The organism is Pseudomonas sp. yb_2, from assembly GCF_043103905.1.
In the GTDB taxonomy this organism is placed as follows: domain Bacteria; phylum Pseudomonadota; class Gammaproteobacteria; order Pseudomonadales; family Pseudomonadaceae; genus Aquipseudomonas; species Aquipseudomonas alloputida.
Map to the genome: position 1 here is coordinate 1 of NZ_JBICKH010000095.1, position 41,099 is coordinate 41,099.

Sequence of the window (41,099 nt, forward strand, 5' to 3'; positions counted from 1 at the left end):
TGACAAACGAGGACGTCATGCCCGAACGCACCCCGCTGGACCCCGTCACCGCCCGCTGGATCCCTTGGGTGGTGGCCATCGCCTTCTTCATGCAGTCCCTGGACGGCACCATCCTCAACACTGCCCTGCCGGCCATGGCCCGCTCGTTGGCCGAAGACCCCTTGCGCATGCAGGGTGTGATCATTGCCTACATGCTCACCGTGGCCCTGCTGATCCCTGCCTCAGGCTGGATCGCCGACCGATTCGGCACCAAGCGCATCTTCTTCAGCGCCATCTTGCTGTTCAGCTTTGGCTCGCTGCTGTGCGCTGCAGCCAACAGCCTTGGCTTCCTGATCTTCGCCCGCGTGGTGCAGGGCCTGGGCGGTGCGCTGATGCTGCCGGTCGGGCGGCTGGTGGTGCTGCGCGCCTACCCACGCAGCGAGCTGGTGCGGATCATGAGTTTCATCACCATCCCCGGCCTGCTCGGGCCATTGCTGGGCCCAACGGTCGGTGGCTGGCTGGTGGAAATCCTCAGCTGGCACTGGATCTTCCTGCTCAACCTGCCAGTCGGCCTGCTTGGCTGCATTGCCGTGTGGAAGTTCATCCCGGACTTGCGCGGCGCCGAGCGCACCACCTTCGACGGCCCTGGTTTCCTGCTGTTCGGCGCAGCCATGGTACTGATCACCATTGCCATGGAAGGCCTGGGCGAGCTGCACCTGCCGCACTTGCGGGTAATGTTGCTGCTGTTCGCCGGCATGGCCTGCCTGGCCGCGTACTGGCTGCGCGCCGGGCGCGACCCGGAGCCGCTGTTCTCGCCAAGCCTGTTCCGCGTGCGTACTTTCGCCATCGGCATCCTCGGCAACCTGTTCGCCCGCCTGGGCAGCGGCGCGCTGCCGTTCCTGGTGCCATTGCTGCTGCAGGTTGCGCTGGGCTACTCACCCGCCCAGGCCGGCATGAGCATGATCCCGCTGGCGGCGGCGGCCATGCTGGCCAAATCCATTGCCCGACCGCTGATCGAACGGTTCGGCTATCGCATCATCCTCACCGGTAATACCTTGCTGTTGGGCATCCTGCTGGCAAGCCTGGGCCTGGTGGACGAGCAGACCCCTTATTGGCTGCTGTTGGTGCAACTTGGCCTTCTGGGCGCAGTGAACTCCATGCAGTTCACTGCGATGAACACAGTGACGCTCATCGATCTCGACGACGCCAGCGCCAGCAGCGGTAACAGCCTGCTGTCGGTGGTCGCGCAACTGTCGCTGAGCCTGGGTGTGGCCTGCGCCGGCGCACTGTTGGGCGGCTTTACTGCGGCAGGCAGCGCCGAAGGCGTGGAAACCACCCTGGGCGCGTTCCAGCTGACCTTCGTCACCATCGGTGTAATGGCCATGCTGGCAGCAGCGATCTTCCTGCAGCTGGCGCCGACGGACGGAAGGCGTGCCCGTCGTCCGGAACAACACATGGAGTCGTAGGGCGAATGGCCACGAGGCTGGTAGACTATGCGGCATTTTTCGCTTCGCACCGCAGGCCCGCCTCGTGACCACCGAATCCACCGCCTTTGCCACCTTGCCGCTGTCCACTGCCATGCTGGCCAACCTGGAGGCCCTTGGCTATGCCTCGATGACGCCGATCCAGGCCCAGAGCCTGCCTGTCATCCTCAAAGGCCAGGACCTGATCGCCCAGGCCAAGACCGGTAGCGGCAAGACTGCCGCCTTCGGCATCGGCCTGCTCAACCCGATCAACCCGCGCTACTTCGGCTGCCAGGCGTTGGTGCTCTGCCCTACCCGCGAACTCGCCGACCAGGTGGCCAAGGAGCTGCGCCGCCTGGCCCGTGCCGAGGACAACATCAAGATCCTGACCCTGTGCGGCGGCGTTTCGCTGGGCCCACAGATCGCTTCGCTGGAGCACGGCGCGCACATCATCGTCGGCACACCAGGGCGCATCCAGCAGCACCTGGACAAAGGCACCCTGGTCCTGGACGGGTTGAACACCCTGGTGCTGGACGAAGCCGACCGCATGCTCGACATGGGCTTCTTCGACGCCATCGCCAGCATCATCGGCAAGACCCCGTCGCGCCGCCAGACCCTGCTGTTCTCGGCCACCTACCCGGCCGGCATCAAGCAACTGGCCGCCGACTTCATGCGCAACCCTCAGCAGGTCAAGGTCGAAAGCCTGCACACCGACAACCAGATCGAGCAGCGTTTCATCGAGATTGACCCGCAGCAACGCCTGGAAGCCGTCACCCGCGTGCTCGGCCACTACCGCCCGCAGTCGTGCGTAGCGTTCTGCTTCACCAAGCAGCAATGCGAGGACGTGGTCGCCCACCTGACCGCCAAGGGCATCGTCGCCCAGGCCCTGCACGGCGACCTGGAGCAGCGCGACCGTGACCAGGTGCTGACCATGTTCGCCAACCGCAGCAGCTCGGTGCTGGTCGCTACCGACGTGGCCGCGCGCGGCCTGGACATCGATGGCCTGGACATGGTCATCAACGTGGAGCTGGCGCGTGATGCCGAAATCCACGTGCACCGCGTGGGCCGTACCGGCCGCGCCGGCGAGAAAGGCGTTGCGGTCAGCCTGGTGGCACCGGCCGAAGGCCACCGCGCCCAGGCCATCGAAGCGCTGCAGAAGAGCCCGCTGCGCTGGGACCAGCTGGACAGCCTGAAAAACAAGGGCGGCGAGCCCCTGCTGCCGGTGATGACCACACTGTGCATTGCCGCTGGCCGCAAGGACAAGCTGCGCCCTGGCGACATCCTGGGGGCCCTGACCGGTGATGCCGGCATCCCGGGCAAGCAAGTGGGCAAGATCGCCATCTTCGACTTCCAGGCGTTTGTGGCCGTGGAGCGGGCGCTGGCCAAGCAGGCCATGCAGCGGCTGAACAGCGGCAAGATCAAGGGGCGCGCCCTGAAAGTCCGCATTCTCTAAAGCCAGGCAAAGCCCCCTGTAGGAGCGGGTTTACCCGCGAATGCGGCAGTAAATGCATCGTCGCATTCGCGGGTGAACCCGCCCCCACAGGGTTCAGCATTTCAAATCTGAAGGTTCATACCGTGCACTCCACCGACGTGATCATCCTTGGCGCCGGCGCCGCCGGCCTGATGTGCGCCCAGCTCAGTGCCCGTCGCGGCCGCCGGGTGCTGCTGCTCGACCACGCCAACAAGCCAGGCAAGAAAATCCTCATGTCCGGCGGCGGGCGTTGCAACTTCACCAACCTGTACACCGAGCCGGCCAACTTCCTTTCGCACAACGCGCACTTCTGCAAGTCGGCCCTGGCCCGCTACACCCAGTGGGACTTCATCGAGCTGGTGTGCAAGCACGGCGTGGCGTACCACGAGAAGAAGCTCGGCCAGCTGTTCTGTGACAACAAGGCCAGCGACATCCTCGACATGCTGCTGGCCGAATGCGACGAGGCCGGTGCCGAGATCCGCATGCACACCAGCATCGAACAGATCGAGAAGACCGAAAGCGGCTATCTGCTGCAGACCAGCGGCGGCCAGTTCGCCTGCCAGTCGCTGGTCATCGCCACCGGCGGCCTGTCGATCCCGACCCTGGGCGCCACCGGTTTCGGCTACCAGGTGGCCCGCCAGTTCGGCCACACCCTGCTGCCAACCCGCGCTGGGCTGGTGCCATTCACCATCACCGAGCCCCAACTCAAGGCGATGTGCACCGAGTTGTCCGGCACCTCGCTGGACTGCACCGCCAGCTGCAATGGCACCAGCTTCCGCGAAAACCTGCTGTTCACGCACCGCGGCCTGAGCGGCCCGGCAATCTTGCAGATCTCGTCGTTCTGGGAAGCCGGTGACACGGTCGAGATCAACCTGTTGCCCGACCGCGATGCGCTTTCCTGGCTGCAACAGATGCAGGCCGAACGCGCCAACGCCGAACTGAAGACCGTGCTGGGCGAGGTGTTCACCCGCAAGCTGGCCAACTTGCTGGCCGAGCAGTGGTTCGAGTCGAAGCCGATGAAGCAGTACACCCCGGCGGAACTGGCGCAAATCGCCGAAAAGCTGGCGAACTGGCAGGTAGTACCGGCCGGCACCGAAGGCTACCGCACCGCCGAAGTGACCCTGGGCGGCGTGGATACCCGCGAGGTGTCGTCCAAGACCATGGAATCGCTGAAAAGCCCGGGGTTGTACTTCATCGGTGAAGTGCTGGATGTCACCGGCCACCTGGGCGGCTTCAACTTCCAGTGGGCTTGGGCATCGGCGAACGCCGCCGCGCAGTTCGTGTAGAGTAGAATCCTTTCAGCAGCACGGAACGCTTCTTGCTGGCCCGTGCTTGGCGCCGTTATTGGGGCCGCTGCGCGCCCCAATAACCGGCCCTGAAAGGTATTCTTCTGATCACCGCCTGGCAGGCCATCATGTCATCGAGCTCGTTCCGTCAGTCACTGCGTCGCCTGTGGGGCCAAGACAAGTTCAGCTACAGCATCCGGGTCACCATTGCCCTCACCGGCAGCCTGGCCCTGTGCTGGTACCAGAACGAGATGGCCCTGCTGATTCCGCTGTTCCTCGGCATCATCGCCAGCGCCCTGGCCGAAACCGACGACAGCTGGCAGGGCCGCCTCAGCGCCCTGGCCGTTACCCTGGTGTGCTTCGCCATTGCTGCACTGGCAGTCGAGTTGCTATTCCCCTACCCCTGGATCTTCGTCATTGCCCTGGCCCTGGCTGCCTTTGGCCTGACCATGCTCGGGGCGCTGGGCGAGCGCTACGGCGCCATCGCTTCGGCCACCTTGATCACTGCGGTCTACACCATGATCGGGGTGGACCAGCGCGGCGGCCAGGTCACCGACTTCTGGCACGAACCGCTGCTGCTGGTGGCAGGTGCGGCCTGGTACGGGTTGTTGTCGGTGCTGTGGCAGGCGCTGTTTTCCAACCAGCCGGTACAGCAGAGCCTGGCCAAACTGTTCTTCGAGCTGGGCAGCTACCTCAAGCTCAAGGCCAGCCTGTTTGAACCGGTCCGCACGCTCGACGTCGAGGCACGGCGCCTGGAACTGGCCCAGCAGAACGGCAAGGTGGTGGCCGCGCTGAACGCAGCCAAGGAGATCATCCTGCACCGGGTGGGCAACAGCCAACCAAACTCGAAGGTAAGCCGCTACCTCAAGCTGTACTTCCTGGCCCAGGATATCCACGAGCGTGTCAGTGCCTCGCACTACCCCTACAACGCACTGACCGAGGCGTTTTTCCACAGCGACGTCATGTTCCGCTGCCAGCGCCTGTTGCGTAAGCAGGGTTCATCCTGCCAGGAACTGGCCCGCTCGATCCGCCTGCGCCAACCGTTCGTGCTGGCCAGCGGTTATCCAGAAGCCCTCGAAGACCTCAACGCCTCGCTGGAGCACCTGCGCATCCAGAGCAACCCGGCCTGGCGCGGCCTGTTGCGCTCACTGCGGGCACTCGCCGCCAACCTGGCAACACTGGACCGCCTGCTCAGTGCCGCCAGCAACCCGGACAGCCTGGCCGACGCCAGCGACAGCAGCCTGCTCGACCGCTCGCCGCGCTCGCTGAAGGACGTGTGGACGCGCCTGCGCACCCAGCTCACACCGACCTCGCTGTTGTTCCGCCATGCCTTGCGCCTGCCGCTGGCGCTGTCGATCGGCTATGGCATGGTGCACCTGATTCACCCGACCCAGGGCTACTGGATCATCCTCACCACGCTGTTCGTCTGCCAGCCCAACTATGGGGCCACGCGGCGCAAGCTGGTGCAGCGAATCTTCGGCACTGCCGTTGGCCTGACAGTGGGTTGGGCCTTGTTCGACCTGTTCCCCAACCCGGTCATCCAGTCGTTGTTCGCCGTGGTTGCCGGGGTGGTGTTCTTCGTCAACCGCACCACCCGATACACCCTGGCCACTGCCGCGATCACCCTGATGGTGCTGTTCTGCTTCAACCAGATCGGCGATGGCTACGGCCTGTTCCTGCCGCGCCTGTTCGATACCCTGGTCGGCAGCCTGATTGCCATTCTTGCAGTGTTCCTGTTCCTGCCTGACTGGCAGGGCCGACGGCTGAACAAGGCGCTGGCCAATACCCTGGCCTGCGCCAGCGTGTACCTGCGCCAGATCATGCAGCAGTATGCCCACGGCAAGCGCGACGACCTGGCCTACCGCCTGGCCCGGCGCAATGCCCACAACGCTGACGCGGCGTTGTCCACCACCTTGGCCAACATGCTGATGGAGCCGGGGCATTTCCGTAAGGAGGCCGACGTTGGCTTTCGCTTCCTGGTGCTGTCGCACACCTTGCTCAGCTACCTCTCGGGGTTAGGCGCGCACCGCGACACGGCGTTGCCAGCCGAGGTGCAGGAGCAGTTGATCGAAGGCGCCGGGCAAAGCCTGGCCAGCAGCCTGGACGAAATTGCCAACGGCCTGGCCGCGCGGCTGCCGGTGGCGATTCACAGTGATTCCGAAGAGGCGTTGGCCAATGCCCTGGAGCAGATGCCGGAAGATCTGGATGAGCATCAGCGGTTGGTGCAGACGCAGCTGGCGTTGATATGCCGGCAGCTGGGGCCACTGCGGACCCTGGCGGCACACCTGATCAAGGAGAATGCCCCGGCCTGATCGTTTTAGTGCCTGTGCTCAAAAGCCGTACTGACGCAGCAGCCGGGCATAGCTGCCATCGGCCTTCATCGCCGCTATCGCCTGCTCGAAGCGCTCGACGATCCGATCATGCTCCGGGTGCTTCAGGCTGACCAGAATATGCAGGGTGTTCTCCCCCAGCGGCGGATCCACCAGCATCACCCCATCACGCACGTCCTGCGGCTCACGCTGCAGGTTGTAGCGGGCCACGTACTCGTCTTCCACCGCCAGGCTTACCCGCCCTGCCGCCAACATGCGTACCGCAGAAGAAAAGTTGCGCACCGGCACTTTGTGCAGACGGGGATCCCCGTCGAATTCCGGTGAATAGGCGTAATCACGCACTACGGCAATGCTATAGGCATAAAGGTCAGACAGACGCTTGTAGCTAAACGCCTCGCCCTTACGCTGCAGCAGGCGAATACGATTACTCAGGTAGGCGCTGGAGAATTGCCCGATATTGGCGCGCGAGTCGTTGTACCAGGCATTGATCAGCACGTCGTAGCGCCCTTCACCTACCCCCAGCAACGCCCGCGCCCACGGCACCTCTTCATAGCCGCTGGCGTAGCCGGCACGGGCCAGTGCGGTGGTAACGATGCTGGTCGCAAGGCCGCCGCCCGGCATCTTGGCATCGGTGAACGGTGGCCAGTTGTCGGCCACCAGGCGTAGCTTGGCGTGACCCGGGGCAGGTGTTGCCAGCATCGTTGCCAGCAATCCCAGAACACAAAGCAGTGGCCGCATGCTCACGTCCTTTCGCAATGGAGGGCAACACTGCCAGTGAGATTACACAAAGCGGTTGCCGAGGGCAGCGGCCAATAGTGTCATTTAGCCTCTATTTTGGCCGAAGCACATGCAGCATGCGATGATCGAGCCTCATCCAAGGAGTTCGTGCCCATGTCAATCGACTGGCTCTGCAAGCACCACGCCGACCTCGGCAAGGAGCAGCTCTATGCCATTTTGCAGCTACGCACTGAAGTACTCGTGGTGGAGCAGCGCCACGCCTACCAGGAAGTCGATGGTCAGGACCTGACTGGCGATACCTTGCACCTCATGGCCTGGCAGGAAGACAAGCTGGTGGCCTACCTGCGCCTGCTGGATCCGCAGTCACAAGGTGGGGATGTGGTGATCGGACGAGTGGTGACATCACCGCAGGCGCGAGGTTTGCAGCTCGACGAAAGCTTGCTGCTCAAAGGGCTGGAGGCGGCGGAGCATTGTTGGCCGGGGGTGCCGGTTTATCTGTCGGCTCCGGCGCATTTACAGGCGTTTTATGCCCGCCATGGGTTTGCGGTGGTGGGCGAGGAGTTTTTGGAGGACGGCATCGCGTCCATTGGAATGCGCAAGGGATGAGCCCACCCTGTGTGGGCTTTGCACATCAGGGGTAACCCAGCACTTCGCGGATCTGCCGCAAGTGACGAATGATCCACTGCTTGTCGATCGCCCCCCAGTCATGAATGCGATAATGCCCGGCGTGGTTGCGTGCGCCTTCCTGCTGTTCGAACTCGCAGACGATGTCCAGGTCGGCCAGCGCGGCGATAGTGTCCTGAGCTGTGCGACGAGGCATGCCGGTGGCTTCCATCAGGGCGGGCACGCTGGTCGCGGTCTGGCTATCGATCAGCCAGGCCACGTACAGGCGGCGGTAGAAGCTGCTCTTGGTCTTGCTCACTTCCATGCTGCATGTTCCTTAGAGGTTGCCCGGCAGCTCCCGATAGGTCAGGTAGACGCGCAGGTCGAATTCCAGTTGGTGATAGTCCGGCTCCATGTGCTGGCAGAGCTGGTAGAACGCTTTGTTGTGATCTCGCTCGCGCAGGTGCGCCAACTCGTGCACAACAATCATGCGCAAGAACTGTGGCGCGGCCTCCTTGAACAGCGAGGCAATGCGGATTTCCTTCTTCGCCTTGAGCTTGCCACCCTGCACCCGCGACACCGCCGTGTTCAAGCCCAGGGCCCGATGCGTCAGATCGAGGCGGCTGTCGAACAGTACCTTGTCCAGGTTTGGCGCACTTCGCAGGTACTGTTGGCGCAGATCCTGGGCATAGCCATACAGCGCCTTGTCGCTTTGCACGTCATGGCGGTCAGGGTAACGGCGCTGCAGGTATTCACCCAGGCGGTCGCTGTCGATCATCTGCCGCACCTGCGCCTGCAGGTGCGGGGGGTAGGCTTGCAAGTAACGTAGTACGGTCATGGCGCTGTATTCGGCGTAACGAATGCCGATTCTAGCCAATCACGGCCCTGGCCAGGAGAAAATTGCCGGGAAGCCGCTAGCGTCAGTCGCGGTCATCGGATAAGCCACCAGGAAACCCTGAACGTATTCGCAACCATTGGCCTTTAGCCAGGCGGCCTGCGCCGGGGTCTCCACACCCTCGGCGATCACCGTGATACGGTAGTCGGCGCACAGGCCGATCACGCTGCGAACCAACGCAGCATCTACCGTCGAATCGGGCAGACGTGCCACCAGATGACGGTCAAGCTTGAGGGTGTCGATAGGCAGGTCGCGCAGCATGCGCAACGAACAGTCACCCGCACCGAAGTCATCCAGGGCCACCCTCACGCCCAGCTCACGCAAGCGGTGTATCTGTTTGACGGCCGCGTCGATGTTATACATCAGCGACGTTTCCGCCACTTCCACCTCCAACTGCGTCGGGACAAGCTGGTAAAGCTGGATGACCCGTTGCAGCTCTTCGACCAGGCCAGGCATGACGAACTGCGCGCGGCTCAGGCTGATGCCGAGCACAAGGTCCGGCGGAAACCGGTCGTACCAGGCCTGCCGCTGGGCGGCCCCCTGGCGGTAGATCCAGCTGGCCAGGCGGTTGATCAGCCGTGCTTCTTCCAGCAACGGGATGAACAGCCCCGGCGGCACATCGCCAACGCTGGGGTGCTGCCAGCGCAGCAAGGCCTCGAAACCACGCAGGCGGCCATCGTGGAAGGCGACCTGTGGCTGGTACACCAAGGTAAAGTCCTGCTGCTCGATGGCCATGCGCACGCTGTCCTCGAGCATCAATCGCGAGCGCGCCCGTCCGTTGAGTTCCTGGTCGTAGAAGCGGTATTGCTGACGCCCCGCTTGCTTGGCTGCGTACATTGCTGCATCGGCCGAACGCAGCAGGCCTTCGACATTGGCGCCACAGTCCGGGTAGGTGGCAATGCCGATGCTGACCCCAAGGCACACATCGAGCCCGTCTACCTCATGGCTGATGGAAACACGTTCGAGCAACCGTTCGGCAAAACGCCCGGCCTGCTCCGGGTAGGGCAAGCTGTCAAACAGTGCAGTGAACTCATCACCGCCCATACGCGCCAGCAAGGCCTCACTGCCCAGGCAGTCCTTGAGCTGCTCGGCCACCCAGCGCAACACCCGGTCGCCCGCGTCGTGGCCGAGCGAGTCGTTGATGCGCTTGAAGCCATCCAGGTCCATGTACATCAGCGCCTGCGCCTTGTCAGAGCGCTCGTTGCGCAACAGTGCACCTTCAGCCGCCTGGTAGAAACCACGGCGGTTGAGCAGGCCGGTTAGCGGGTCAGTAATGGCCTGGTATTCCAGCTGCTGGTGCAAGTTACGCACTGCCGACATGTCCAGCACGGTCACCACCATGGCCTGTTGATCGGCCGGCAACGGCGCACAGGACAGCGCCACCGGCACAAGCTCACCGCCTTGGGTACGCAGTTGGGCATCGTGTACGCGGTAGATCTGCCGCCCCTGGTAGGCCTTGTAGAAGTCCGACTCGCGCCACAGGCTGGTACTGGTCAGTTGCACAACGTCGAGCAATTGGGTGCCCTGCAGGTGTTGCACCGGTGCCGCCAGCAAACGGGAAATGGCCGGATTGGCAAAACGGATGATGCCATGGGCATCAACCACCAGAATGCCTTCGGCGGCATTTTCCAGGATGGACGCATTGAAGGCCCTGGCCGTCTCCAGCTCACGACTCAGCTGCTGCAGCATGCGCCGGTTGCGCTGCTGGTCGAGCAGCGCCTGGACCTTGGGCTTGAGGATTTGTGGGTCGAACGGTTTGAACATGTAGTCCACGGCGCCGCTGGCGTAGCCTTTGAGCACGGCCGCTTCGGACTTTTCGTTGGCGGTGAGGAAAATGATCGGGGTCAGTCGGGTACGCTGATTGCCGCGCATCAGCCGGGCGACTTCAAAGCCGTCCATTTCCGGCATCTGTACATCCATCAACACCAGGTCGACTTCGTATTCAAGCAACGCGCTCAAGGCTTCTATCCCAGAGCTTGCCGTCAATACTTGCCAATCCTGCCGGGCCAGCAAGGCCCGCATGCTGATGAGGTTCTCGGGGTAGTCGTCTACCACCAGAAGAACTGAGCTGCCATCCAGTGGCTGCTGTTGAGGGTAAGCGCCATCCATGCTGCTTCTCTGTTATGTGACCGACTTCAAAATACGGTTGGATCCATTAGTACTCTAGACCTGAGGCTGCAACACGCAATGCAATCAGAACGCTATCAATGATCAAACTGTACGGTAGCCGACTAACGGTCGGTCTGCCGGAATTATGTACAGGTTTCCATCTCCCATAAAAAAACCCGCATCGCTGCGGGTTTTTCAGGGTTACCTGTCGATCAGTTGACCTTGGCGGCCAGTTCACCTTTCAGGTAGCGCTGGTACATGCCTTCCAGAGAGATCGGCTTGATCTTCGAGGCATTGCCCGCGGTGCCGAAGGCTTCGTAACGCGCGATGCACACGTCGCGCATGGCCTTGATGGTTTCACCGAAGAACTTGCGTGGGTCGAACTCGCTCGGGTTCTGCGCCATCAGACGGCGCATGGCACCGGTAGAGGCCAGACGCAGGTCGGTATCGATGTTGACCTTGCGCACGCCGTGCTTGATGCCTTCAACGATTTCTTCAACCGGTACACCGTAGGTTTCTTTGATGTCGCCGCCGTACTGGTTGATGATCGCCAGCCACTCTTGCGGTACCGAGGACGAACCGTGCATCACCAGGTGGGTGTTGGGGATGCGCTTGTGGATTTCCTTGATACGATCGATGGCCAGCACGTCACCGGTTGGTGGCTTGGTGAACTTGTAGGCACCGTGGCTGGTACCGATGGCGATCGCCAGGGCGTCGACCTGGGTCTTCTTGACGAAGTCGGCGGCTTCTTCCGGGTCGGTCAGCATCTGGCTGTGATCCAGCACGCCTTCGGCGCCGATCCCGTCTTCTTCACCGGCCAGGCCGGTTTCCAGGGAGCCCAGGCAGCCCAGTTCGCCTTCAACCGAAACGCCGCAGGCGTGAGCCATGGCAACGGTCTGCTGGGTAACGCGGACGTTGTACTCGTAGTCGGTCGGGGTCTTGCCGTCTTCACCCAGCGAACCGTCCATCATGACCGAGCTGAAGCCCAGCTGGATCGAGCGCTGGCAGACGTCAGGGCTGGTACCGTGGTCCTGGTGCATGCACACCGGGATGTGCGGGAACTCTTCGATGGCAGCCAGGATCAGGTGGCGCAGGAATGGCGCACCCGCGTATTTGCGGGCACCGGCCGAAGCCTGAACGATCACCGGGGAGTCGGTCTTGTCGGCCGCTTCCATGATGGCGCGCATCTGCTCGAGGTTGTTGACGTTGAAAGCTGGTACGCCGTAGCCGAACTCGGCGGCGTGGTCCAGCATCTGGCGCATGCTAATGAGTGCCATTGTGTATCTCTCTCCCGACAAGCGTCGTTTGTTTCGTGCAAGCCTGCCGCAGGGGCGGTTGCTGTTCAAGTAGTGTGGGCCACCCTCGCGGCCCGGCCAGTCACGGTGCCTTGCAGCCCCGCCCAATCAGATCGTTGGTTGCCACCCAGTACACCAGGCCTTCTTCGCCCTTGGTGTGGAAGGCCAGCATGCCATCGCTGTACAGCGCACCCGAGGCACCCGGTTCAGCCTTGAGCCGGTACACCTGGTCGCCGCCGCCAAGGCGCACGTCAACCTGGTCACGTTGCGCATCGGCGAAGCGCCAAAGCACCTCAGCCTGGGTGTCGCAGACCCAACGGGTCCAGTTGTCTGCCGGGGCCGGTTGCGCCGGCTGCAGCAGTGAGCATCCTGCCAGTGTCGCCAGGGCCGTCACGGCCAAAAGCGCTTTCATTCAGTTTCCTCGATTTGGGGCTGCTGTGCAGCCCTTCGCGGGCACGCCCGCTCCCACAGGTACAGGTCAGTCTCTGTGGGAGCGGGCGAGCCCGCGAAGGGCCGCACAGCGGCCCCTTCTTCAAGACCACAAATCAACGTTCAGGTTGCCTATTACCCGATCAAGGGCAACCCGGCGCCTTGCGCTGGTGGTCTTCGTCGTACTTTTCCAGGCCTTCCGGGCCCACGCGCTTGCCGATGACCGGCACAGTCTCGGCCTGCCAGTCGGACTGATAGCAACCGCCCTTGTGCGACTGCGCCGGGTCGGCATCCGAGGCCGGGCTGCCCGCGCAAGCGCTCAGCAGACCGGCCAGCATCATCACAGGCAATTGTTTGACCACCAGGCCACTCCCTTTGCCAAGCGCCGACGTCATCAGGCCTTGGCCCGCTCTTCCAGAATTGCCACAGCTGGCAGGACCTTGCCCTCGACGAACTCGAGGAAGGCGCCACCACCGGTAGAAATGTAGGAGATTTCCTTGCTGACGCCATATTTGTCGATGGCTGCCAGGGTGTCACCGCCACCGGCGATGGAGAACGCGGCGCTGTCGGCGATGGCCTTGGCCAGTACCTTGGTGCCGTTGCCGAACTGATCGAATTCGAACACGCCAACCGGGCCATTCCAAAGAATGGTTTTCGACGATTTCAGCAGCTCGGCGAAATTGGCCGCGGTTTGCGGGCCGATGTCCAGGATCATGTCGTCGGCAGCTACGTCGGCAATGGCCTTGACGGTGGCTTCGGCGCTCTCGGCAAACTCCTTGGCAACCACCACGTCGACTGGCAGCGGCACGCTGACCTTGGCGGCAATGGCCTTGGCGGTGTCCACCAGGTCAGGCTCGTACAGCGACTTGCCCACCGGGTGGCCGGCAGCGGCCAGGAAAGTGTTGGCAATACCGCCACCGACGATCAGCTGGTCGCAAACACTGCTGAGGCTGTTCAGCACGTCCAGCTTGGTGGAAACCTTGGAGCCGGCAACGATGGCCGCCATTGGCTTGGCCGGGGCTTTCAGGGCCTTGCCCAAGGCATCCAGTTCGGCTGCCAGCAGTGGGCCGGCAGCGGCCACCTTGGCGAACTTGGCGACGCCATGGGTCGAGCCTTCGGCGCGGTGTGCGGTGCCGAAAGCGTCCATGACGAATACGTCGCACAGGGCTGCGTATTTCTGCGCCAGCTCGTCGGCGTTCTTTTTCTCGCCCTTGTTGAAGCGCACGTTCTCGAACAGCACCAGTTCACCGGCCTGTACCGCGACACCGTCCAGGTAGTCGGCAACCAGCGGCACGTCGCGGCCCAGGGCCTTGCTCAGGTAATCGGCGACCGGCTTGAGGCTGTTCTCGGCAGAGAATTCGCCTTCGGTCGGGCGGCCCAGGTGCGAGCAGACCATTACCGCTGCGCCCTTCTCCAGGGCCAGCTTGATGGTCGGCAGCGCTGCCAGGATACGCGCATCGCTGGCTACCACACCGTCCTTCACAGGCACGTTGAGGTCTTCGCGGATCAGTACGCGCTTACCTTGCAGGTCGAGGTCGGTCATCTTCAACACGGTCATGAATGCAGTCCTTCAGGGCTGTTTGGTGCGGGTTGGGTGAACGACGTGCAGAAAGTGTTCGGCAACGTCGAGCATACGGTTGGCAAAACCCCATTCGTTGTCGAACCAGGCCAGCAGGTTTACCAGGCGGGGGCCGGAAACACGCGTCTGGCTGGCATCGACGATCGCCGAATGTGGGTCATGGTTGAAATCACAGCTGGCGTGCGGCAGCTCGGTGTAAGCCAGCAAGCCTTTAAGCGGACCTTCCAGCGCAGCCTCGCGCAGCACTCGGTTGACTTCGGCCGCACTGGTGTCGCGGGCAGTCTGCAGGGTGATGTCCAGGCACGAGACGTTGACGGTCGGTACACGTACCGCTTTGGCCTGGATTCGCCCGGCAAGTTCCGGAAGCAGGCGCTCGATGCCACGCGCCAGGCCAGTGGACACGGGGATCACCGACTGGAAGGCCGAACGCGTGCGGCGCAGGTCTTCGTGGTGATAGGCATCGATCACCGGCTGGTCGTTCATCGCCGAGTGGATGGTTGTGATCTGCACATATTCGATGCCAAACGCTTGGTCCAGCACACGCAGCAGCGGCACGCCGCAGTTGGTGGTGCACGAGGCGTTGGACACCAGGCGCTCGCTGCCGGTCAGGCAGGCCTGGTTGATGCCGTAGACAACCGTGGCGTCAACGTCGGCCTCGCTGGCCATGGGCTGCGAGAACAGCACCCTTGGCGCACCGGCTTCGAGGAAACGCTGGCCATCGGCACGGGTGTTATAGGCACCGGAACACTCCAGCACCAGGTCGATGCCCAGCGCAGCCCAGTCGATGCCTTCGGGGGTGGCACTGCGCATTACCTTCACGCAGTCGCCATTGATGTGCAGACAGTCGCCGTCGACCTTGACCTCGCCGGGAAAACGCCCGTGGGTGGAGTCGAAGCGTGTCAGGTATTCGAGGCTGGCCTGATCGGCCAGATCGTTCAGCGCGACGATCTCGAAACCGGCCTTTGCCCCCCGCTCGAACAGCGCGCGCAGGACACAGCGGCCGATACGGCCATAACCGTTGAGTGCAACTTTGTAGGGACGGTGGGGCATTCGGGGCTCACGAGACAGTTCAATTGTCGTCAGCCTGCGGAATTTGCGGTGTGGCATTCGCGGGCAAGCCCGCTCCCACAGGGTTTCATGCAACCTCTGTGGGAGCGGGCTTGCCCGCGAATGAAGGCGACACCGCCCGCAGATCTTTAAATCAGTCTTCCAGCAGCTCTTCGGCAGTACCGAGGATGTTCTCCAGGGTGAAGCCAAACTCTTCGAACAATGCCGAAGCCGGCGCCGACTCACCGTAGGTGGTCATGCCGATGATACGACCTTCCAGGCCGACGTACTTGTACCAGAAGTCAGCGTGGGCAGCTTCGATGGCGATACGCGCACCGACTTCCAGCGGCAGCACGGACTGCTTGTAGGCAGCGTCCTGGGCATCGAACACGCTGGTGCACGGCATGGAAACCACGCGCACCTTGCGGCCTTGCTCGGTCAGCTTGTCGAAGGCCTGAACAGCCAGGCCCACTTCGGAACCGGTGGCGATCAGAATCAGTTCAGGCTCGCCGGCGCAGTCCTTGAGCACATAGCCACCGCGGCTGATGTCGGCGATCTGCTGGGCATCGCGGTCCTGGTGCTGCAGGTTCTGGCGCGAGAAGATCAGCGCCGATGGGCCGTCCTTGCGCTCCAGGGCGTTTTTCCAGGACACGGCGGATTCCACCGCGTCGGCCGGGCGCCAGGTGTCCAGGTTCGGGGTGCTGCGCAGGCTGGTCAGCTGCTCGATCGGCTGGTGCGTCGGGCCGTCTTCACCCAGACCGATGGAGTCGTGGGTGTACACGTGGATCACGCGCTGCTTCATCAGGGCCGACATGCGCACGGCGTTGCGGGCGTATTCCATGAACATGAGGAAGGTCGCGCCGTAAGGCACCAGGCCACCGTGCAGGGCAACGCCGTTCATGATGGCGGTCATGCCGAACTCGCGCACGCCGTAGAACACGTAGTTGCCGCTGGCGTCATTGGCTTCGACGCCCTTGCAACCTTTCCACAGGGTCAGGTTGGAGCCGGCCAGGTCCGCCGAACCGCCGAGGAACTCGGGCAGCAGCGGGCCGAAGGCGTTCAGGGCGTTCTGGCTGGCCTTGCGGCTGGCGATGGTTTCGCCTTTGGCAGCCACTTCGTTGATGTAGGCCTGGGCCTTTTCGCTGAAGTCGGCCGGCAGCTCGCCGCTGGCACGGCGCTTGAACTCGGCAGCCAGCTCCGGGTAGGCCTTGGCGTAGGCGTCGAAGCGCTGGTTCCACTCGGCTTCAACCTTGGCACCGGCGGCCTTGGCATCCCACTCGGCGTAGATGTCGGCCGGGATTTCGAACGGGCCGTGGTTCCAGTTCAGGGCCTGGCGGGTCAGGGCGATTTCGTCGTTGCCCAGCGGGGCACCGTGGCAGTCTTCCTTGCCCTGCTTGTTCGGCGAACCGAAACCGATGGTGGTCTTGCAGCAGATCAGGGTCGGGCGATCGCTCTTGCGGGCGGTCTCGATGGCCATCTTGATTTCTTCGGCATCGTGGCCGTCGACGTTGCGGATCACCTGCCAGTTGTAGGCTTCGAAGCGCGCCGGGGTGTTGTCGGTGAACCAGCCGTGCACTTCGCCGTCGATGGAGATGCCATTGTCATCGTAGAAGGCGATCAGCTTGTTCAGGCCCAGGGTGCCGGCCAGCGAGGCGACTTCATGGGAGATGCCTTCCATCATGCAGCCGTCGCCGAGGAACACATAGGTGTTGTGGTCGACGATATTGTGGCCGTCACGGTTGAACTGGGCAGCCAGTACTTTTTCGGCCAGGGCGAAGCCCACGGCGTTGGCGATACCCTGGCCGAGCGGGCCGGTGGTGGTTTCAACGCCTGGGGTGTAGCCGTATTCCGGGTGGCCCGGGGTGCGGCTGTGCAGTTGGCGGAAGCCTTTGATGTCATCGATGGTGACGTCGTAGCCGGTCAGGTGCAGCAGCGAGTAGATCAGCATCGAGCCGTGGCCGTTGGACAGCACGAAGCGGTCACGGTCGGCGAAGCTCGGGTTGCTCGGGTTGTGCTTCAGGTAGTCGCGCCAAAGCACTTCGGCGATATCCGCCATGCCCATGGGGGCACCTGGGTGGCCGCTGTTGGCCTTTTGCACGGCATCCATGCTGAGGGCACGAATGGCGTTGGCACGTTCACGACGGCTGGGCATCGCTGATCTCCTAGGGGGCTTGAATAGGTGGTGTCACGAAAAAGGCGGCCATTTTCGCCCACTGGGGGCGCTTGGGGCAAACATTTAAGCGCCAAGCGCCGGCTTTAAGCCGCAACTGAAGAAGCAGAGCGCGACTCGGGGCGCCCCAAAGCGTGTAACTTGAGGCTTTCGGCTTGCAGCTCATCGCCAATATCAAAACTTTTTGATATTGGCCTTGCTAGGGCATCGATGCCTGTCTAGACTGCCGCCCCATGAATCTGCGTGCGCAATCGATCCCCGAGCAACGCGAAACATTGGCAGCCCTGTGCAAAGCCAGTGGCGATGCGCTGCGCCTGAACGTATTGCGCGCCTTGGCCAATGACTCGTTCGGCGTGCTGGAACTGGCGCAGATCTTCGACATCGGCCAGTCGGGCATGAGCCATCACCTCAAGGTGCTGGCTCAGGCCGACCTGGTGGCAACCCGCCGCGAAGGCAACGCCATCTTCTACCGCCGTGCCCTGCCCGATGGCCTGCGCCTGGGTGGCCGGCTGCACGCGGCGCTGCTCGAAGAAGTCGACGACCTGGCCCTACCGCCCGATGTGCAGGCGCGCATAGCCCATGTCCAGCAGCGACGGGCGGCCACCAGCCAGGACTTCTTCCTGCGCGTGGAAGAGAAGTTCCGTGCCCAGCAGGACCTGATCGCCGGCCTTCCGCAGTACCGCGACAGCCTGCTGGCGCTGCTCGACAAACTGCATTTCGACCCGGCCGCCAGCGCGCTGGAAGTCGGCCCCGGCGACGGTGGCTTCCTGCCCGACCTGGCCCGGCGCTTCGCCCAGGTCACCGCCCTGGACAACAGCCCTACCATGCTCGAGCTTGCGCGCCAGGTGTGCCAGCGCGAAGGGCTCGACAACGTGAACCTGCAGTTGGCCGATGCACTGGGTGCAACGGATGTGGCCGCCGACTGCGTTGTGCTGAACATGGTGCTGCACCATTTCAGCGACCCGGCCCTGGCCTTGCGCCAGCTGGCCAAACGGGTGAAGGCAGGCGGCAGCCTGCTGGTCACCGAACTGTGCAGCCATGACCAGGGGTGGGCGCGCGAAGCCTGCGGCGACCTCTGGCTGGGCTTCGAACAGGACGACCTGGCGCGCTGGGCCAACGCTGCCGGGCTGGCCCATGCGGACAGCCTGTACGTGGGCTTGCGTAACGGTTTCCAGATCCAGGTCCGCCATTTTCAGCGGACGGCTGGCGACATACACCATCGGTAAATTTCAGGAACCTTCGAGATGAGCGAATACTCCCTTTTCACCTCCGAGTCCGTGTCCGAAGGGCATCCGGACAAGATCGCCGACCAGATTTCGGACGCAGTCCTTGATGCCATCATCGCTCAGGACAAATACGCCCGCATAGCCTGCGAAACCCTGGTCAAGACCGGTGTCGCCATCATCGCCGGCGAAGTCACCACTTCGGCCTGGGTCGACCTGGAAGACCTGGTACGCAAAGTCATCATCGACATCGGCTACAACAGCTCCGACGTCGGCTTCGACGGCGCCACCTGCGCCGTGATGAACATCATCGGCAAACAGTCGGTAGACATCGCCCAGGGCGTGGACCGCTCCAAGCCGGAGGACCAGGGCGCCGGTGACCAGGGCCTGATGTTCGGCTATGCCAGCAACGAAACCGAAGTCCTGATGCCTGCACCGATCTGCTTCTCGCACCGTCTGGTAGAACGCCAGGCCGAGGCGCGCAAGTCCGGCCTGCTGCCATGGCTGCGCCCGGATGCCAAGTCGCAGGTCACCTGCCGCTACGAGAACGGCAAAGTGGTCGGTATCGACGCCGTGGTGCTGTCGACCCAGCACAACCCGGAGGTTTCGCAGAAAGACCTGCAAGAAGCCGTGATGGAGCTGATCGTCAAGCACACCCTGCCGGCCGAACTGCTGCACAAAGGCACCCAGTACCACATCAACCCGACCGGCAACTTCATCATCGGTGGCCCGGTGGGTGACTGCGGCCTGACTGGCCGCAAGATCATCGTCGACTCCTACGGTGGCATGGCCCGTCACGGGGGTGGCGCGTTCTCCGGCAAGGACCCGTCCAAGGTCGACCGTTCCGCTGCCTACGCCGGCCGCTACGTGGCCAAGAACATCGTCGCCGCCGGTTTGGCCGAGCGTTGCGAGATCCAGGTGTCGTACGCCATTGGCGTGGCCCAGCCGACCTCCATCTCGATCAACACCTTCGGTACCGGCAAGGTCTCCGACGACAAGATCATCCAGCTGGTGCGCGAGTGCTTCGACCTGCGTCCGTACGCCATCACCACCATGCTCGACCTGCTGCACCCGATGTATCAGGAAACCGCTGCCTACGGCCACTTCGGCCGTACTCCGCAGCAGAAGACTGTCGGCGACGACACCTTCACCACCTTCACCTGGGAGCGCACCGACCGCGCCCAGTCGCTGCGTGACGCTGCCGGCCTGTAAGCTTCCTGCAGCGCCAGACGAAAGCCCCTGCCGAGCGATCGGCAGGGGCTTTTTTGTGCCTGTTACGGCATTTTCATCGCCCGTCAGATCGAGCGCCGCGCTCGTTTCTTGCTCCGTCTCGGGCTTGGAGACGAGCACCAGCGAAATATCACCTGACAACTGCACGCACCGCCCGCCCCGCCACCCGCCTACGCTAAGCGCTTCCCCGCCATGCAAGGATGCCAGGCCATGCCGTACCTGTTGTTGTTCGCCCTGCTATTTGTGCTGAACACCCCATTGGCCAGGGCTGCCTCATGCCCACACTGGAACCCGCAACAGGCCAAGGCCGAAGTTGCGCAACTGCGCGCCACGCTTGCCCGATGGGACGAGCACTACCATCGGCAGGGCATAGCCCTGGTGGCCGACGAACTGTACGACCAGAGCCGCGAGCGCCTGAACCACCTGCAGCAGTGCTTCGCGGTTGGCACCAGCCCCTCCCCCCTGGCCAGCGCTCGCGGCCCGGTCCCCCACCCCGTGCCGCATACCGGCGTCGACAAGCTGGCAGACCGCCAGGCCGTGGCGCGATGGATGGCCGGCAAGACCGGCGTGTGGGTACAGCCCAAGGTCGACGGCGTTGCAGTTTCCCTCACTTACCAACAGGGCCGATTGGTGCAGCTGACCAGCCGGGGGGACGGTGTACACGGCCATGACTGGAGCCGACACATCCCACAGCTCGGCGCTGTCACCCGGCAGTTGCCTGAGGCGGTCGACCTGCACTTGCAAGGTGAGCTGTATCTGCGCCTGGACGAACATGTGCAAGCCAAGGCAGGCAGCGCCAACGCGCGGGGTACCGTGGCAGGGCTGCTCGCACGCAAGCAACTGACTGGCGCACAAGGCAACGCTATCGGCCTGTTCGTGTGGGGCTGGCCGCACGGCCCCGAGCAACAGGCCGAACGCCTCGCCCAGCTGGCACGACTGGGTTTTCCGGACAGCCAGCTTTACAGCATCGCCATCGACACGCTGGAGGATGCAGCACACTGGCGCGAGCACTGGTATCGCTCTGCTCTGCCCTTCGCCACCGACGGTGTGATCCTGCGCCAGGGCAATCGGCCACCTGCCGAGCGCTGGCAGGCCAAGGCGCCCTACTGGATCGCGGCCTGGAAGTACCCCTATGCACAAGCCTTGGCCGAAGTACGCGACGTGCGCTTTCGGGTCGGCCGCACTGGCAGGGTCACGCCCGTTCTTCACCTGCAACCCGTTACCCTCGATGACCGGCGCATTACCCAAGTCAGCCTTGGGTCGCTGGCGCGCTGGCAACGCCTGGATATTCGCCCCGGCGATCAGGTGGCCATCAGCCTTGCCGGGCTGACCATTCCGCGGCTCGAACACGTCGTGCACCGCGCTGTAGAGCGCCAACCGCTAACCGCGCCAGCACCCGACCAGCATCATGCCCACAGCTGCTGGCAAGTCAGCGAGGGCTGTGATGAGCAGTTCATTGCCCGCCTCACCTGGCTTGGCGGTAAACAGGGCCTGGCCCTGCCACGCACCGGGCCCGGCACATGGCGTCGGCTGGTCGAAGCTGGCTTGGTAACGTCCATGACCGACTGGCTGCAGCTCGATGCCGAGCGCCTGCAGCAGGCCCCCGGTATCAGCAGGCTCACTGCGGCACACCTGATGGGCAGTTTCGACGAAGCCCGCTCACGCCCATTCGATCAGTGGCTGCGCGCCCTTGGCGTGCCCATTGGCAAGCATTTGCCACTGACTGGCGACTGGCAGGCGCTGGCTTCACGCAGTGCCGGGCAATGGCAAACCGTGCCCGGCATCGGCGCAAAACGCTCGCGCCAACTTGTGGAATTTTTCGCGGCCTCCGAGGTGCAAGCCATTGCCGCACAGTTGGCCGAAGCCGGCATAGAAGGTTTCCGGACCCCACCCCAGCGCATTGAGCAATGATTTTTTACCAAATAGTGCGTAGGAAAAACCCGAGACTCCGGCAGAAAACCTCACCAAGGGTTTCTAAATGGGCAAAACCAAGGCAGGATTTCCCCCAACTTTTGCTGCCCCGCCCCGTTAGGGAGGCTTTTCATGAAACGTATTTCGACTCTTTTCCTGCTCGCAACACTGGGCCTGGCCGCGGGCACTGCTCAGGCTGCCCAGCCGGATGCCGGCCTGACCGGTTGCGCCGCCAAGCGCAGCGCCATCGAAAACCAGCTGAAAATTGCCCGTGACCACGGCAACAGCGACCAGGTTGCAGGGCTGGAGGAAGCCCTGCGCGGTGTGGACAACTGCACCGACGCCAGCCTGCGCAAGGAACGTGAGCAGAAGGTGCTCGATGCGCGTCACGAAGTGGCGCAGCGGGAAAAGGACTTGAAGAAGGCAGAGAAGAAAGGCGACGCCGAGAAGATCAACAAGCGCAAGGACAAGCTGGCCGAGTCGCGTAAAGAGCTGCAGGAAGCGGTCGACGCTCTCGACCGCTAAGGCATCTGGCCGGCAAGCCTGGTCTTTGTGGAATTTGTACACGCCTCGAAGGTTTGCGCAAACAGCACAGCCATTCAATGATTACGAAATTCGCTATGACAGGCCTTGCACGCAGCCTCGACCTTGTCCATCGGTGCCTTCAGTTGCGCAGCATCCAGTGGCTGGTTGCGGGTGACATCGACCAGTTCGCCGGTGACGCCCTCAAGCTGCCGGGCCAGGTCATGGAACCGCGCCTGGCGCTCCCACACTTCGGCACGGGCGGCGCTGTCACCACCATCGCGCACCTGTGGAAAATGCTGCCACGGCTGATGCGACAGGCTGTCCAGCTTCAGCGCACCGTCGGCAAACTTCACCCCGTCGAACGGCAACCGGCCACGCAGCATGCCGCCGAGGTCCTCGCTGGTCTTGAGCATGTCCTTGAAGATCACCTTGCGTTTGCCCAGCGGCGAATTCGGGTCAACCCGGTCACAACCCGTCAGAGCCCCTCCCAGGGCAAGTGCTGCCAGCAGAACAACGGTCAATCGCTTAAACATCACGCTCACTTCGGCCTACGCAAATGGGCGGCCAGTATCGCTGCCCCTGGGCCAAACACCAATAGCCACATAAAAGACAGGGGCGAACCTTCATGTTCGCTCATGACAGGAATGCACACATGAAATCTGCCCTGCGCCACCTGGTCTGGACACTGCCGGTGCTGGCTTTGCTGGCCGGCTGCAACGGCGGCGAGAGCGCCAAGCCCGAGCCCCACGCTGTCGCCACCTATGCCCCGGCCACTTGGAAAGACTTGCCGCCCGTCAGCGATGAAGACCTGCTGGCAGGCTTTTATGCATGGCGCAACGGCTGCGAAAAACTCAAGCGCGACCCGGTGTGGGCGGCCACCTGCGAAGCGGCCGGCAGCGCCACAGCCAGCGCCGCCCAAGTGCGAACCTTCCTTGAACAGAACCTGCAGGTGTACGGCCTGCGCTCTGCAGAGAACAATGCCAACGGCCTGATTACCGGCTACTACGAGCCTGTCTACCCAGGCAGCCTGAGCCAATCGGCAACCAACCATGTGGCGGTCTACGGCATCCCTGATGACATGATCGTGGTCGACCTGGCCAGCGTGTACCCCGAACTGAAGGGCAAACGCCTGCGCGGCCGCCTGGAGGGTCGGGTGCTCAAGCCCTACGACACGGCCGAAGTCATCAACCGTAACGGCGTCAAGGCACCGGTGCTGGCCTGGCTGACCGACCCGATGGACCTGCAATTCCTGCAGATCCAGGGTTCTGGCCGGGTGCAACTGGAGGACGGCCGTCAACTGCGCCTGGGCTACGCCGACCAGAACGGCCACCCCTATCGGCCGATCGGCCGCTGGCTGGTGGAGCAAGGTCAGCTGAAAAAAGAAGAAGTGAGCATGGGCGCCATTCATGCCTGGGCCCAGGCCAACCCGCAGCGCGTACCAGAGCTGCTGGCCAGCAACCCCAGCTACGTATTCTTCAGCACCCGCCCGGACAGCAACGAAGGCCCGCGCGGCTCGCTGAACGTACCGCTTACCGCCGGCTACAGCGTGGCCATTGACCGCAAGGTGATTCCCCTGGGCAGCTTGTTGTGGCTGTCTACCACACGCCCGGACGGCACGCCGGTGGTACGACCGGTTGGCGCGCAGGACACCGGCGGGGCGATTACCGGCGAAGTGCGTGCCGACCTGTTCTGGGGCACCGGGCCGGAAGCAGGCGAACTGGCCGGGAACATGAAGCAGCAAGGGCAGATCTGGATGCTGTGGCCCAAGGGCCAGCCACTGCCTGAGGTACCCAAGGTACCTTGATCGTTGTGGCTATCTTCGCGGGGGCTGCCCGCGAAGATGGCCAGCCGGTTTCAGATGGAAACCACGAAGAACGACACGATCAGTGCCAGGCTGGCAAACCACACCAGCGACCGCAAGGCAGCCCAGTCGGCCAGGTAGCAGATGATGTAAAGCAAGCGGCTGGTGATATACATCACCCCCAGCACATCCTGGGTCACCTGCTCGGCATTGCCCACGATATCCGCCACAAGCACCGCCGCAGCAAATGCCGGAAACGCTTCGTAGCCATTCTGCTGCGCTGCATGAGCACGCCGCGGCAGGCCCGACAAGGTATCGAGGAAGGCTCGCGGATCGTGATTGTCCTTGAGGCCGAAGCGGCCACTGCTCGCCTTGGCGATCAAGGCACAAAGCGGGTTCAACAGCAGCGCAATCAGGATGCACCACAGGGCAACAGTCATGGACAGGACTCCTTGTTCAGTCTTCAGGTCAAAGCTTCATTACCAGCATGCCGGCCAACACCAGCCCGCAAGCTAGGAGTCTCGGCCCGCCAAAAGGTTCTTTGAGGTAGCGCATGCCCAGCAGCACCACCAGGATCACGCTCAACTCCCGTAGTGCCGCCGCTTCGGCCACTGACCCCAGGTGCATGGCCCACAGCACCAGGGCATAGCTGAACAATACGCAGAACCCTACCGCCAACCCAAGGCGCCATTGGGTTCGCCAGAACAGTACGAATGGCGCCCGCCGCGCTACGCTCGCCAACAACGGGAATTGCCAGGCGCTGAGCAGGGTCAGCCAGACCAGGTAATCCCACGGTTTGCCCCACAGGCGCACGGCCTGCCCGTCGAACCAGGTGTAGCAACCAATGCACAGGCCAATCAAGGCAACCACCGGCAGCATCGACCATGGCAGACGGTCACCGCCGCCGCCCTGCCACAACAGGCAGGCCATGCCACAGGGGATCAACAGGATACCGATGATCTGCTGCTGGCTCAGCGATTCCCCGGCAAAGGCCAGGGTCAGCCCCAGCACCACCAACGGCGACAGCCCGCGCATCAGAGGATAGACCAGCCCAAGGTCGCCCACGCGGTAGGCCTTGATCAGCAGATAGCGGTACAACTGCTCAGCCAGTGCCGAGGCTACCAACCAGGGCCAGATTTCAGCAGGCGGAACATCGACGAAGGGCACCGCCAGCACCGCGAAGGCCAGCGCTACCGTGTCCATGCTGGCAATTACCAGCAAGCGCTCGCCACTGAATTTGATCAAGGTATTCCAGGTTGCATGCAGCAGGGCGGCAACCAGCACCAGAGATGTTGCCAACACGCCTTCTTATCCTTATGGCTTTTCATGGCTGTGAATATATAGCGCTCAGGGGGGCTTTGTGGGAGCGGTCATGCCCGCGAAGAATGCAACTCGGTGTATGGCACCGGCTTTGCCGGTGTTCGCGGGCACGCCCGCTCCCACAGGGTAACCAGTGCAGACTGTCACGGGAACGATTTGGACTAATTCGGTCAAACCCTGTGCCCCGAACCCCGTGCCAGGTCATCAAAGAACTGCCCGAGTCACTCGGGTAACGACTTGGAAGCCACTGTTACAGGATTCGGGATGCTTGAATTAGTTGCCGCGTTTATCTGCCTCACCACACTTCTGACCTATGTGAACTACCGCTTCATCGGCCTGCCCCCCGCTATCGGCGTGATGGTTACGGCGCTGTTGTTTTCCCTGATATTGCAAGGCCTGAGCCTTGTCGGCTTCCCCGGCCTGGAAGAGCGCGTCGAAGGGCTGATGAACCAGATCGACTTCAACGATCTGCTCATGCACTGGATGCTGGCGTTCCTGCTGTTTGCCGGCGCCCTGCACGTCAACCTCAGCGACCTGCGCAGCTACCGCTGGCCGATCGGCCTGCTGGCTACCTTGGGCGTGCTGATCGCCACCGTGGTCATCGGCTACCTGGCGCATTGGGTGTTTGCCCTATTCGGCTGGCAGGTGCCCCTGATCTACTGCCTGCTGTTCGGTGCACTGATCTCACCGACCGACCCGATTGCCGTGCTTGGCGCGCTGCGTACTGCCAATGCGCCCAAACCGCTTAAAACCACCATCGTCGGCGAGTCACTGTTCAACGACGGCACGGCAGTCGTGGTATTCACCGTGTTGCTGGGCATCATCCAGCTGGGTGAAACACCGAGCATGGCCGACACGGCGATCCTGTTCGCCCGCGAGGCCATTGGCGGTGTGGTGTTCGGTGGCCTGATCGGCTACGCCACCTACCGCATGATCAAGAGTGTCGAGCAGTACCAGGTGGAGGTCATGCTGACCCTGGCGCTGGTAATCGGTGGTTCGGCAATGTGCTACGAGCTGCATGTGTCGGCACCGATCGCCATGGTGGTGGCAGGCCTGATCATCGGCAACCTGGGGCGCAACCTGGCGATGAATGACATGACCCGCCGTTACATGGACGGTTTCTGGGAGCTGATCGACGACATGCTCAATGCCCTGCTGTTCGCATTGATCGGCCTGGAGCTGTTGCTGCTGCCGTTCAACTGGATGCACCTGGCGGCCGGCGGCGTGCTGGCGCTGGCAGTGCTGCTGTCTCGCCTGTTGACGGTGGCCCCGGCGATCGTGCTGCTGCGGCGCTGGCGCCCGGTGCCCAAAGGCACGGTGCGGGTGCTGACCTGGGGTGGCCTGCGCGGTGGCGTGTCGGTGGCACTTGCACTGTCGCTACCGCTGGGCGAGGAACGGGACCTGCTGCTGTCGATCACCTACATCGTGGTGTTGTCGTCGATTCTGGTGCAGGGGTTGAGCATTGGGCGGGTGGTGCGCAAGGTCAGCGCCCAGCCTTGAGAATGCCGGGGCCGCTTTGCGGCCCATTCGCGGGTGAACCCGCGAAGAGGCCGGCACAGGCAACCAGGGTCTATTCGACTGCCGAATCCGGGAACTGGTCCTGCACGTACTTGATCTCGGTGCGCCCATGGGCTGCCGGCAAGCCATCCTCGCCCAGGTTGACGAACACCATCTTGTCGACAGTCAGAATGCTCTTGCGGGTGATCTTGTTACGCACTTCGCACTTGAGGGTGATCGAGGTGCGGCCGAACGCGGTAGCGGTGATGCCCAGCTCGATGATGTCACCCTGACGCGAAGCACTGACGAAGTTGATTTCCGACATGTACTTGGTCACCACACGCTGGTTGCCCAGCTGGACGATGGCGTAGATCGCCGCCTCTTCATCGATCCAGCGCAACAGGCTGCCACCGAACAGGGTGCCATTGGGGTTGAGGTCTTCGGGTTTAACCCACTTGCGGGTGTGAAAGTTCATCTGTACTCCTGACCTGCTTGGCTAACGTGTAGCAATGATGGCAGAGCGGCTGCCTTCGCTCCATTGAACATCGACTATCGTCGCGATTAATCGACGGAAAACCTTGGGCAAGCCGGCGGGGGCAGCTATAATCTGCGCCGTTTTACATGGTTGCCCACAGCGGTGCCATGCCCGCCACCTGTCCGAGGGGCGCTGCAGCAGGCTAGGCCTGTCAGGCTCGGATGGGGCGTTGCTCGCTCCCGCGAGCGCTTAACGCACAACGGCGCCCATTCGCACATTACGAATGGAGGCTCTCATGAGCGCTGCAAACATGCCTGCTGGTTTTACCGATTACAAAGTCGCCGACATCTCCCTGGCCGCCTGGGGCCGTCGCGAAACCATCATTGCCGAATCGGAAATGCCTGCGCTGATGGGCCTGCGTCGCAAGTACCTGGCCGAGCAACCGCTCAAGGGTGCGAAGATCCTGGGCTGCATCCACATGACCATCCAGACCGCCGTGCTGATCGAAACCCTGGTTGCCCTGGGTGCCGAAGTGCGCTGGTCGTCCTGCAACATCTTCTCGACTCAAGACCAGGCCGCCGCCTCGATCGCCGCCGCCGGTATCCCGGTTTTCGCCTGGAAAGGCGAAACCGAAGAAGAGTACGAGTGGTGCCTGGAGCAGACCATCCTGAAAGATGGCCAGCCATGGGACGCCAACATGATCCTCGACGACGGTGGTGACCTGACCGAACTGCTGCACAAGAAGTACCCGCAGGTACTGGACCGCGTGCACGGCGTGACCGAAGAGACCACCACCGGCGTACACCGCCTGCTGGACATGCTGGCCAAGGGCGAGCTGAAAGTCCCGGCGATCAACGTCAACGACTCGGTCACCAAGAGCAAGAACGACAACAAGTACGGCTGCCGTCACAGCCTGAACGATGCCATCAAGCGTGGTACCGACCACCTGCTGTCGGGCAAGCAGGCCCTGGTGATCGGCTACGGTGACGTGGGCAAGGGCTCGGCCCAGTCCCTGCGTCAGGAAGGCATGATCGTCAAGGTCTCCGAAATTGACCCGATCTGCGCCATGCAGGCCTGCATGGACGGCTTCGAGCTGGTCTCGCCGTTCATCGACGGTATCAACGACGGCACCGAAGCCAGCATCGACAAGGCCCTGCTGGGCAAGATCGACCTGATCGTGACCACCACCGGTAACGTCAATGTCTGCGACGCCAACATGCTCAAGGCCCTGAAAAAGCGTGCCGTAGTCTGCAACATCGGCCACTTCGACAACGAGATCGATACCGCCTTCATGCGCAAGAACTGGGCCTGGGAAGAGGTCAAGCCGCAGGTTCACAAGATCCACCGTACCGGCGCTGGTAGCTTCGACCCGCAGAACGACGACTACCTGATCCTGCTGGCCGAAGGCCGCCTGGTCAACCTGGGCAACGCCACTGGCCACCCAAGCCGCATCATGGACGGCTCGTTCGCCAACCAGGTTCTGGCACAGATCTTCCTGTTCGAGCAGAAGTTCGCTGACCTGCCGGCCGAAAAGAAAGCCGAGCGCCTGACCGTTGAAGTGCTGCCGAAGAAACTCGACGAAGAAGTGGCCCTGGAAATGGTCCGCGGCTTCGGCGGCGTGGTCACCCAGCTGACCAAGCAGCAAGCCGACTACATCGGCGTGACCGTCGAAGGCCCGTTCAAGCCGCACGCCTACCGCTACTAAGCGGAAAGCTTGAAGCTGCAAGTGGCAGGCAAAGGCATACCGTGCCGTTGCCACTTGCAGCTCCGGAAACACAGATCTTGAACGACGCCCAAGCCAGACCGGCCATCACCGATCTGGCTTTTACTTGCAGCTTGCCGCCAGACGCTTGTTGCCAGAGGAACGCCTGATGTCACAAGAACGCCGCTACAGTTTCGAGTTCTTCCCGACCAAGACCGATGCCGGTCACGAAAAGCTGATGGGCGTCGCCCGCCAGCTGGCCACCTATAACCCGGACTTCTTCTCCTGCACCTACGGTGCCGGTGGGTCGACCCGCGACCGCACGCTCAATACCGTGCTGCAGCTGGAAAGCGAAGTGAAGATACCTGCCGCGCCGCACCTGTCGTGCGTGGGCGACACCAAGGCCGAATTGCGTGCCCTCCTGGCCGAGTACAAGGCAGCCGGCATCAAACGCATTGTCGCGCTGCGTGGTGACCTGCCGTCGGGCATGGGCATGGCCAGTGGTGAACTGCGCTATGCCAGTGACCTGGTCGAGTTCATCCGCGAGGAGACCGCTGATCACTTCCACCTGGAAGTGGCTGCCTACCCGGAAATGCACCCGCAGGCGCGCAACTTCGAGGCGGATCTGGCCAACTTTGTGCACAAGGTCAAGGCCGGTGCCGACAGCGCCATCACCCAGTACTTCTTCAACGCCGACAGCTACTTCTACTTCGTCGAGCGTGCACAGAAGCTGGGCGTGGAGATTCCGGTGGTACCGGGCATCATGCCGATCACCAACTACAGCAAGCTGGCCCGCTTCTCCGATGCCTGTGGCGCCGAGATCCCGCGCTGGATCCGCAAGCAGCTGGAAGCCTATGCCGACGACACTGCCAGCATCCAGGCGTTCGGCGAAGAAGTGATTACCCGCATGTGCGAACAGCTGTTGCAAGGCGGCGCGCCAGGCCTGCACTTCTATACCTTGAACCAGGCTGAACCGAGCCTGGCGATCTGGAACAACCTGAAGCTGCCGCGCTGAAATCTTTTGGCAAAGTCTGCTTAAGAAATGATTAAGGCTTTGGTCATAGACTAAAGCCTTATTCATTTTCGGGTTAAACAGGTCTTGCCTGCCATGCAGCACACCCAACCTTCGCGCCCACAGCTTGTATACCTGGCTTTTGGCCCGGCAACCTACCATCAGGAAGCCTGCTTCAGCATCGTCAGCGCCCTCGCCCAGCTAGGCAGCGCAGCCGGCGAGGCCATGGACATCCAGGTCTACACCGACAATGCGCAGCCCTACGCCAGGCTGCCCGTCACCGTCCACCTGCTGGACGAGGCCACGCGCCAGGCATGGAATGCCCCGCACGGTTATCACTTTCGCAGCAAGCATGTGCTGTTGCGCCAGGTACTGCAGCAACACCCGCTGGCAGTGCTGATCGACACCGACACCTTCTTCCGCACTTCGCCGTTGCATCTGTTCGCCCGCGTGGCGCCCAACCGCCTGCTGTGCAACGCCATCGGCACGCGCTACGGCGCTGACCAGAAGTGCCTGTTGTACAAGAACCTGCTGGCCATTCTCGAGTCCCGGGGACTGGCCGACTGCCAGATGCCGCTCGTCAATTCCGGCGTTATCGGCCTCACTGCCGAGAACTGCGACACCCTGGACCGCTCCATCGCCATGATGGACGAATTCTACCCCTTGGCTCGAGAGGCCTATACCCTCGAGGAGTTCTGCCTGGCAGTGGCGGCCTACCGCAACCTGGAGCTGGCCGAGTGTACCGATGTCATCCATCACTACTGGAGCCGGAAGGCGCAGTTCCGCGCCAAGATCCAGGCCTGGCTGCGCAAGCACGAGCACGACCCACTCAGCCCCCCGGCCCTGGCCGACGTTGCGCTGGTCAACGATCAACTGCCGCGGCCACCCACTCTGCACCGCCTGGGTTACAAGGCGTTGAGCCTGACCCTGCCCAGTCACGAGCGCCAGTTCGCCCGCGAATTGCTCTATGGCTGCTACCCCTACCCCAATGAGTTCGATCGCGCCTGTGCGTCTGCCTGGTGGGACAAGGCCCTGGAAAACCTCAATGACCGCTACGGCCACGTGGAGCCCGAGCGGCTGCGTCAGTGCCTGCGCCATCCGGGGCTACGGCTATCGCTGGGCGAGCGGCGCAAGGATATCGAGGCGCATCTGCTGCGAACCACCCAAGCCTGATGTGCCCGCAAAACTCATTGCCTTGCGCGGACTTGTGGGAGCGGGCGTGCCCGCGAAGAGAGCAACCCGATCGTTGGCACCGGCTTCGCCGGTGTTCGCGGGCACGCCCGCTCCCACATCGATAATGCATGCCTTTACCGTACACCGGCCGAGCGCGTAATCTCCGGCCATGCCACATATCGCCCGTCTGTTCTGGATCCTGCTGCTCGTTTGCCTGAGCCCGTTGGCTCTGGGCGAACGCTTGCGCCTGGTAACCGACGACTGGGCACCTTATGTGTTTCAGCACAACGGCCAACCGCGCGGCATCGACTACGAAGTCGCCAGCCAGGTCTTCGCACGCCTCGGCGTCGAGGTAGAGTGGCAATTCCTGCCTTGGAAGCGCTGCTTGGCAATGGCTGAGCAAGGCCTGGCCGATGGCATTCTCGACATCTTCCAGACGGACGCGCGCCAACCCTACATGGTGTACGGCTCCGAACCCATGTCGGAGGTCGAATTCGTCCTGTTCCAAAGCCGCACGCGCCGCCATGCCGTCACCCACCTGGACGACCTCGCCGGCCTCACCGTCGGCACATCGCCCGGCTACGCCTACGGTAAAGCGTTCACCGAGGCCTCGCACTTCAAGCGCGAAGCCGCACCCACCCAAGAAGCCAACTTCGGCAAGCTGATGCTGGGCCGCATCGACCTGGTGATCACCGACCGCAGGGTGGGGCATTACCTGCTCCGCCAGCTCGGCCTGCAACAGCAAGTCGAAGAACTGCCGCTGGTAATCAGCCGCCAGGCGCAGTACCTGGGCCTGGTGCGCAAGCCTGGGCGCGAGGCACTGGCCGTGGCCTTTGCCGAAGAGCTGCAGCGGTTCAAGCAGGAGCCGGCCTATGCAGCGATCAGCAACCGTTATACAAGCGACACTGGAAACATTCTCAACGCCGTTGAGCAGCAGGAAAGCAGCACAGCGCGATAGCTCTGTTATACTCGGGCCTTCCCGCCCGGCTCACGCCCGGACGCTCGGCCTCGCAACAGGCATCCCGATCGGTACCGACGCCCCTTCGCGTCCAGCCTCCGTTTCCCGGATGTGCAGTGAAAGCCCAGCTGGACCGGACGCGATCGCATTTCACCGATGCCCGTCGCGCCAGGCAGAACATCCCAACGGGCCCAGCCCACACGAGAACAGGATCGCCCATGTCCTTTGCTTCCCTCGGTCTCTCCGAGGCTCTTGTCCGCGCTATCGAGGCTGCGGGCTACACCCAGCCGACCCCCGTGCAACAGCGGGCTATTCCCGCCGTGTTGCAAGGCCGCGACCTGATGGTTGCCGCACAGACAGGTACGGGTAAAACCGGCGGCTTCGCCCTGCCGATTCTCGAGCGCCTGTTCCCGGCCGGCCATCCCGACAAATCACAGCGCCACGGCCCGCGCCAGCCTCGCGTGCTGGTCCTGACGCCGACCCGCGAACTGGCAGCCCAGGTGCATGACAGTTTCAAGGTCTATGCCCGTGACCTGCCACTGGTCAGCGCCTGCATCTTCGGCGGCGTTGGCATGAACCCGCAGATCCAGGCCATTGCCAAAGGCGTTGATGTGCTGGTCGCCTGCCCAGGCCGCCTGCTCGACCTCGCCGGCCAAGGCAAGGTCGACCTGGCCCACGTGGAAATCCTGGTACTTGATGAAGCCGATCGCATGCTCGACATGGGCTTCATCCACGACGTCAAGAAGGTCCTCGCCCGCCTGCCGGCCAAACGCCAGAACCTGCTCTTCTCGGCCACCTTCTCCAAGGACATCACCGACCTCGCCGACAAGCTCCTGCACAACCCGGAGCGTATCGAGGTCACCCCGCCGAACACCACCGTCGAGCGTATCGAGCAGCGGGTATATCGCCTGCCTGCCAGCCACAAGCGTGCCTTGCTGGCGCACCTGATCACCCTGGGCGCCTGGGAACAGGTGTTGGTGTTCACCCGAACCAAGCATGGCGCCAACCGCCTGGCCGAGTACCTGGAAAAGCAAGGCCTGACCGCCGCCGCGATCCACGGCAACAAGAGCCAGAACGCTCGCACCAAGGCGCTGGCCGACTTCAAGGCCAACAGCGTGCGCGTACTGGTCGCCACCGACATCGCTGCCCGCGGCCTGGACATCGACCAGTTGCCCCATGTTGTCAACTTCGAGCTGCCGAATGTCGAGGAAGACTACGTCCACCGCATCGGCCGTACCGGCCGTGCCGGTCGTTCGGGCGAAGCTATTTCCCTGGTCGCGCCAGATGAAGAGAAGCTGCTCAAGAGCATCGAGCGGGTGACCAAGCAGCGCATCGCGGATGGCGACCTGATGGGCTTCGACGCCAGCCAGGTAGAAGCCGAGAAGCCCGAAGCACGCGAGCGCCCGCAGAATAACGGCCGCGGTGGCCGCAACCAGCAGGCCCGTGGCGAAGGTGGTAAAGACACCAACGGCGGCCGCAAGGACAAAGGCAAGGACAAAGGCAAAGCCAGGCAGCAAGCTGCGGCCAAGCCGGACGACAAGGAAAAGAGCGGCGACAAGCAGCAACCGCGCAAGCCGCGTGACAAGAAGCCACGCCCGCAGCAGGCCAGCAATAACAGCGTGCCGAAGCCGCCGGCAGACCGCGACCCGGAAGAGTTCCTGGACGACGAACTCGATAACTTCGGTAACCGCGCGGACTATGTCAGCCCTTACCAGGGCAAGAACCAGGGCCGCAACCGCCGCCCGGGTGGTGCTGGCCAAGGTCAGGGGCAAGGCAATGGCCAACGCAGCAACGCTGGCGGCCAGGGCCAAGCCCGCAATGGCGGCCAGCCACGCAGTGGTGGCGGAGAAAAACGCCCGCCCCGCGCCAACAACGGTGGCGGTGCCCGTCGTGATGGCGGCGGTGGCCGTGGTCGCCCTGCGCGTGACGATGCTGCCCGGCAAGAGCCGGCCGTGCGCAACCCGCGTCAGCCGGAAAAACAGCCAGTGATCATTCGCAAGGAGTCCAAGCTGGACCGTTTCCCGACGCCTGAGCAACTGGATGACCTGCCAAGCCGCCCACGCGGTGAGCGCCCAGCGCTGCTGACCCGCAAGGGCTGATAGAAGTACCGAGGGGGCTGCTTCGCAGCCCTATCACGACACAAGGCCGCTCCTGCAGAGAATTTCTTGATCTCTGCAGGCGCGGCCTTGTGTCGTGATAGGGCCGCAAAGCGGCCCCCTCGGTTTTCAGCTGGCAGAAATTACTTCTGCTTCACACCTTCGACACTGATATCCAGGTCCAGGGTCTGCGAAGTAGCACCCGGGCCTTTGATGCCGAAGTCGTTCAGGTTCAGCGTGGTGGTGGCGTTGAAGCCAGCGCGCTCGCCACCCCATGGGTCCTTGCCTTCACCGTTGAAGGTAGCCTTGAACGTCACCGGCTTGGTGACACCGTGCATGGTCAGGTCGCCAGTCACGTCAGCCGTCTTGTCGCCAGTCGACTTGACGCTGGTGGAGACGAATTTGGCGTCCGGGTACTTCTTCACGTCGAGGAAGTCGGCGCTGGCGATGTGCTTGTCACGCTCGGCGTGGTTCGACCACAGGCTGGCAGTTTTCAAGTCGACGCTGATCTTGCTGGCTTCAGGCTTGGCACTGTCCCAGGTGAAGCTGCCGTCGAAATCCTTGAAAGTACCGTGGATGAAGCTGTAGCCCAGGTGGCTGATTTTCCAGTCAACGAACGCGTGCTGGCCTTCCTTGTCGATCTTGTACTCGGCAGCCATGGCCTGGCCAGCAGAGAGCAGAGCGGTACCGAGCGCCAGAGCGGCAAAAGTCTTTTTCAACATCCTGTTCCTTCCTGTGTAATTGAGGTTGAGAGTCAAGCTTTGCGGCCCAGCATGCGAGTCAGGGTCGCGTCACGGTCGATGAAATGATGCTTGAGCGCGGCAAGGGCATGCAGCACGGCAAAAATCACCAGCCCCCAAGCCAGCCACAAATGAACCACACCCGCCACATCTGCCTGGTCAGGCAGGTCGCTGATCAGTGCAGGCACTTCGAACAGGCCGAACACCGGAATGCCGACGCCGTCGGCGGTGGAAATCAGGTAACCGGCAACCATCACCGCAAACAGCCCAAGGTACAGGGCCAGGTGGCCCAGCTTGGCCGCCAGGCGTGTGACCGCACCATGGTTGGTTGGTGCCGGTGGTGGCGGGCTGATGAAACGCCAGACTACCCGCAGCAGCATCACCGCCAGCAGCACCAGGCCGATGCTCTTGTGCAGGTCCGGGCCAGCTTTGCGCCAAGGGCTGTAGTAGTCGAGGCCGACCATCCACAAGCCCAGGCCGAACAGGCCGAAAACTGCCAGCGCCACGCCCCAGTGCAGGATGATGCTGACCACGCCGTAGCGAGAAGGTGAATTGCGCAGTTGCATGTTGCGTGTTTCCCCGTGAAAGCTATGCACAGACTAACGCGTAACGTATCGAAGAAAAGCGGAAAAAATTGCTTTGGATTATCGAGGAATCCGATATTTATTCTGTTAGCTGACCATTAAGAAAACATTAACGATAGTCGGAGAGTTAGGGTTGCAGTGCCGGCCCTCAGGCGAACAGGCGAACAGGCCGGCACTGTCGATCGGTCAGCCCGCCTTGGCCTGGGTATTGGTTACAGGCTTCTTCGCAGGCTCCGACTTGGCTGTCGCCTTCTTCGTCTCGGCAGGCTTGTGGGCTGGCTTATGCACGGGCGCATGCTTGGCGGGAGCGGCTTTGGTTGCCGCAGGCTTGGCAGCCGTTTCCTTGGCCACAGGCGCAGGTGCTGCAGGAGCCGGAGCTGCCTGTGGAGCGGGCGCAGGTGCAGGCGCCACTTCCTCAGCCTTGGCAATTGGCTCAACCTTCGCCTCTGGCGCTTGCGCCCCGCCAAACAGGCGCTTGAAGAAGCCTGGCTTGTCCTGCTTGGCCTCTTCGGCCTGCTTGGGCTCAGCTTTGGCCGGCGCCCTGTCAGCTTTGTCGCCCTTGTCGGACGAACCGCCGAACATATTGGAGAAGAACCCGCCCTTGCTCTCCTTGGCGGCGGCCGCACCTGCCGCCGCCGCAACCGGCAGCGCCTTGGCCGGGTCGAACGACTTGCCGGCCAACAGGTCCTGTGCCTGGCTGGCCGCACGCTGGCCACTGCGCAGGGCGCCTTCCAGGGTGCCCGGGTACAGGGCATCCGTGTGCTCACCGGCAAAGGTCATGCGCTGCACCGGACGTTCCCACAGGCGCCAGTATTTACTGATCTGCCCTGGGCCGTAGGCCAGGTAGGCACCACCCGTGCCAGCATCAGCACTGTATCGCTTGACCTCGTAACCGGTGAATGCGCCACGGGCCTGGGGGTAGAACGCATGCAGCCGGATCAGCACCTGGTCGACCATCTGCTTTTCACCAAAGGCCTGCAGCAGGCGTGCGTTGTCGCCGGACAGGTTGATCACCACATTGGCACCACCCTTGAGCGCCGGTTCGACCCACAGCATGCCGAGGCCGGCGTTACTGAAGATTTCGCCCGACATGCGTGCGCGGCTTTCCCATACGGGTTTCTTGAACTTGAGCATGATCTGGTCGCGCCAACCATAGTTGGTGCCCTTGAGCGCCGCCAGGTGTTGGCTGTCCAGGCCAGGGGTCATCTGAATCTTGGCCAGCGCGCGCAGGGGCACAGCCATGACCAGATAATCCGCCTTGTAGCCAACGCTGCCGACTTTTACCGTGACACCATCCTTGTCCTGGACAATGGCGGTAACCGGCGAGCTGGTCTTGATGGTTTTCAACTGCTTGACGAAAGCCTGGGCCAGCACCGGGCTGCCACCGGGCAGGCGCGCGGCGCGCAGGTCGCGGTCGCTGACGCCGCGGTACACGCGGTTCTGCTGGGCGAAGTACAGCAGCGACAGGCGCGACGGTTCATCGTAGCGGGTGCGGATCTGCTGATTGATCAATTGACGGGCGGTGGCCGGCAGTTGCAGTTTGTCCAGCCAGGTGGAGACGTTGATCTGGTCAAGGGCGAACAGCGTGCTGGTTGCCTGCGGGTTCAGCGGGTCATCGATCGAACGGGCCAGGTCATCAAGGGTTTTCTCGTAACGCTTGAGCGCCTCGGCAGTGGCCGGTTGCTTGGTGGCCAGGTCGCTGGCGCTGAAGTATTCGCCGTCAATCAAGTAACCCGGGGTACGCACGAACTCGGGCGCCGGCAGTGTTTCAAGCTTGAAACGGTCGAGGTACTGGTTGAGCACCGGCTGTGCCTTGGCGTTGCCGATCCACTCGCTGGTGGCCAGGCCCGAACGCCCGCCCATGCCCGCCTTGGCCTCCAGCAGGGTCACCTGCCAGCCTTTGTTCTGCAGCTCGTAGGCTGCCGTCAGGCCTGCCAGGCCCCCCCCCACGACAATCGCCGTGGGCGTCTTGTCTTTTGCCAGCGCAGCGCCGCTGGACACACCAATCAATACCAACGCGCACAGGCGCACCCAAGCAGCAGCCATGTCGGCGAACTCCGAGTCAGAGGTTACAGAAACGGGGAGAGGCAGGAATGCCCCAGGAAGATGCGTTAAGAATACGTCAGGTCCGAGCACCCTGCCAGCGCAGTGACATCAAGTCCTTTTGGCAGCTCATATTTTTGTCGGTAGCTATGCCACACAGTAGCAGGGACCTCTGCATGAACCTGGTGACTGCGCACAGCCTCAGGCCTGAGCCTTCACTCCGGCACCACATCCTGCAGGGCTTTGCTCTGTGCATGGCAGCAGGCTCGAATGGACCAGCCCCCACCTCCATTGAACGGCAGCGGTTGTCCTGCCCTGCGGCATTGCTTAGGCTTACGCGGTCGAACCACGCCGCAAAGCCAGGAGAAGTGCCCATGGGCCTCAATGATCAGTGGATGCAACGCGACCTCAAGGTCCTGTGGCACCCCTGTACCCAGATGAAAGACCACGAGCAGCTGCCGCTGATCCCTATCAAGCGCGGCGAAGGCGTGTGGCTGGAAGACTTCGAGGGCAAACGCTACCTGGATGCGGTGAGCAGCTGGTGGGTCAACGTGTTCGGCCATGCCAACCCGCGCATCAACCAGCGCATCAAGGACCAGGTCGACCAGCTCGAGCACGTGATCCTGGCCGGTTTCAGTCATCAGCCAGTGATCGAGCTGTCCGAACGCCTGGTCGCCATGACCCCGGCCGGTCTCGACCGGGTGTTCTATGCCGACAATGGCTCGTCGTGCATCGAAGTGGCGCTGAAAATGAGCTTCCACTACTGGCAGAACATCGGCAAACCGGACAAGAAGCGCTTCGTCACCCTGACCAACAGCTATCACGGCGAAACCATTGCCGCCATGTCGGTGGGTGATGTGCCGCTGTTCACCGAAACCTACAAGGCGCTGCTGCTCGACACCCTCAAGGTGCCAAGCCCTGACTGCTACCTGCGCCCCGAGGGCATGAGCTGGGAGGAGCACTCGCGCAACATGTTCCAGGCCATGGAGCAGACCCTGGCCGAACACCACGCCTCGATCAGCGCCGTGATCGTCGAGCCGCTGATCCAGGGTGCCGGCGGCATGCGCATGTACCACCCGGTGTACCTCAAGCTGTTGCGCGAAGCCTGCGACCGCTATGACGTGCACCTTATCCACGACGAGATCGCCGTAGGCTTCGGCCGCACCGGCACGATGTTCGCCTGCGAGCAAGCCGGCATCCGCCCGGATTTCCTGTGCCTGTCCAAGGCCCTGACCGGCGGCTACCTGCCGCTGGCCGCCTGCCTGACCACCGACAAGGTGTACCAGGCGTTCTATGACGATTACCCGACACTGCGCGCATTCCTGCACTCGCACAGCTACACCGGCAACCCGCTGGCGTGCGCTGCAGCGCTGGCGACCCTGGATATCTTCGAGCAGGACAACGTAATCGAGGCCAACAAGGCCCTGGCCACGCGCATGGCCACAGCCACTGCACACCTGGCCGATCATGCTCACGTTGCCGAAATACGCCAGACTGGCATGGCCCTGGCCATCGAAATGGTTCAAGACAAGGCAGGCAAGCTTGCCTACCCCTGGCAGGAGCGCCGTGGCCTGAAGGTGTTCGAGCACGCCCTGACCCGCGGCGCCCTGCTGCGACCGCTGGGCAGCGTGGTGTACTTCCTGCCGCCGTACGTGATCACCCCCGAGCAGATCGACTTCCTTGCCGAAGTGGCCAGCGAAGGCATCGATATCGCCACCCGCGACAGCGTCAGTGTCGCAGTACCGGCCAACTTCCACCCCGACTTCCGCGACCCGGGCTAGGCCCGGCAATTCGCCACACCACTTTTCCTGTGGGAGCGGGCGAGCCCGCGAACAAGGGCGAAGCCCTTGCCAGGCACCGCGGCGCCTGATTCGCGGCGGTTCGACGCATCGACACGCCCGCTCCCACAGGGGATCTGCGTCTCTCTATTTACCGAGCAAACCCATGAGACTGTCCCGCTTCTTCATCGACGCCCCCCTGAGCCTTGGCGAGCACGACCTGCCCGAGGCCCAGGCCCATTACATTGGCCGCGTGCTGCGCATGGCACCCGGCGACGCCGTGCAGCTGTTCGATGGCAGCGGCCAGGAATACCGTGGTCAGTTGCTCGAGGTGGGCAAGAAAACTGTCCGCGTCAGCCTTGACCAGGCCTTTGCCGGCCAGGCCGATTCACCGCTGCATGTGCACCTGGGCCAGGGCCTTTCCCGTGGCGAGCGCATGGACTGGGCGATCCAGAAGGCCACCGAGCTTGGTGCCAACGAAATCACCCCGATCGTCAGCGAGCGCTGCGAAGTGCGCCTGAAAGACGAACGCGCCGACAAGCGCCTGGCCCACTGGCGCCAAGTGGCGATCAGCGCCTGTGAACAATGCGGGCGTTCTACCTTGCCCGTCATCCACCCACCCGTGACCCTGGCCGAATGGTTGAGCAGCACCAAGGCTGACCTGAAGCTGGTCCTGCACCCGGTGTGTGAGCCGCTTATCAGCCATGAAAAGCCCGCCACCCTGGCCTTCGTGATCGGCCCCGAAGGCGGCCTTAGCGAAGCCGAGGTCGAGCAGGCCAAAGCCGCCGGCTTCCACGCAGCACGCCTTGGCCCGCGCGTGCTGCGCACCGAGACCGCGCCGGTGGTGGCGCTGTCGGTGGCACAGCAGTTGTGGGGCGACTTTTAACTAGCGCACGTAGAGCGACACCGCCACGAAGTGCATCAGGCTGCCAGCGATGACGAACAGGTGCCAGATGCCATGCCAGTGGCGGAAACGGCTGTCGAAGGCGAAGAAAATGATGCCGACGGTGTAGAACACGCCGCCGGCAGCCAGCCAGGCGAAGCCGGCCGTGCCCAGCGAGTTCAGCAGCGGCTTGACTGCCACCAGCACGATCCAGCCCATTACCGCATAGATGATGATCGACAGGATCCGCGCCTCGGAGCGCGGCTTGATCTCTTGCAACATGCCGATGATCGCCAGCCCCCAGACCACGCCGAACAGGCTCCATCCCCAAGGGCCGCGCAGGCTGACCAGGCAAAACGGCGTGTAGCTGCCGGCAATCAGCAGATAGATCGACAGGTGGTCGAGCTTGCGCATGATCACTTTCGCCCGCCCACGGGTGCTGTGGTACAGGGTGGAAATGCTGTACAGCAACAGCAGCGTGCCGCCGTAGATGGAGAAGCTGACGATCTTCCACGGGTCGCCTTGCAGGCCCGCGGCCACGATCAGCCAGATGGCACCAATAGCAGCGAGGACGGCACCGACCAGGTGGGTCCAGGCGTTGAAGCGTTCACCGTAATACATGCAAACACAGACCTCCTGAGGTGGGCTGGGTTCCTGTTGTGATGCTGATGGCTTCGTTCTTTGTGGGAGCGGCCTTGTGTCGCGAAAGGGGCGCGAAGCGGCCCCAGGCTTTCATTGCCACTGCATGAACCGC

Annotated in this window: 36 protein-coding genes and 1 riboswitch; of the genes, 18 read left to right on the plus strand and 18 right to left on the minus strand. The window is 62.9% G+C overall.

Annotated features, from left to right (window positions below; all coding sequences use genetic code 11):
- The first annotated feature begins 17 nt into the window (after positions 1-17).
- The 4 genes from mdtD (at position 18) to yccS (ending at position 6,511) form a co-directional block, all read left to right on the plus strand.
- Positions 18-1,445 (plus strand): multidrug transporter subunit MdtD, encoded by a 1,428-nt coding sequence (gene mdtD / locus ACF8FB_RS26140; RefSeq protein ID WP_003249408.1) that lies wholly within the window; start codon positions 18-20, stop codon positions 1,443-1,445.
- Positions 1,446-1,557: 112 nt separating this feature from the next.
- Entirely contained in the window at positions 1,558-2,895 is a 1,338-nt protein-coding gene (gene dbpA, locus ACF8FB_RS26145) for an ATP-dependent RNA helicase DbpA (protein WP_230623076.1), read from the plus strand.
- Positions 2,896-3,017: 122 nt separating this feature from the next.
- Positions 3,018-4,199 (plus strand): NAD(P)/FAD-dependent oxidoreductase, encoded by a 1,182-nt coding sequence (locus ACF8FB_RS26150; RefSeq protein WP_020190675.1) that lies wholly within the window; start codon positions 3,018-3,020, stop codon positions 4,197-4,199.
- 128 nt (positions 4,200-4,327) lie between these two features.
- Entirely contained in the window at positions 4,328-6,511 is a 2,184-nt protein-coding gene (gene yccS / locus ACF8FB_RS26155; RefSeq protein ID WP_350298501.1) for a YccS family putative transporter, read from the plus strand.
- 18 nt (positions 6,512-6,529) lie between these two features.
- On the opposite strand, the gene ACF8FB_RS26160 is transcribed toward yccS, so the two are convergent.
- Positions 6,530-7,267, minus strand: coding sequence for a substrate-binding periplasmic protein (locus ACF8FB_RS26160; RefSeq protein ID WP_392512482.1), 738 nt, complete (start codon positions 7,265-7,267; stop codon positions 6,530-6,532).
- Positions 7,268-7,420: 153 nt separating this feature from the next.
- Between ACF8FB_RS26160 and ACF8FB_RS26165 the strand changes: the two genes are divergently transcribed.
- Positions 7,421-7,873, plus strand: coding sequence for a GNAT family N-acetyltransferase (locus tag ACF8FB_RS26165; protein WP_350298500.1), 453 nt, complete (start codon positions 7,421-7,423; stop codon positions 7,871-7,873).
- 25 nt (positions 7,874-7,898) lie between these two features.
- On the opposite strand, the gene ACF8FB_RS26170 is transcribed toward ACF8FB_RS26165, so the two are convergent.
- The 9 genes from ACF8FB_RS26170 to tkt form a co-directional block, all read right to left on the minus strand.
- Positions 7,899-8,195 (minus strand): helix-turn-helix domain-containing protein, encoded by a 297-nt coding sequence (locus ACF8FB_RS26170; RefSeq protein WP_003249396.1) that lies wholly within the window; start codon positions 8,193-8,195, stop codon positions 7,899-7,901.
- A 12-nt stretch (positions 8,196-8,207) separates the two neighbouring features.
- Positions 8,208-8,708, minus strand: a complete 501-nt coding sequence (locus ACF8FB_RS26175) for a M48 family metallopeptidase (protein WP_003249394.1) — start codon at positions 8,706-8,708, stop codon at positions 8,208-8,210.
- A gap of 39 nt (positions 8,709-8,747) precedes the next feature.
- The gene (locus ACF8FB_RS26180) at positions 8,748-10,874 is read right to left on the minus strand and encodes a bifunctional diguanylate cyclase/phosphodiesterase (RefSeq protein ID WP_010955534.1); all 2,127 of its coding nucleotides are present in this window, start codon (positions 10,872-10,874) and stop codon (positions 8,748-8,750) included.
- Between the two features lie 212 nt (positions 10,875-11,086).
- Entirely contained in the window at positions 11,087-12,151 is a 1,065-nt protein-coding gene (gene fba, locus ACF8FB_RS26185; protein WP_392512485.1) for a class II fructose-bisphosphate aldolase, read from the minus strand.
- A 100-nt stretch (positions 12,152-12,251) separates the two neighbouring features.
- Positions 12,252-12,581, minus strand: a complete 330-nt coding sequence (locus ACF8FB_RS26190) for an MliC family protein (RefSeq protein ID WP_004576614.1) — start codon at positions 12,579-12,581, stop codon at positions 12,252-12,254.
- A gap of 160 nt (positions 12,582-12,741) precedes the next feature.
- On the minus strand, positions 12,742-12,993 hold the full coding sequence (locus ACF8FB_RS26195) for a hypothetical protein (protein WP_003249384.1): 252 nt from the start codon (positions 12,991-12,993) through the stop codon (positions 12,742-12,744).
- On the minus strand, positions 12,993-14,156 hold the full coding sequence (locus ACF8FB_RS26200; RefSeq protein ID WP_010955537.1) for a phosphoglycerate kinase: 1,164 nt from the start codon (positions 14,154-14,156) through the stop codon (positions 12,993-12,995). The genes ACF8FB_RS26195 and ACF8FB_RS26200 overlap by 1 nt, the downstream gene beginning before the upstream one ends.
- 12 nt (positions 14,157-14,168) lie before the next feature.
- Positions 14,169-15,227, minus strand: coding sequence for an erythrose-4-phosphate dehydrogenase (gene epd / locus ACF8FB_RS26205; RefSeq protein ID WP_010955538.1), 1,059 nt, complete (start codon positions 15,225-15,227; stop codon positions 14,169-14,171).
- A 151-nt stretch (positions 15,228-15,378) separates the two neighbouring features.
- Positions 15,379-17,376, minus strand: a complete 1,998-nt coding sequence (gene tkt / locus ACF8FB_RS26210; protein ID WP_010955539.1) for a transketolase — start codon at positions 17,374-17,376, stop codon at positions 15,379-15,381.
- 251 nt (positions 17,377-17,627) lie between these two features.
- On the opposite strand from tkt, the gene ACF8FB_RS26215 reads away from it, so the two are divergent.
- The 4 genes from ACF8FB_RS26215 (at position 17,628) to ACF8FB_RS26230 (ending at position 22,283) form a co-directional block, all read left to right on the plus strand.
- Positions 17,628-18,620 carry a metalloregulator ArsR/SmtB family transcription factor gene (locus tag ACF8FB_RS26215; protein WP_003249377.1) on the plus strand — a complete coding sequence of 331 codons (993 nt, stop codon included), beginning with the start codon at positions 17,628-17,630 and terminating at the stop codon, positions 18,618-18,620.
- 18 nt (positions 18,621-18,638) lie between these two features.
- Positions 18,639-19,829 (plus strand): methionine adenosyltransferase, encoded by a 1,191-nt coding sequence (metK, locus tag ACF8FB_RS26220; RefSeq protein ID WP_392512488.1) that lies wholly within the window; start codon positions 18,639-18,641, stop codon positions 19,827-19,829.
- 228 nt (positions 19,830-20,057) lie between these two features.
- Positions 20,058-21,758: an NAD-dependent DNA ligase LigB gene (gene ligB, locus ACF8FB_RS26225; RefSeq protein WP_392512490.1), complete on the plus strand. Its 1,701-nt coding sequence runs from the start codon at positions 20,058-20,060 to the stop codon at positions 21,756-21,758.
- A gap of 132 nt (positions 21,759-21,890) precedes the next feature.
- Complete coding sequence (locus ACF8FB_RS26230) at positions 21,891-22,283, plus strand: DUF1090 domain-containing protein (protein WP_020191823.1); 393 nt, start codon at positions 21,891-21,893, stop codon at positions 22,281-22,283.
- Positions 22,284-22,357: 74 nt separating this feature from the next.
- On the opposite strand, the gene ACF8FB_RS26235 is transcribed toward ACF8FB_RS26230, so the two are convergent.
- Positions 22,358-22,816, minus strand: a complete 459-nt coding sequence (locus ACF8FB_RS26235) for a cytochrome c (protein ID WP_064492989.1) — start codon at positions 22,814-22,816, stop codon at positions 22,358-22,360.
- 119 nt (positions 22,817-22,935) lie between these two features.
- Here ACF8FB_RS26235 and ACF8FB_RS26240 point away from each other — a divergent pair, with 119 nt between their 5' ends.
- On the plus strand, positions 22,936-24,087 hold the full coding sequence (locus ACF8FB_RS26240; RefSeq protein ID WP_392512492.1) for a murein transglycosylase A: 1,152 nt from the start codon (positions 22,936-22,938) through the stop codon (positions 24,085-24,087).
- Positions 24,088-24,137: 50 nt separating this feature from the next.
- Here the strand turns inward: ACF8FB_RS26240 and ACF8FB_RS26245 are convergent, their stop codons facing one another.
- Both ACF8FB_RS26245 and ACF8FB_RS26250 read right to left on the minus strand, forming a co-directional pair.
- Positions 24,138-24,524, minus strand: a complete 387-nt coding sequence (locus tag ACF8FB_RS26245; protein WP_010955544.1) for an MAPEG family protein — start codon at positions 24,522-24,524, stop codon at positions 24,138-24,140.
- 28 nt (positions 24,525-24,552) lie between these two features.
- Positions 24,553-25,386, minus strand: coding sequence for a DMT family transporter (locus ACF8FB_RS26250; protein WP_010955545.1), 834 nt, complete (start codon positions 25,384-25,386; stop codon positions 24,553-24,555).
- 282 nt (positions 25,387-25,668) lie between these two features.
- On the opposite strand from ACF8FB_RS26250, the gene ACF8FB_RS26255 reads away from it, so the two are divergent.
- Positions 25,669-26,904, plus strand: coding sequence for a sodium:proton antiporter (locus ACF8FB_RS26255; protein ID WP_010955546.1), 1,236 nt, complete (start codon positions 25,669-25,671; stop codon positions 26,902-26,904).
- 70 nt (positions 26,905-26,974) lie between these two features.
- Here the strand turns inward: ACF8FB_RS26255 and ACF8FB_RS26260 are convergent, their stop codons facing one another.
- A complete protein-coding gene (locus ACF8FB_RS26260; RefSeq protein ID WP_003249362.1) occupies positions 26,975-27,376 on the minus strand; it encodes an acyl-CoA thioesterase in 402 nt (133 codons plus the stop codon).
- 178 nt (positions 27,377-27,554) lie between these two features.
- A riboswitch (S-adenosyl-L-homocysteine riboswitch) is annotated at positions 27,555-27,651 on the plus strand.
- 20 nt (positions 27,652-27,671) lie between these two features.
- On the opposite strand from ACF8FB_RS26260, the gene ahcY reads away from it, so the two are divergent.
- The 5 genes from ahcY (at position 27,672) to ACF8FB_RS26285 (ending at position 34,320) form a co-directional block, all read left to right on the plus strand.
- Complete coding sequence (ahcY, locus tag ACF8FB_RS26265; protein WP_021783768.1) at positions 27,672-29,081, plus strand: adenosylhomocysteinase; 1,410 nt, start codon at positions 27,672-27,674, stop codon at positions 29,079-29,081.
- 166 nt (positions 29,082-29,247) lie between these two features.
- The gene (gene metF, locus ACF8FB_RS26270; protein WP_049587485.1) at positions 29,248-30,093 is read left to right on the plus strand and encodes a methylenetetrahydrofolate reductase [NAD(P)H]; all 846 of its coding nucleotides are present in this window, start codon (positions 29,248-29,250) and stop codon (positions 30,091-30,093) included.
- Between the two features lie 93 nt (positions 30,094-30,186).
- Positions 30,187-31,263, plus strand: a complete 1,077-nt coding sequence (locus ACF8FB_RS26275) for a hypothetical protein (RefSeq protein WP_392512495.1) — start codon at positions 30,187-30,189, stop codon at positions 31,261-31,263.
- 169 nt (positions 31,264-31,432) lie between these two features.
- Positions 31,433-32,221 carry a substrate-binding periplasmic protein gene (locus ACF8FB_RS26280; RefSeq protein WP_392512497.1) on the plus strand — a complete coding sequence of 263 codons (789 nt, stop codon included), beginning with the start codon at positions 31,433-31,435 and terminating at the stop codon, positions 32,219-32,221.
- A 218-nt stretch (positions 32,222-32,439) separates the two neighbouring features.
- Positions 32,440-34,320, plus strand: coding sequence for a DEAD/DEAH box helicase (locus tag ACF8FB_RS26285; protein ID WP_350298492.1), 1,881 nt, complete (start codon positions 32,440-32,442; stop codon positions 34,318-34,320).
- A gap of 140 nt (positions 34,321-34,460) precedes the next feature.
- Here ACF8FB_RS26285 and ACF8FB_RS26290 read toward each other — a convergent pair whose 3' ends face one another.
- The 3 genes from ACF8FB_RS26290 to ACF8FB_RS26300 all read right to left on the minus strand — a co-directional run bounded on the left by ACF8FB_RS26290 (position 34,461) and on the right by ACF8FB_RS26300 (position 37,687).
- Entirely contained in the window at positions 34,461-35,039 is a 579-nt protein-coding gene (locus ACF8FB_RS26290; RefSeq protein WP_020191536.1) for a YceI family protein, read from the minus strand.
- 32 nt (positions 35,040-35,071) lie between these two features.
- The gene (locus tag ACF8FB_RS26295) at positions 35,072-35,623 is read right to left on the minus strand and encodes a cytochrome b (RefSeq protein ID WP_010955552.1); all 552 of its coding nucleotides are present in this window, start codon (positions 35,621-35,623) and stop codon (positions 35,072-35,074) included.
- A gap of 204 nt (positions 35,624-35,827) precedes the next feature.
- Entirely contained in the window at positions 35,828-37,687 is a 1,860-nt protein-coding gene (locus ACF8FB_RS26300) for a flavin monoamine oxidase family protein (protein WP_392512500.1), read from the minus strand.
- Between the two features lie 371 nt (positions 37,688-38,058).
- Here ACF8FB_RS26300 and ACF8FB_RS26305 point away from each other — a divergent pair, with 371 nt between their 5' ends.
- Positions 38,059-39,465, plus strand: a complete 1,407-nt coding sequence (locus tag ACF8FB_RS26305) for an adenosylmethionine--8-amino-7-oxononanoate transaminase (RefSeq protein WP_010955554.1) — start codon at positions 38,059-38,061, stop codon at positions 39,463-39,465.
- 163 nt (positions 39,466-39,628) lie between these two features.
- Positions 39,629-40,348: a 16S rRNA (uracil(1498)-N(3))-methyltransferase gene (locus ACF8FB_RS26310; RefSeq protein ID WP_392512502.1), complete on the plus strand. Its 720-nt coding sequence runs from the start codon at positions 39,629-39,631 to the stop codon at positions 40,346-40,348.
- On the opposite strand, the gene ACF8FB_RS26315 is transcribed toward ACF8FB_RS26310, so the two are convergent.
- Complete coding sequence (locus ACF8FB_RS26315) at positions 40,349-40,966, minus strand: hemolysin III family protein (protein ID WP_010955556.1); 618 nt, start codon at positions 40,964-40,966, stop codon at positions 40,349-40,351. It abuts the gene before it with no gap.
- Between the last annotated feature and the right edge of the window lie 133 nt (positions 40,967-41,099).

Excerpts from the sequence above, each read along its gene's own strand:
- mdtD (WP_003249408.1), top strand. The coding sequence starts at position 18 with ATGCCCGAACGCACCCCGCTGGACCCCGTCACCGCCCGCTGGATCCCT.
- dbpA (WP_230623076.1), top strand. The coding sequence starts at position 1,558 with ATGCTGGCCAACCTGGAGGCCCTTGGCTATGCCTCGATGACGCCGATC.
- yccS (WP_350298501.1), top strand. The coding sequence starts at position 4,328 with ATGTCATCGAGCTCGTTCCGTCAGTCACTGCGTCGCCTGTGGGGCCAA.
- ACF8FB_RS26160 (WP_392512482.1), bottom strand. The coding sequence starts at position 7,267 with ATGCGGCCACTGCTTTGTGTTCTGGGATTGCTGGCAACGATGCTGGCA.
- ACF8FB_RS26165 (WP_350298500.1), top strand. The coding sequence starts at position 7,421 with ATGTCAATCGACTGGCTCTGCAAGCACCACGCCGACCTCGGCAAGGAG.
- ACF8FB_RS26170 (WP_003249396.1), bottom strand. The coding sequence starts at position 8,195 with ATGGAAGTGAGCAAGACCAAGAGCAGCTTCTACCGCCGCCTGTACGTG.
- ACF8FB_RS26175 (WP_003249394.1), bottom strand. The coding sequence starts at position 8,708 with ATGACCGTACTACGTTACTTGCAAGCCTACCCCCCGCACCTGCAGGCG.
- ACF8FB_RS26180 (WP_010955534.1), bottom strand. The coding sequence starts at position 10,874 with ATGGATGGCGCTTACCCTCAACAGCAGCCACTGGATGGCAGCTCAGTT.
- fba (WP_392512485.1), bottom strand. The coding sequence starts at position 12,151 with ATGGCACTCATTAGCATGCGCCAGATGCTGGACCACGCCGCCGAGTTC.
- ACF8FB_RS26190 (WP_004576614.1), bottom strand. The coding sequence starts at position 12,581 with ATGAAAGCGCTTTTGGCCGTGACGGCCCTGGCGACACTGGCAGGATGC.
- ACF8FB_RS26195 (WP_003249384.1), bottom strand. The coding sequence starts at position 12,993 with ATGACGTCGGCGCTTGGCAAAGGGAGTGGCCTGGTGGTCAAACAATTG.
- ACF8FB_RS26200 (WP_010955537.1), bottom strand. The coding sequence starts at position 14,156 with ATGACCGTGTTGAAGATGACCGACCTCGACCTGCAAGGTAAGCGCGTA.
- epd (WP_010955538.1), bottom strand. The coding sequence starts at position 15,227 with ATGCCCCACCGTCCCTACAAAGTTGCACTCAACGGTTATGGCCGTATC.
- tkt (WP_010955539.1), bottom strand. The coding sequence starts at position 17,376 with ATGCCCAGCCGTCGTGAACGTGCCAACGCCATTCGTGCCCTCAGCATG.
- ACF8FB_RS26215 (WP_003249377.1), top strand. The coding sequence starts at position 17,628 with ATGAATCTGCGTGCGCAATCGATCCCCGAGCAACGCGAAACATTGGCA.
- metK (WP_392512488.1), top strand. The coding sequence starts at position 18,639 with ATGAGCGAATACTCCCTTTTCACCTCCGAGTCCGTGTCCGAAGGGCAT.
- ligB (WP_392512490.1), top strand. The coding sequence starts at position 20,058 with ATGCCGTACCTGTTGTTGTTCGCCCTGCTATTTGTGCTGAACACCCCA.
- ACF8FB_RS26230 (WP_020191823.1), top strand. The coding sequence starts at position 21,891 with ATGAAACGTATTTCGACTCTTTTCCTGCTCGCAACACTGGGCCTGGCC.
- ACF8FB_RS26235 (WP_064492989.1), bottom strand. The coding sequence starts at position 22,816 with ATGTTTAAGCGATTGACCGTTGTTCTGCTGGCAGCACTTGCCCTGGGA.
- ACF8FB_RS26240 (WP_392512492.1), top strand. The coding sequence starts at position 22,936 with ATGAAATCTGCCCTGCGCCACCTGGTCTGGACACTGCCGGTGCTGGCT.
- ACF8FB_RS26245 (WP_010955544.1), bottom strand. The coding sequence starts at position 24,524 with ATGACTGTTGCCCTGTGGTGCATCCTGATTGCGCTGCTGTTGAACCCG.
- ACF8FB_RS26255 (WP_010955546.1), top strand. The coding sequence starts at position 25,669 with ATGCTTGAATTAGTTGCCGCGTTTATCTGCCTCACCACACTTCTGACC.
- ACF8FB_RS26260 (WP_003249362.1), bottom strand. The coding sequence starts at position 27,376 with ATGAACTTTCACACCCGCAAGTGGGTTAAACCCGAAGACCTCAACCCC.
- ahcY (WP_021783768.1), top strand. The coding sequence starts at position 27,672 with ATGAGCGCTGCAAACATGCCTGCTGGTTTTACCGATTACAAAGTCGCC.
- metF (WP_049587485.1), top strand. The coding sequence starts at position 29,248 with ATGTCACAAGAACGCCGCTACAGTTTCGAGTTCTTCCCGACCAAGACC.
- ACF8FB_RS26275 (WP_392512495.1), top strand. The coding sequence starts at position 30,187 with ATGCAGCACACCCAACCTTCGCGCCCACAGCTTGTATACCTGGCTTTT.
- ACF8FB_RS26280 (WP_392512497.1), top strand. The coding sequence starts at position 31,433 with ATGCCACATATCGCCCGTCTGTTCTGGATCCTGCTGCTCGTTTGCCTG.
- ACF8FB_RS26285 (WP_350298492.1), top strand. The coding sequence starts at position 32,440 with ATGTCCTTTGCTTCCCTCGGTCTCTCCGAGGCTCTTGTCCGCGCTATC.
- ACF8FB_RS26290 (WP_020191536.1), bottom strand. The coding sequence starts at position 35,039 with ATGTTGAAAAAGACTTTTGCCGCTCTGGCGCTCGGTACCGCTCTGCTC.
- ACF8FB_RS26295 (WP_010955552.1), bottom strand. The coding sequence starts at position 35,623 with ATGCAACTGCGCAATTCACCTTCTCGCTACGGCGTGGTCAGCATCATC.
- ACF8FB_RS26300 (WP_392512500.1), bottom strand. The coding sequence starts at position 37,687 with ATGGCTGCTGCTTGGGTGCGCCTGTGCGCGTTGGTATTGATTGGTGTG.
- ACF8FB_RS26305 (WP_010955554.1), top strand. The coding sequence starts at position 38,059 with ATGGGCCTCAATGATCAGTGGATGCAACGCGACCTCAAGGTCCTGTGG.
- ACF8FB_RS26310 (WP_392512502.1), top strand. The coding sequence starts at position 39,629 with ATGAGACTGTCCCGCTTCTTCATCGACGCCCCCCTGAGCCTTGGCGAG.
- ACF8FB_RS26315 (WP_010955556.1), bottom strand. The coding sequence starts at position 40,966 with ATGTATTACGGTGAACGCTTCAACGCCTGGACCCACCTGGTCGGTGCC.